Origin of the sequence: Burkholderia sp. Cy-637 (genome assembly GCF_011753175.1) — a bacterium.
GTDB lineage: Bacteria > Pseudomonadota > Gammaproteobacteria > Burkholderiales > Burkholderiaceae > Burkholderia > Burkholderia gladioli.
Genome location: NZ_VWWC01000043.1, coordinates 1 through 44,922, shown reverse-complemented (window position 1 = coordinate 44,922; position 44,922 = coordinate 1). Strand labels below are relative to the sequence as shown.

At 68.0% G+C, this 44,922-nt stretch carries 42 protein-coding genes; 21 read left to right on the top strand and 21 right to left on the bottom strand.

Annotated features, from left to right (window positions below):
- The 4 genes from F3J10_RS14495 to F3J10_RS14480 all read left to right on the top strand — a co-directional run.
- The coding region (locus tag F3J10_RS14495) for an AraC family transcriptional regulator (protein ID WP_167242359.1) at positions 1-512 on the top strand (512 nt) is incomplete at its 5' end.
- A gap of 264 nt (positions 513-776) precedes the next feature.
- The gene (locus tag F3J10_RS14490; protein WP_025101253.1) at positions 777-1,340 is read left to right on the top strand and encodes a ferritin-like domain-containing protein; all 564 of its coding nucleotides are present in this window, start codon (positions 777-779) and stop codon (positions 1,338-1,340) included.
- A 113-nt stretch (positions 1,341-1,453) separates the two neighbouring features.
- Entirely contained in the window at positions 1,454-1,648 is a 195-nt protein-coding gene (locus F3J10_RS14485; protein WP_025101254.1) for a CsbD family protein, read from the top strand.
- A 230-nt stretch (positions 1,649-1,878) separates the two neighbouring features.
- Positions 1,879-2,136 (top strand): hypothetical protein, encoded by a 258-nt coding sequence (locus tag F3J10_RS14480; protein ID WP_025101255.1) that lies wholly within the window; start codon positions 1,879-1,881, stop codon positions 2,134-2,136.
- Between the two features lie 30 nt (positions 2,137-2,166).
- Here the strand turns inward: F3J10_RS14480 and F3J10_RS14475 are convergent, their stop codons facing one another.
- The 6 genes from F3J10_RS14475 to F3J10_RS14450 are packed head-to-tail and all read right to left on the bottom strand — an operon-like array spanning position 2,167 to position 9,277.
- Positions 2,167-2,682, bottom strand: coding sequence for a dihydroneopterin aldolase (locus tag F3J10_RS14475; protein WP_167230386.1), 516 nt, complete (start codon positions 2,680-2,682; stop codon positions 2,167-2,169).
- A complete protein-coding gene (locus F3J10_RS14470; protein ID WP_025101257.1) occupies positions 2,679-3,314 on the bottom strand; it encodes a sarcosine oxidase subunit gamma in 636 nt (211 codons plus the stop codon). The genes F3J10_RS14475 and F3J10_RS14470 overlap by 4 nt, the downstream gene beginning before the upstream one ends.
- Positions 3,304-6,315 carry a sarcosine oxidase subunit alpha family protein gene (locus F3J10_RS14465; RefSeq protein WP_167242358.1) on the bottom strand — a complete coding sequence of 1,004 codons (3,012 nt, stop codon included), beginning with the start codon at positions 6,313-6,315 and terminating at the stop codon, positions 3,304-3,306. Before F3J10_RS14465 ends, F3J10_RS14470 begins: the two co-directional genes overlap by 11 nt.
- Positions 6,312-6,605, bottom strand: coding sequence for a sarcosine oxidase subunit delta (locus tag F3J10_RS14460; protein ID WP_013689472.1), 294 nt, complete (start codon positions 6,603-6,605; stop codon positions 6,312-6,314). The genes F3J10_RS14465 and F3J10_RS14460 overlap by 4 nt, the downstream gene beginning before the upstream one ends.
- Before the next feature lie 25 nt (positions 6,606-6,630).
- Entirely contained in the window at positions 6,631-7,875 is a 1,245-nt protein-coding gene (locus tag F3J10_RS14455) for a sarcosine oxidase subunit beta family protein (RefSeq protein ID WP_013689471.1), read from the bottom strand.
- 16 nt (positions 7,876-7,891) lie between these two features.
- Entirely contained in the window at positions 7,892-9,277 is a 1,386-nt protein-coding gene (locus F3J10_RS14450) for an L-serine ammonia-lyase (protein WP_167242357.1), read from the bottom strand.
- A 264-nt stretch (positions 9,278-9,541) separates the two neighbouring features.
- On the opposite strand from F3J10_RS14450, the gene F3J10_RS14445 reads away from it, so the two are divergent.
- Positions 9,542-10,666 carry a GlxA family transcriptional regulator gene (locus F3J10_RS14445; RefSeq protein WP_167242356.1) on the top strand — a complete coding sequence of 375 codons (1,125 nt, stop codon included), beginning with the start codon at positions 9,542-9,544 and terminating at the stop codon, positions 10,664-10,666.
- Positions 10,667-10,820: 154 nt separating this feature from the next.
- Here F3J10_RS14445 and F3J10_RS14440 read toward each other — a convergent pair whose 3' ends face one another.
- Together F3J10_RS14440 and F3J10_RS14435 are read right to left on the bottom strand one after the other, a co-directional pair.
- On the bottom strand, positions 10,821-11,936 hold the full coding sequence (locus F3J10_RS14440) for a branched-chain amino acid ABC transporter substrate-binding protein (RefSeq protein ID WP_167242355.1): 1,116 nt from the start codon (positions 11,934-11,936) through the stop codon (positions 10,821-10,823).
- Positions 11,937-12,122: 186 nt separating this feature from the next.
- Positions 12,123-13,157: a proline racemase family protein gene (locus F3J10_RS14435; RefSeq protein WP_244120164.1), complete on the bottom strand. Its 1,035-nt coding sequence runs from the start codon at positions 13,155-13,157 to the stop codon at positions 12,123-12,125.
- 196 nt (positions 13,158-13,353) lie between these two features.
- On the opposite strand from F3J10_RS14435, the gene F3J10_RS14430 reads away from it, so the two are divergent.
- Positions 13,354-14,070 (top strand): GntR family transcriptional regulator, encoded by a 717-nt coding sequence (locus tag F3J10_RS14430; RefSeq protein WP_036040390.1) that lies wholly within the window; start codon positions 13,354-13,356, stop codon positions 14,068-14,070.
- Between the two features lie 159 nt (positions 14,071-14,229).
- Complete coding sequence (locus F3J10_RS14425; RefSeq protein WP_167242354.1) at positions 14,230-14,814, top strand: hypothetical protein; 585 nt, start codon at positions 14,230-14,232, stop codon at positions 14,812-14,814.
- A gap of 12 nt (positions 14,815-14,826) precedes the next feature.
- Here F3J10_RS14425 and F3J10_RS14420 read toward each other — a convergent pair whose 3' ends face one another.
- Positions 14,827-15,021: a hypothetical protein gene (locus tag F3J10_RS14420; RefSeq protein WP_111946562.1), complete on the bottom strand. Its 195-nt coding sequence runs from the start codon at positions 15,019-15,021 to the stop codon at positions 14,827-14,829.
- Here F3J10_RS14420 and F3J10_RS14415 point away from each other — a divergent pair.
- The gene (locus tag F3J10_RS14415) at positions 15,014-15,415 is read left to right on the top strand and encodes a hypothetical protein (RefSeq protein WP_167242353.1); all 402 of its coding nucleotides are present in this window, start codon (positions 15,014-15,016) and stop codon (positions 15,413-15,415) included. The two genes, F3J10_RS14420 and F3J10_RS14415, sit on opposite strands and share 8 nt — an antisense overlap.
- Positions 15,416-15,513: 98 nt before the next feature.
- Here F3J10_RS14415 and F3J10_RS14410 read toward each other — a convergent pair whose 3' ends face one another.
- The 3 genes from F3J10_RS14410 to ggt form a co-directional block, all read right to left on the bottom strand.
- Entirely contained in the window at positions 15,514-16,323 is an 810-nt protein-coding gene (locus F3J10_RS14410; protein WP_167242352.1) for a hypothetical protein, read from the bottom strand.
- A 29-nt stretch (positions 16,324-16,352) separates the two neighbouring features.
- Positions 16,353-16,886, bottom strand: a complete 534-nt coding sequence (locus F3J10_RS14405; RefSeq protein WP_013689465.1) for a hypothetical protein — start codon at positions 16,884-16,886, stop codon at positions 16,353-16,355.
- A 304-nt stretch (positions 16,887-17,190) separates the two neighbouring features.
- A complete protein-coding gene (gene ggt / locus F3J10_RS14400) occupies positions 17,191-18,948 on the bottom strand; it encodes a gamma-glutamyltransferase (RefSeq protein ID WP_167242351.1) in 1,758 nt (585 codons plus the stop codon).
- Positions 18,949-19,208: 260 nt separating this feature from the next.
- On the opposite strand from ggt, the gene F3J10_RS14395 reads away from it, so the two are divergent.
- Positions 19,209-20,093, top strand: a complete 885-nt coding sequence (locus tag F3J10_RS14395) for a MurR/RpiR family transcriptional regulator (RefSeq protein WP_025102013.1) — start codon at positions 19,209-19,211, stop codon at positions 20,091-20,093.
- 24 nt (positions 20,094-20,117) lie between these two features.
- Here F3J10_RS14395 and F3J10_RS14390 read toward each other — a convergent pair whose 3' ends face one another.
- Positions 20,118-21,557 (bottom strand): hypothetical protein, encoded by a 1,440-nt coding sequence (locus F3J10_RS14390; RefSeq protein ID WP_167242350.1) that lies wholly within the window; start codon positions 21,555-21,557, stop codon positions 20,118-20,120.
- A 112-nt stretch (positions 21,558-21,669) separates the two neighbouring features.
- On the bottom strand, positions 21,670-23,421 hold the full coding sequence (locus F3J10_RS14385) for a hypothetical protein (RefSeq protein ID WP_167230365.1): 1,752 nt from the start codon (positions 23,419-23,421) through the stop codon (positions 21,670-21,672).
- Positions 23,422-23,654: 233 nt separating this feature from the next.
- Here F3J10_RS14385 and F3J10_RS14380 point away from each other — a divergent pair, with 233 nt between their 5' ends.
- Positions 23,655-25,820 carry an SMI1/KNR4 family protein gene (locus tag F3J10_RS14380; protein WP_240154595.1) on the top strand — a complete coding sequence of 722 codons (2,166 nt, stop codon included), beginning with the start codon at positions 23,655-23,657 and terminating at the stop codon, positions 25,818-25,820.
- A gap of 29 nt (positions 25,821-25,849) precedes the next feature.
- On the opposite strand, the gene F3J10_RS14375 is transcribed toward F3J10_RS14380, so the two are convergent.
- The 5 genes from F3J10_RS14375 to F3J10_RS14355 form a co-directional block, all read right to left on the bottom strand.
- The gene (locus F3J10_RS14375; protein ID WP_167242349.1) at positions 25,850-26,446 is read right to left on the bottom strand and encodes a TetR/AcrR family transcriptional regulator; all 597 of its coding nucleotides are present in this window, start codon (positions 26,444-26,446) and stop codon (positions 25,850-25,852) included.
- Between the two features lie 102 nt (positions 26,447-26,548).
- Positions 26,549-28,120, bottom strand: coding sequence for an efflux transporter outer membrane subunit (locus tag F3J10_RS14370; protein ID WP_240155593.1), 1,572 nt, complete (start codon positions 28,118-28,120; stop codon positions 26,549-26,551).
- 1 nt (position 28,121) lies between these two features.
- A complete protein-coding gene (locus tag F3J10_RS14365; RefSeq protein WP_025102007.1) occupies positions 28,122-29,693 on the bottom strand; it encodes a DHA2 family efflux MFS transporter permease subunit in 1,572 nt (523 codons plus the stop codon).
- Positions 29,690-30,778, bottom strand: a complete 1,089-nt coding sequence (locus tag F3J10_RS14360) for an HlyD family secretion protein (protein ID WP_166912847.1) — start codon at positions 30,776-30,778, stop codon at positions 29,690-29,692. The genes F3J10_RS14365 and F3J10_RS14360 overlap by 4 nt, the downstream gene beginning before the upstream one ends.
- 347 nt (positions 30,779-31,125) lie before the next feature.
- Positions 31,126-32,169, bottom strand: a complete 1,044-nt coding sequence (locus tag F3J10_RS14355; protein ID WP_166912846.1) for a LacI family DNA-binding transcriptional regulator — start codon at positions 32,167-32,169, stop codon at positions 31,126-31,128.
- Between the two features lie 174 nt (positions 32,170-32,343).
- Between F3J10_RS14355 and ugpC the strand changes: the two genes are divergently transcribed.
- The 5 genes from ugpC to F3J10_RS14330 all read left to right on the top strand — a co-directional run bounded on the left by ugpC (position 32,344) and on the right by F3J10_RS14330 (position 38,775).
- A complete protein-coding gene (ugpC, locus tag F3J10_RS14350; RefSeq protein ID WP_167242348.1) occupies positions 32,344-33,513 on the top strand; it encodes a sn-glycerol-3-phosphate ABC transporter ATP-binding protein UgpC in 1,170 nt (389 codons plus the stop codon).
- A gap of 27 nt (positions 33,514-33,540) precedes the next feature.
- On the top strand, positions 33,541-35,547 hold the full coding sequence (locus tag F3J10_RS14345; RefSeq protein ID WP_167242347.1) for a beta-galactosidase: 2,007 nt from the start codon (positions 33,541-33,543) through the stop codon (positions 35,545-35,547).
- Positions 35,548-35,595: 48 nt separating this feature from the next.
- A complete protein-coding gene (locus F3J10_RS14340) occupies positions 35,596-36,858 on the top strand; it encodes an extracellular solute-binding protein (RefSeq protein WP_167242346.1) in 1,263 nt (420 codons plus the stop codon).
- Between the two features lie 86 nt (positions 36,859-36,944).
- Positions 36,945-37,898 (top strand): sugar ABC transporter permease, encoded by a 954-nt coding sequence (locus F3J10_RS14335; RefSeq protein WP_042283930.1) that lies wholly within the window; start codon positions 36,945-36,947, stop codon positions 37,896-37,898.
- A 25-nt stretch (positions 37,899-37,923) separates the two neighbouring features.
- Positions 37,924-38,775, top strand: coding sequence for a carbohydrate ABC transporter permease (locus F3J10_RS14330; RefSeq protein WP_036040361.1), 852 nt, complete (start codon positions 37,924-37,926; stop codon positions 38,773-38,775).
- 18 nt (positions 38,776-38,793) lie between these two features.
- Here F3J10_RS14330 and F3J10_RS14325 read toward each other — a convergent pair whose 3' ends face one another.
- The gene (locus F3J10_RS14325; RefSeq protein ID WP_025100382.1) at positions 38,794-39,549 is read right to left on the bottom strand and encodes a hypothetical protein; all 756 of its coding nucleotides are present in this window, start codon (positions 39,547-39,549) and stop codon (positions 38,794-38,796) included.
- A gap of 131 nt (positions 39,550-39,680) precedes the next feature.
- Positions 39,681-40,250, bottom strand: coding sequence for a helix-turn-helix domain-containing protein (locus tag F3J10_RS14320; protein WP_047838029.1), 570 nt, complete (start codon positions 40,248-40,250; stop codon positions 39,681-39,683).
- Positions 40,251-40,286: 36 nt separating this feature from the next.
- On the opposite strand from F3J10_RS14320, the gene F3J10_RS14315 reads away from it, so the two are divergent.
- From F3J10_RS14315 to F3J10_RS14290, 6 genes are all read left to right on the top strand, one after another.
- On the top strand, positions 40,287-40,811 hold the full coding sequence (locus tag F3J10_RS14315) for a GNAT family N-acetyltransferase (protein ID WP_017917969.1): 525 nt from the start codon (positions 40,287-40,289) through the stop codon (positions 40,809-40,811).
- Positions 40,808-41,251, top strand: a complete 444-nt coding sequence (locus tag F3J10_RS14310; protein WP_025100380.1) for a DMT family transporter — start codon at positions 40,808-40,810, stop codon at positions 41,249-41,251. Before F3J10_RS14315 ends, F3J10_RS14310 begins: the two co-directional genes overlap by 4 nt.
- A gap of 214 nt (positions 41,252-41,465) precedes the next feature.
- A complete protein-coding gene (locus F3J10_RS14305) occupies positions 41,466-42,425 on the top strand; it encodes an alpha/beta fold hydrolase (RefSeq protein ID WP_167242345.1) in 960 nt (319 codons plus the stop codon).
- 98 nt (positions 42,426-42,523) lie between these two features.
- A complete protein-coding gene (locus F3J10_RS14300) occupies positions 42,524-43,228 on the top strand; it encodes a FadR/GntR family transcriptional regulator (RefSeq protein ID WP_025100378.1) in 705 nt (234 codons plus the stop codon).
- Between the two features lie 48 nt (positions 43,229-43,276).
- On the top strand, positions 43,277-44,167 hold the full coding sequence (ltnD, locus tag F3J10_RS14295) for an L-threonate dehydrogenase (protein ID WP_036040353.1): 891 nt from the start codon (positions 43,277-43,279) through the stop codon (positions 44,165-44,167).
- Between the two features lie 14 nt (positions 44,168-44,181).
- On the top strand, positions 44,182-44,922 hold a 741-nt coding region (locus F3J10_RS14290), incomplete at its 3' end, for a four-carbon acid sugar kinase family protein (RefSeq protein WP_240155592.1).

The following is a 44,922-nucleotide window of genomic DNA, read 5'->3' as shown; positions in this document are numbered from 1 at the left end:
CCTCGCTGGCCGCGCCCAACGCCTTCGGCGCGGCCGAGGGCGCGCGCGCCAGCCCCGAGGCGGGGCGGCTCGACCGCGTGCTGGCGCTGATCGACACGCAGTTCGCCCGGCCGCTGCAACTGGCCGCGCTGGCCAGGGCCGCGGGCCTGTCCGAGCGCTCGCTGACGCGCCAGTTCACGCGCCATCTCGGCGAGAGCGTCGGCCGCTACATCACGCGCGTGCGGATCGGCCATGCCTGCCGGCTGCTGACCGACACGCGCATGCCGGTCTCGGTGATCGCCGAGCGCTCGGGCTTTCCGAACGCGGCGCATTTCAACCGGCAGTTCAAGGCGGCCAGGGCGCTCACGCCGCTGGCCTACCGGCAGCAGTTCGCCGGCGCGCGGCGCGCGGAACGCGAGCGGGAAGCGGTGCCCGCGCTCGACGAGCGCTCGCCCTCGCTGGCGGCGAAGCCGGTGCAATCGACAAAAACGCGGCAAACACGGTCCACCGCCCGCTCGCGTCAGGGCAGATAGCGCCTCGGCACGCCGGAATGCGTCCCGCTGCTCGCGCCTGTACAAATTACAAAGCCCTTCCCGCCAGGCTTGCCTGCATCCGCGCCGCGCAAGCATACCCGTCAGCCCCGCCGCGCCCGCGCAGCCCCGTGGCGCCGCGCCGGCAGCGCCTGCATGCCTGGACGGGCACGGCTCCTGCTTGATCCTCGCCGGAGGCAGCCGGCTTCGCCCGAGGCGAAACGCCAGCCGCCGTCTTATTCGACAGACCGATAAAGAGGAACTGCGATGGCCCACAACACGCAATTGACGGATGTGAAAACCCTGCGCGAACGCGCCCGCCAGCATGTCGACGAAGGCGCCGTGACCGCCGGCTACCACGCGGACCGCGAGACGGTGCTGCGCCTGCTCAACGAGGCGCTGGCCACCGAGATCGTCTGCATGCTGCGCTACCGGCGCCATCACTTCATGGCCAAGGGCATCCACTCGTCGGGCATCGCCGAGGAATTCCTCGCGCACTCGAACGAGGAACAGAGCCATGCCGACATGATCGCGGCGCGTATCGTCCAGCTCGGCGGCAGCCCCGATCTCGCGCCCAACCAGCTCGCCAAGCGCAGCCATGCCGAATACGTGGAAGGCAGCACCCTGGTCGACATGATCAACGAGGACCTGGTGGCCGAGCGGATCGCGATCGACAGCTATCGCGAGATGGTCCAGTACCTCGGCGATCGCGATCCGACCACGCGCCGCCTGTTCGAGCAGATCCTCGCGGTCGAGGAGGAACATGCCGACGAGATGGCGGATCTGCTCGAAGGGCTGCCGCCCGAGCTGAAGAGGAAGAACGTGAACTGAGCGTCACGCCCGCGCGCCGCCGGCGGCGCGCGGCAAGGAAGTGGGTACCCGTGACGGCGGGCGTCGATCCGTCAACAAGCTGATCTGCAAGCACTCAAACCTGGAGGTGAATCATGAACAAGGAACACATCAAGGGCACGGCCGAGCAAGTGAAGGGCAAGGTCAACGAGGCGGTCGGCAAGGCCACCGGCAATACCAAGCAGGAGGTCAAGGGCGATCTCCAGCAGGCCGAGGGCGAGGCCCGCAAGGGTTATGGCGACGTCAAGGACGCCGCGAAGGATGCGATGCGCAACAAGGACCATCACTGAGCACGCCCGCGCAACGATGCAATGGCGATGACAGGATGAAGGTGACGCACTGGAGGAGACATTCGGGCCGTTCTTCGCTCGCGTGTCTCGCCAGCGTCATCCGCTTCGACCACAATGTCGCGAATGCCCGGCCACGGCCGGGCATCGTCTTGCCGGCCTGAGAGACCGGCCCCGCGACGCGGCGCAGATCACCGATCGAGGCGCCAACCCAGCAACAGACCGAGGACACCATGCCAGGCGATCGTAACGAGGACTCAGCAACGGACGACGCAGCACCGACGGCCATCGAGGCCGACCTGTCCACGCTCGAGCAATTGGTGGCGCGGCTCACGCCCGGCGAGCCGGCTCGGATCGCCCTCTGGCTCGCGCGACTCGAGGCCGTGCTGGCACGCGACGGCCTGCAGGATGCCGAACGCACCCAGCTCGACGACATCGTCGCGCGCCTGCGCGAACTCGAACGCCAGTCGAGCCGGCTCGCCGCGCACTGATGCCGGCAAGCCCGCCGGCGCGCGCGCCGCTCAATGCGCGGTGAAGTCCGCGCCGATGCTTCCCGTGCCGCCCACCCGCGCAGCGATGCCCGCCCCGCGCCGACGCGCCTCGACCGCCTCGCGCCAGGCCAGGTAATCGGCCCGCGTCCAGTCCAGCTCGACGCCGACGCGCCGCGTGCCGGGCCGGATCTTCGGCTTGTGCATCGACAGCGTGACCGCTTCCAGCGCCGGCCATTCCTCGAAGGACAGCGCCGCCAGCTCGACCACCAGCGTCTCGAGCAGGCGCGTATGCGGCTTGTGCGCGAGCCAGGCGGCGACGCGCGCGCAGTAGCCGTCATAGTCGACGAAGCCGATCGCGCCCTGCTCGACCGGCTCGCAGCGATAGCCGAGCCGCGCGTCGATCACGATCGGCTGCGGCGCTTCGTGTTCGTGCGCGTGGATGCCGATCCGCGCCGGCACCTTCAGCTCCTCGATGAACACGCTCCAGCCGCGCCCCTTGGCGCGGGCCGTGCCGAGCGTCGCGAACGGATCGTCGACCGGCTTCATGAGACCAGCGGCGCCGCGGCGTCGAGCATGATCCGGCAGAAGTAGTCGGCGAAGCTGCGGCGGATCACCAGGTCGTAGCTCTGCTCGCCGGTGGGCAGCAGGGTCAGCGAGGCCTTGAAGTAGTGACTCTGCGCGCACTGGCCGACGCCGAACAGGCGCGGATGCAGGTCCAGCGGGCAGCCGCGCGCGAGCACGTCGCGCACGCGTTCGCCGCTGATCTCCAGCACCGTGTAGCCGCTGCCTATATCGACCGCGGCCGCGTACAGCCCGGCCAGCGCCGGCGCCAGCCTGCCTTCCAGCAGGCCGGCGGCCACCGGCCCGTTCGAGCGCACCAGCCACTCGTCGGGACCGAGCCAGAGCACGTCGTAGTCGGCGCCGCGCGCCACCGTGTTCGGCCTGGCCGGCGGCTGGCAGCCGACCACGCGCTCGAAGGCCTCGACGAAGGCCGGATCCGACAACTCGCCGCGCACGTTGACGAGATCGAGGAAGGGCCGCTCGCGCAGCTGGAACTTCTGCGAGGCGCGGGCCTGGTGCGGCTTGAGCACGTCCTGGGCGCCGATCAGCGGCGATTCGAGCCGCGGGCCGGCCGCCTGCGAGGCCACCGAGGACTGGTTGCGCGTTTCATTCCACATTCTGACGTACCCCTTCGGTGTCATAGAAAACCGGGCTCGTGATCCTGGCGTTGACCTTGCGCCCGTTGGCCAGCGAGATCGCCACCGACTCGCCCATCTTGCCCAGGCCGCCCTTCACCACCGCCAGCGCGATCGAGCGCTTGAGGATCGGGCTGTAGTAGCTGGAGGTGACATGGCCGATCATCGGCGTCAGGCCTTCGGCGTTGGCCGCGGCATTGGGCTCGACGATCTGGCCGCCTTCCTCCAGCACGGTGGCCGGGTCGTCGGTCAGCAGGCCGACGAACTGCTTGCGGTTGGACTTGGTGGTATCCGAGCGCGACAGCGAGCGCCGGCCCAGGAAGTCCTTCGATTTCGCCACCAGGCCGCTCATGCCGAGGTCGTGCGGCGTGATCGAGCCGTCGGTGTCCTGGCCGACGATGATGTAGCCCTTCTCGGCGCGCAGCACATGCATGGTTTCGGTGCCGTAGGGCGTGATGTCGAACTCGGCGCCGGCGGCCATGATCGCCTCCCACACGGCGCGCCCCGCATTGGCCGGCACGTTGACTTCATAAGCCAGCTCGCCCGAGAAGCTGATCCGCATCACGCGCGCCCTGGCGCCGGCCACGGTGCCGTCGCGATAGCTCATGAACGGGAAGGCCGCGTTGGCGAAGTCGATGTCCTGGCAGACCTTCTGCACCACCTTGCGGCTGTTCGGGCCGACCACCGCGAAGGTGGCCCAGTGGTCCGTCACCGACGACAGGCGCACCTTCATGTCGGGCCATTCGGTCTGCAGCCAGCGCTCCATCCAGGTCAGCACGCGCGCGGCGCCGCCGGTGGTGGTGGTCATCATGTAGTGCTGCTCGCCCAGGCGCACCGTCACGCCGTCGTCGAACACCATGCCGTTCTCGTCGAGCATCAGCCCGTAGCGGGCGCGGCCCACCTCGAGCTTGCCCCAGGGGTTGGTGTACATCCAGTTCAGCAGCTTGACCGCGTCCGGGCCCTGGATGTCGATCTTGCCGAGCGTCGAGGCATCGAGGATGCCGACGCTGTTGCGCACCGCCAGGCACTCGCGCGCCACCGCCGCGTGCAGGTCCTCGCCGTTCCTCGGGAAGTACCAGGGGCGCTTCCAGTTGCCGACGTCCTCGAACAGCGCGCCGTGCTCGACGTGCCATTCGTGGATGCAGGTCTTGCGGATCGGATCGAGGAAATCGCCGAGCTCGCGGCCCGCGAAGGTGCCGAAGGTGACCGGCGTGTAGTTCGGCCGGAAGGTGGTGGTGCCGGTTTCGGGAATGGTCTTGCCGAGCGCCTGCGCCAGGATCGCCATGCCGTTGATGTTGCCGAGCTTGCCCTGGTCGGTGCCGAAGCCCATCGCCGTGTAGCGCTTGACGTGCTCGACCGATTCGAAGCCCTCGCGCGCCGCCAGCAGGATATCGGCCGCACCCACGTCGTTCTGGAAATCGACGAAGCGCTTCGGCCCGCGCGTCACCTGCTCGCCGCTGCCGACCAGCCAGAGCGGCTCGAGCGGCGCCTCGGCGGCGTCGGTCGCCTGCGGCGCGACGGGGCGCTGGGCGGCGTTGAAGCCGGCCGCCTTGGCCGCGTCCACACCGGCGTCGACCGCCAGGCGCAGGCCGCGCGCCAGCGAGAACTCGCCGGCCGCCGCGCCGATGCTGGTTTCGGGCTGCATCGCCTTGCCCGGCACGAAGCAGGCCTTCTCGTCGTGCCAGTGGGCCTTGCCGCCCGATTGCGCGAACAGGTGCAGCACCGGGCTGTAGCCGCCCGACATCGCCAGCAGGTCGCAGGACAGCGTGGCGCCGCGCGCGCCCACCTTGCCGTTCGCGTAGCCGGCCACGTCCACCGATTGCACGCGCAGCTTGCCGCTCGCGCTGGTGACCACCGAGCCGTTCAGCACCGCGATGCCGTGCCGCTTGGCGGCGGCCGGCAGCGCGCCGTTGCCGGCCGCGCGCGAATCCACCACGGTGACCTTGGCGCCGTGCGCCTTGAGGTCCAGCGCGGCCTGGTAGCCACGGTCGTTGTTGGTGAACACCACCGCCTCGCGGCCCGGCAGCACGCCGTAGCGGTTCACATAGGTCGACACCGCGCCGGCCAGCATCACGCCCGGCAGGTCGTTGTTACCGAACACGATCGGCCGCTCCTGCGCGCCGGTGGCGAGGATCACGCGCTTGGCGCGGACCTTCCACAGCAGCTCGCGGCTGCCCTTGCGCATCGATACCGGCAGGTGCTCGGTCAGGCGCTGGGTGATGGTGACGAGATTGTGGTCCTGGTAGCCGAAGGCGGTGCTGCGCGTGAGGATCTTCACGTCGGGCAGCTTGGCCAGCTCGCCCTCGATCTTCTCGACCCATTGCAGCGCGGGCCGGCCGTCGATCTCGGCGCGGCAGGACAGCAGGCTGCCGCCCAGCTCGCGCTGGTCGTCGACCAGGATCACGCGCGCGCCGCTGACCGCCGCCGCATGCGCGGCCGCCAGGCCCGTGGGCCCGCCGCCCACCACCAGCACGTCGCAATGCGCGAACTGCTTGTCGTAGCGATCGGCGTCGAGCGCCTCGGGCGCCTTGCCCAGGCCGGCCGCCTCGCGGATCTTCTCCTCGTACTTGGGCCAGAACTTGCGCGGCCACATGAAGGTCTTGTAGTAGAAGCCGGCCGGCATGAAGCGCGCGAACTTCTGGTTGATCGCCATGCGGTCGTGCTCGAGCGAGGGCACCGCGTTGACGCTCGAGGCCACCAGCCCCTGGTACAGCTCGATCTCGGTGGCGCGCGCGTTCGGCACCGTGTAGGCACCGGTCTCCAGTTGCACCACCGCGTTCGGCTCGGCCACGTCGGCCGTCACGATGCCGCGCGGGCGGTGGTACTTGAAGCTGCGCGCCACGAAGTGCACGCCGTTGGCGAGCAGCGCCGAGGCCAGCGTGTCGCCCTGGAAACCCTGGTAGGTGCGGCCGTTGAACGTGAAGGTCAGCGGAATCGCGCGGTTGATCCGGCCACCCGCGCCGAGGCGGTCTTTCTGGCTCATTTGGTGTTGCCCTCTTGTGCGTCGTGTGCGGGCACGCCGAACGTCTCGTAGCCCTGGATTTCGTAGCTCACCGTATCGCGCGTCGCCTTGAACCAGCGGCGGCAGCCTTGCGTGTGCAGCCATTGCTCGCGATGCACGCCGCGCGGGTTCTCGCGCATGAACAGGTAGTCGCCCCATTCGCGGTCCGACAGCGCGTCGGTGTCGAGCGGGCGGGCGATATCGGCCTCGCCGCCGCACGAGAATTCGGATTCGGCACGCGGTCCGCACCACGGGCAGTTGATCAGCAGCATGTTCGGTTCTCCTCGTGGTGGTGGCTCAGTGGGCGACGGCAGCGGCGCCGTGCTCGTCGATCAGGTGGCCGCTGTAGAAGCGGTCCAGCGCGAAGGGCGCGTTCAGCGGATGCGGTTCGTCGCGCGCGATGGTGTGCGCGTAGCACCAGCCCGAGCCGGGCGTGGCCTTGAAGCCGCCGGTGCCCCAGCCGCAGTTGAAATAGAGGCCCTTGACGTCGGTCTTGCTGATGATCGGGCAGGCGTCGGGCGAGACGTCGACGATGCCGCCCCACTGGCGGTTCATGCGCACGCGCGAGAACACCGGGAACATCTCGACGATCGCCTCCAGCGTGCCCTCGATGATCTGGAAGCTGCCGCGCTGGCCGAAGCCGGTGTATTGGTCGATGCCGGCGCCGATCACGAGATCCCCCTTGTCGGACTGGCTGATGTAGGCGTGCACCGCGTTCGACATCACCACCGTGTTGACCACCGGCTTGATCGGCTCGGACACCAGCGCCTGCAGCGGGTGGCTCTCGATCGGCAGGCGCACGCCGGCCATGTCGGCCAGCGTGGTGGTGTTGCCAGCCGCCACCACCGCCACCTTCTTGGCCTTGATGAAGCCCTTGACGGTATCGACGCCGGTCACGCGGTCGCCGTCGCGACGGATACCGACCACCTGGCAGTTCTGGATGATGTCCACGCCGGCGCGGTCGGCGCCGCGCGCGAAGCCCCAGGCCACCGCGTCGTGGCGGGCCACGCCGCCGCGCCGCTGGATCGAGGCGCCCAGCACCGGGTAGCGGCTGTTCAGGTTGATGGTCGGCTCGATTTCCTTGATCTGCGCGGGCGTGAGGAACTCGGCATCCACCCCGTTCAGCCGGTTGGCGTTGACGCGGCGCTGCGTGTCGCGCACGTCCTGCAGCGTGTGCGCGAGGTTCATCACGCCGCGCTGGCTGAACATGACGTTGTAGTTGAGGTCCTGCGAAAGCCCTTCCCAGAGCTTCATGGCCTTTTCATAGAGGCCGGCCGATTCGTCCCACAGATAGTTCGAGCGCACGATGGTGGTGTTGCGCGCGGTGTTGCCGCCGCCGATCCAGCCCTTCTCGAGGATCGCCACGTTGGTGATGCCGTGCTCCTTGGCGAGGTAGTAGGCGGTGGCCAGGCCGTGCCCGCCGCCGCCGACGATCACCACGTCGTATTCCTTCTTCGGTTCGGGGCTCTTCCACTGGCGTTCCCAGTTCTCGTGGTACGACAGGCCGTTGCGGAACAGGCTGAATACGGAGTAGCGGCTCATTTCCAGGTACCTTTCTTTAGCACTCGATGACGTTCACGGCGAGGCCGCCGCGGGACGTTTCCTTGTATTTCGTCTTCATGTCGGCGCCGGTCTCGCGCATGGTCTTGATCACCGAGTCGAGCGACACGTAATGCGTGCCGTCGCCCTTGAGCGCCATGCGCGAGGCGTTCAGCGCCTTGATCGCGCCCATCGCGTTGCGCTCGATGCAGGGGATCTGCACCAGCCCGCCCACCGGGTCGCAGGTCATGCCGAGGTTGTGCTCCATGCCGATCTCGGCGGCGTTCTCGACCTGGTCGGGGTTGCCGCCCATCACGGCCGCCAGCGCGGCGGCGGCCATCGAGCAGGCCACCCCCACCTCGCCCTGGCAGCCCACCTCGGCGCCCGAGATGGAGGCGGTTTCCTTGTAGATGATCCCGATCGCGGCGGCGGTCAGCAGGAAGTCGATGATTCCCTGCTCGTTGGAGCCCGGCACGAACTTCACGTAGTAATGCAGCACCGCCGGGATCACGCCGGCCGCGCCGTTGGTGGGGGCCGTCACCACGCGCCCGCCCGCGGCGTTCTCCTCGTTGACGGCCATCGCGTAGAGGTTGACCCAATCGAGCATCGACAGCGGATCGCGCAGCGATTCCTCGGAGCGGTTGCGCAGGCGGTGGTAGAGCTCGGCGGCGCGGCGCTTGACGCGCATCGGGCCCGGCAGCTCGCCCTCCACCTTGCAGCCGCGCTCGACGCAGGCCGCCATGGTGTTCCAGATCGCCAGCAGGCCGGCACGCACTTCCTCGGCAGGGCGCAGCGCGCATTCGTTGCGGAAGGTCAGCTCGGCGATCGACAGGCCGCTCTCGCGGCTCGCGCGCAGCAGGTCGTCGCCGGTGCGGAACGGATACGGCACCTCGGCCGCCGCGCGCACGCCGTTGACGCGATCGCCGTCGCGGTTCACCACGAAGCCGCCGCCGACCGAGTAATACTCCTTCTCCACCAGCAACTGGCCGTTCTCGTCGAAGGCCTGGAAGCGCATCCCGTTCGGGTGGACCATGCTGGTGCCGGCCATCATGCGGCGGTAGAAGCCGATGTCCTCCTTCTCCTCGAAGCGCACCGAGCGCCGGCCCAGCAGGCAGAGGGTTTTCTCGGCGCGAATCGCCTTCAGGCGCGGCTCGATCAGGTCGGGGTCGATCAGGTCGGGCAGGTGCCCTTCCAGGCCCAGCAGGACCGCCTTGTCGGTGCCGTGGCCCTTGCCGGTGGCGCCGAGCGAGCCGTACAGCTCGACTCGCACGCGCCGCACGAAGGCCAGCAGGTTGGCGTCCTCGACATGCGAGGCGAACCGGCATGCCGCGATCATCGGGCCGACCGTGTGCGAGCTCGACGGGCCGATGCCGATCTTGAACAGATCGAAAACGCTGACGTTCATCTGGGAGCTTCTCCGGTGGAAACGCGGGGATTGGACAATGGCGTCAGTACATCAAAGCGTAAAATCCGCCGATAGAACAAAACCGGCATCGAAGTGGGATGCCGCCGCCACCCCGGCACCGGCGGGGCCGGATTGTGCGTTTTGGCGATGATTCGCGACGGAAAAACGCAAGTCCGCCCGCCGGCGATCGGCGACGCTCGACGCACGGGGCGCCGCCACCGGCCGGGGCGCCCCCGGCTTCTCGCTTTCCCTGAACACGCTGCAATGACGCCCGACCTGCCCGCCTCGCTCCTCTCCGCCGACCCGGCCCCCACCCGGCTGCGCTTCGGCATCGTGCTGCTGCCGAATTTCACGCTGACCGCCTTTTCCGGCTTCGTCGACATGCTGCGGCTGTCGGCCGACGACGGCGACTACAGCAAGCCGGTGCGCTGCGCCTGGAGCGTGATCGGCGACACGCTGGCGCCGGTGCGCGCCAGTTGCGGGATCCAGATCACGCCCTGGGAGACCTTCGACGCCGGCGGCGAGCCTTACGACTACGTGGTGGTGGTGGGCGGGCTGCTGCATTCCGGGCCGCAAGCGAGCCCCGAGGCGCTGCAGTTCATCCGGCGCGCGGCCGAGGGCGGCGCCAACGTGGTAGGGATCTGCACCGGCGTGTTCGCGCTGATGCGTGCCGGCGTGCTGGACGCGCACCGGATCTGCGTGAGCTGGTTCCACTACTGGGATTTCATCGAGCGCTTTCCGAACGTCGACGCCGAGCGGCTGATCGCCGACCGGCTGTTCGTGATCGACCGGCGCCGCATCACCTGCTCGGGCGGGCGCGCCTCGATCGACGTGGCCGCCGCGATCCTGCTGCGCCACTTCGATCACGCCACCGTGCAGAAGGCGCTGCGCATCCTGCTGGTGGGCGAGATGCAGAAGGGCAACGCCCCGCAGCCGCATCCGCCGGGGCTGGAGCCGGCCACGCACCCGAAGGTCAAGCGCGCGATCCTGCTGATGGAGCAGCATGTCGGGCGCGCGCTGCCGCTCGACGAGCTGGCCTGCAAGCTGGACCTGTCGGCCCGGCAGCTCGAGCGGCTGTTCAAGGCCGAAACCGGCAAGAGCCCTCAGGCCTTCGCCAAGCAGGTCCGGCTGCGCACCGCCGCGTGGCTGCTGACCAGCTCGGATCGCACCGTGGCCGATATCGCCACCAGTTGCGGCTTCTCCGATGCCTCGCATCTCGGGCGCGAGTTCCGCAAGCAGTTCGGGGCGACGCCGGCGGCGTATCGGGAGAAAGGGGGCGCGGCGGCGGAGGTGCCGGGGGAGACAGCGGAAGCCGCGGAAATCGCGCCGGCCGAGGTGCTCGACGCGGCGACGCACGACGGCTCGCCAGGCCACCCGCCTTCGTTCTGAATACCGGAAAGGGAAAAGAAAACCAGCAGGGAAAACCGCTTGGTGACGGCGGACGGGGGGAGTGCCCGCCGTCACCTTGCAGCCCGCGGGGGGCACCGGCGCGCGAACGCCGCCCCGCTTGACCGGATGAATCGCCGTTCATCCGGATGCGCGCTCAGTATGGCGTGAGGGTGTTCTTGCGGAAGGTGTAGACGGTGGTCGGCGCGCCTTTCAGGTTGCCGTTGGCGTCGAACGAATAATGGCCGGCGATGCCGTCGTATTCGATGCCCGCCAGGTAGCCGCGGATCTTGGCGCGATCGGTGGTGGTGCCGGTGGCCTGCATCGCCTTGGCGATCATCATCACGCCGTCGTAGAAGTTCGCCGCATACACCAGCATGTCGACGTGATAGGTCGACTTGTAGCGCTGCACGAAGGCATGGCCGGCCGGCGTCTTGTCGAGCGCGGTGCCGCCCTGCGCGCAGAAGGCGTCGACCGAGGCGTCGCCGGCCAGTTGCGGCAGCTCGGCCGAGCACATGCCGTCGCCGCCGAGCAGCTTGGCCGGAATCGCCATCGAGCGCATCTGCTTGAGCATCGGGCCCGCCTGCGCCGAGTAACCGCCGTAGAAGATCGCGTCGGGCGCCTTCTCCTTCAGGTTGGTCAGGATCGCGCGGAAGTCCACCGCGTTCGAGTTGGTGAACTCGCGCCCGACCACGGTCAGGCCGATCTTCTGCGCCTCGCTGATGAACTCCTGCGCCAGGCCCTGGCCGTAGGCGGTGCGATCGTCGATCACCGCCACCTTCTTCGCCTTCAGCACCTTCTGCGCGAAATCGGCCATCGAGCTGCCGAGCTGCGCGTCGCTCGCGCCGATCCGGAAGATCGTGTTGTAGCCCTGCGCGGTCAGCGCCGGGGTGGTGGCCACCGGCAGCGTCGCCACGCCGGCGTTCTGGTAGATCTGCGAGGCGGGAATCGCCACGCCCGAGTTGTTCGGCCCGAGCACCGCCAGCGCATGGCTGTCGGCCAGCTTCTGGGCGATCTGCACGCCCACCTTCGGGTCGCCCTGGTCGTCCTCCGAGTCGAGCGCGAGCTTGACCGTCTGCCCGCCCACCGTGATGCCCTTCGCATCGAGATCGGCGATCGCCAGCTTCGCCCCGTTCTCGTTGTCCTTGCCGCTGCCGGCCTGGGGGCCCGTCAGCGGGCCGGAAAGCCCGATCGTCACGGTCGAGTCGGCCATCGCCCACGCCGACGCCACGCAAAGACTGCACGCTGCCACTGCCTTGGTCAGATTGTTCATGTCATGTCCTACGGGTTGGTTCAACAACTGGAGAGCCGGGGCGGCGGCCTGGCTCCAGGTGCCGTAACGATCCGGAATCCTCAATAACAAAATGAGCGGAACCCACGGTTCCGATCCTGCCGTGCCTTGCTGTGTCCTCCGTGACGATACGCGCTCGCGCCGCGTGGTCGATCGATGCCTTGCGGCTTACTGGCGCGACTTGATCAGCTTGTCGTCGACGGCCTCGAGCCAGGTATCCGACAGCGTGAAACCGGTCTGGAAGCGGTCGGTCGGATCGACGCCGACCTGCGAGATCGCGCTGATCCAGGCTTGCCCCGATACCACCGGCACCACCGCGGGGCGATCGCCGAGCTTGGTCAGCGAGGCGATGCGGCTTTCGAAGATGGAGCCGATGATCGACTCGTGCACGAAGGTCTCGCCGACGCTGATCAGCCCCTTCGCGTGCAGCACCGCGAGCCGCGCCGAGGTGCCGGTGCCGCAGGGCGAGCGATCGCAGCGGCCCGGCGAGACGATCACGGTGTTGCGCGACTTCAGCACGCCGTTCTCGCGGCGCACCGGCAGCACGAATTCGGTCTGCGTGATGCCCTTGATGTAGGGATTGAGCGGATGCGGCGAGGGCAGCTGCTCGGCGGCGGCGGCCTTGATGATCTGGCCGAGTTCGCACAGCTCGCGCGCCTCGTCGGGCGTGATGCCGAAGCCGAGCGCCTCGGCGTCGACGATCACGTAGGTCATGCCGCCGTAGCCGACGTCCACCTTCAGCGTGCCCACGCCCTCCACCTCGATCATCTGGTCGAGATGGTTGGCGAAGGCCGGCTGGTTGGTGAACTCGACCTTGGTGACCTTGCCGTTCGAGCATTCGCAGCGGATCGAGATCAGCCCGGCCGGCGATTCGAGCAGCAGGTTGGTGACCGGCTCGACCATCGGCAGGATGCCCGTCTCGAGCAGCACGGTGGCCACGCACATGGTGTTCGAGCCCGACATGGCCGGGTATTCGGTCGATTCGGCGATCACGTAGCCCATCTGCGCGCGCGGGTCGGTGGGCGGCAGGATGAAGTTCACGCTCTGGTTCGCCGAGCCGCGCGGCTCGAAGATGGCGATGCGGCGCAGTTCGTCGGCCTGCTCCTCCAGGTACATCATCTTCTCGAACATGCTGGTGCCGGGCACGTCGAACACGCCCCCCGTCACCACGTTGCCGACCTCGCCTTCGGCGTGGCAGTTCACCACCGTAAATGTCCTGCTCCAGCGCATGAGCCTTGACCTCTTGAAAGGAATGGGGGATCGGCCCGCGGGGCCGGATCGAACCTGTCAGCGTGTTGCGATATCCTGAACACTGTAGATTGTATCCAATATGCTGTACGCGTTTTTTGGTGTCAAGCACTGTCTGTGGCATGATCTGGCCTGTAATTCAGGAATCACGATGACGATGCAAGACCTGTCCGAGCCGCCCGGCTCCTCCCCTGCCCGCTCGCCGTCCTCCGGCAAGCTGGTCCGTTCGACCACCGTCGATCTCGCGCTGGAGGCGATCCGCGGCAAGATCCTGCGCGGCGAGCTGCCGCCCGGCGCGCCGCTGCGCCAGGAAGCGCTGGCCGAGGAACTCGGCGTGAGCCGCGTGCCGGTGCGCGAGGCGATCACGCGCCTGCAGGGCGAGGGCTTCGTGACGATCATTCCGCACAAGGGCGCCTATGTCTGCGCGATCTCGGCCGACGAGGTGCGCGAGACCTTCGAGATCCGCCTGCGCCTCGAACCCTGGATCTTCGGCCGCGCGATGCCGGCCTCCAGCGAGACGACCTTCGAGGCCGCCCGCGCGCTGGTCCTGCAGATGGACGAGGCGACCGAAACCACCTGGGGGCAGTTGAACTGGCGTTTCCATGAAACGCTCTACGCGCCTTCGGGGCTGGATCTGGCAATCGAGACGCTGCGCCGCCTCAACGATCGCAACGAGCGCTATTTCCGTTTTCAGGTGGTGAACGTGCCGATTCGCGAGCACACGCGTCGCGAGCACCTGGAGATGATCGAGCTGAGCCGCGCGCGCGACGTGCGCGGCGGCGCCGCGCTGTTGCGCGAGCATTTGCAGCACGCGATGCGCGACATCGTGGGCGTGGCGGAGCGGCTGCTCGCGCCGCGCGGGGCTTGAGCCGCCGGCGTGTGACTCGCGGTCGGGGCGGCCCCGCCCCGATGCGCGGATAGACTCGCGCGCAATATCGTATATTCGCCACTATCGATGCGTCGCCGGCCCCGCCGGCGATTGCGCCATCGAATCAAGACCAATGAGAGAGCACGGGGCCGATACGCAATGAAAAAGACCTGGTGGTGTGTCGCCACGCTTGCCGCGATCCTGCTGGCCTGGGGCTGGACGTATCGGCAACAGGCTGCCGAGGCTTCCGCGAAGTCGATCCACGTGAACATCCCGGCCAATGACGGCTCCCGCCAGACATTCACGATCGCCGGCGATCTCACGCCGATCGTCAACACCGGCTTCTTCGCCATCAACCGCCCGATCCCGGGACTCGAATTCAGCAGCGCCACCACCTGCCCGCCAGGCGATCACCTGGTGGTGATGGGTGTTCCCCGCGGGCCCGACCAGGCGCAGCAGGCAGCAGCGGGCGCTTACCGGCTTGCCGATCAGGACGGGTTCCGGCTGTATGCCGATTCGGCCGCGAGCGTGTCCACGCCGATTCGCTATCGTGTGTTCGACGACGCGTTCGGCGACACCGTCAGCGTCCGGGACGCCGGGGCATGGTCGGCCAACTACGAATTCGAGCACGTCGTCGCCGGCCGCTACCTGTTCCGGTTTCTCGTCAGGAAGACCTGCGGCGCGGATTTTCGGGAATTCGACCGCCGTGCCGCGCGCTTCGTCGATGCCATGATCGAGAAATAGCAGCGCCGCCGCTCAGGCGTGGATGTCCACCGAGGTCGCGCCGCCCGTCTGGCCGTTCATGGCCTTCGACAGCGCCGCGAGTGCCTGCTGCAACTGGCCGCTGATCAGTTCGATCTCCTGCAGCAGGGCCTGTCGCTCGGTCTCGTTGTGGGCCTGGGCGAGCTGCTTCTCCACCTGCTTGAGCATCTGCTCCAGCCGCTTGATCACCTGCTCGACCAAGGCGACGCCGCTGTTCGACTGGCCGCTGCCGCTCGCGCCCGCCGCGCCGCCGGATTTGCCCGGTTTCGCGGTGCTCGCGGCGGGTGACGTGCCTGAGGACGTGGAAGCATTCGAGGACTTCGAGTCGCTCGATGCGCTGGTCGAGGCTGTGGTGGCTGCGGTGGACGCCGGGTTCGGCGACGTCGCCGCCGCTGCCTTGCCGGCGGCATCGCTGCCGATGGCACCGGCGGAACTCACGGGCGGCGCCCCCTTGCCGGCAGACGCAGCATTCGCCGCGTTGGCCGTGCCGGCCGCGGCCGCTGCCGCTGCCTCGGCCCGGCGTTGCCTGTCGCGGTCGCCGTTGCCGGTGCCCGAGGAGGAGGTATCGAAGGCGCTCGTGTAACTGGTGGATCCCGGCGGGATGATCATGCTGGTTCTCCTGGCGAATGGAGAGACGGCGCGGCGGCCGCGCATTGCATGGCGCGGCCGTCGACGCGTGCCTCAGGCGCTGGTGTTGATCTTCGAGCCGACGCGGATGCGTTCGCTGCGCAGCTCGGTATCGATGAACTGGTTCGCGCTGGCGATCGACGCCTGCAGCGTGCGCTCGTCCTTGCGGGCGGCATTGCGTGCGCCGCGATCGTGGCGCGAGGTCCACCAGCGATGGTGCGCGTCGGCCAGTTGCTGGCGCCAGCCCGAGATGCTTTTCCTGAGCTTGGGCAGCCAGTTCGGATCGTCGGTGATCGAACTGCTGCTGTTACTGCCGTTCGCGCCTTTCGAGCCATTCGCGCCGCTCGCGGCTTTCGAGCCGTTCGCGGTATTCGAGGTATTCGCGGTGCTGGTCGAATTGCCGGCGGGCTTGCCGCCGTTTTGCGTGCCGGTCTTGCTGCCCTGCTGCGTGCCGGTGTTTTGCATCGACGCGTTCTGCGTCGACGCGGCATGGCTGACGGCCGCGCGTGCCGTCGCGTTCGATTGGCTCGTCGTCATCCGCATCGCACGTCCGTTGCCGGTACGCGATGTGGAGGTGACAGACGAGATCGATCCGGCCGCGGTATTGCCGGAACCCGACTGTATGTTCATGACTTCCTTCCCCAAGGCGTTGCGCGCCATGCGTGTGGGCGCAACCTGATTTGTCGGCAGGATTAACGGCATCGAGCCTCGGAAGTTGAGCGGAAGCCGGGAACAATTTTGTCGAGTTTCGTGTAGCAGGCCCGAGCCTTCGGGCGGCCGCACCGGTTTCGCTCGGCGACACGAAACAATGTCGCGAAAAACGACCTGGATTGTCATGCCGGCGCGAAAGATCCATGCAGACATGATCCGGACATCGTGATCGCGCGCCCGGCTCACTCGCCGGCGAACAAGCGCCGGTAGTAAGCCTCCCCCGCCTCGAGATGCGCGCCGAACCCGAAACCGCGCGCCAGCATCTGCTGCATTTCCTGGCGTTCGATGCGCATCACGTAGCTGGTCTCGGTGGTGACGAGCCGACAGGACGCACCGTTCGCCACGGTTGCACTGAACCATTTGCCGGGATCGGCGTGCCCGGCCGGAAACGCGCGATCGCGTGCCTCGACGCGCCAGCCGCCGTCGAGCAGGATCCAGTAGGGCGCATCGGTGTCGACGGCCTCGTCGCAGGTGGCGATCACGGCGCCGGCCTGGGCTTCCCATTCGCGCGAATGGTCGATGGTCCATTGCAGTTGTTCGGTCGACAGCGCGGTGAAGAACGGCGTATGCCGCAGCAGGTGCAGATAGGTGACGGAGGGCTTCATGGTCAGGTTCCGGGCGGCGTCGGGTTCGGGCTTGCCGCTGCAGGCGGTCATGCCGAGCATCGCCAGCAGCGCGACGAAACTCGGGAACAGGCGAAGCAGGCGGCGCGGCATCGAGCGGGACTCCAGCGGGTCGTGGCAGGCGGGACGCCCACGATGCGCGGGCCCGCCTTGCCGAACGGGGCTCCCGGTCGGTACCGGGGACTGGCATCGATGATGCGCGAGCGCGCCGCAAAGATCATCCGCCCGGAATGGGCATCACTGTTCCACCAGCGTCAACGATCGAGCGCCCGCGAAGGAATCGGGCCGCCGGAAAAGACACGGGCGCATCGTCATCGGATGCGCCCGCGGGAGAAGAGAGAGCCGAGAGAGCCGCCCCGCCGCGATATCGGCGGGGCGAGGCGGCGACAGCGATCGATCAGTAGCCGACCGCCGCGCCGGCGGGACGGCGCGGATCGTTCGCGCCGTAGATGAAGCCGGGCCGCACGATGCCGGACACCGAGGAATCGTTGCCCGAGCTGACGCGGCTGGCCACCTCGGTGCCGGGCAGGCCGACCAGCACCAGTTCGGCGGCGCCCCAGGGGGTCTGCTCGACCATCTTGTAGCCCATCTTGCGCAGGATCGCGAGCGTGTCGGGCGACAGGCCCATGGTTTCGTAATAGACCTCGTCGGGCAGCCACTGATGATGGATGCGCGGCGCGTCCACCGCGTCCTGCGGCGCCATCCCGTAGTCGATCACGTTCAGCGCGGTTTCCAGCGTGATCGTGATGATCCGCGAGCCGCCCGGCGAGCCGATCACCATGAAGGTCTTGCCGTCCTTGGTCACCACCGTGGGCGCCATCGACGAGAGCGGCCGCTTGCCCGGCGCGATCGCGTTGCGCGTGCCCTGCACCAGGCCGAACAGGTTCTGCACGCCCACCTTGACGGTGAAGTCGTCCATCTCGTCGTTGAGGAAGAAGCCCGTGCCCGGCGCGATCACCACGGCACCGAAGCGGCCGTTGACGGTGTAGGTGGTCGAGACCGCGTTGCCGTCGGCGTCGATGATCGAGTAGTGGGTGGTTTCCGGCTTCTCATGCACGCTGAAGCCCGGGATCACGTCCTTCGAGGAAGAGGCCTTGTCCTCGCTGATGGTCTTGCGCAGCTCGGCCGCGTAGTCCTTGCTCAGCAGCTTGTCGAGCGGGTTGTCGATGAAGTGCGGGTCGCCCAGCAGGGTGTTGCGGTCCAGGTAGGCATGGCGCATCGCCTCGGTCATGTAGTGCACCGCCGCGGCCGAGTGGTAGCCGAGCGCGCGCATGTCGTAGCCTTCGAGGATGTTCAGCGTCTCGCACAGCGTGACGCCGCCCGAGCTCGGCGGCGGCGCCGAGATGAAGGTGTAGCCGCGATAGTCGCACTTGAGCGGCTCGGTGTCCTCGGCGCGATAGGCGGCGAAGTCGGCCGCGCTGATCACGCCGCCGCCCTGCTTCGAGGCCGCCTCGACCACCTGCGGGATCCTGCCGTGATAGAAGGCCTCGTCGCCGTGCCGGGCGATGTTCTCGAGCGTCGCCGCGAGATCCTTCTGCACCAGCCGGTCGCCCGGCTGCAGCGACGAGCCGTCGGCGCGCAGGAAGATGCGCGCCGCGTCCGGATCGCTGCGGAAGCGCTTGGTGGTGGTATCGAGGATGTCGGTATCGCCGCGCGTGAGCACGAAGCCGTCGCGGGCGAGCTTGATCGCCGGCGCCATCACCTGGCGCAGCGTGAGCTTGCCGTATTTGCGCTCGGCCAGGTTCAGGCCCGCCACCGTGCCCGGCACGCCGACCGCGCGATAGCCGTACAGGCTCTCGCCGGGCTTCACGTTGCCGGCCTCGTCGAGGTACATGTTGGCCGAGGCGCCGGCCGGCGCCTTCTCGCGGAAATTGATGAAGCGGTCGCGGCCGTCGGCCAGGTGCAGGGTCATGAAGCCGCCCCCGCCGATGTTGCCGCAGCAGGGGTTGGTCACGGCCTGCGCGTAGCCGACCGCCACCGCCGCGTCGACGGCATTGCCGCCCTGCTTGAGGATCTGCACGCCGATCTCGGAGGCCAGATGCTGCGAGGACACCACCATGCCGTGCTGCGCCTCGACGGCGGGCTCGGATGCCGCCTGGGCAATCGATTGGACGGCCAGCGTCAGGACGGTGGCTACGAGAAGAAATCGCCGCATCGGATAAGCGCTCCATGGGGGACGGGTTCACGGCCGAGCCGCGATCCCCCCGGAAATGCGCCTGCCCGCCTTGCCGATGGATGTAACGTTCGGTACATATCGGAATGACGGCGATCGTAGCATGTGCAATATGTGGACAAAATCCCGGTGTATACCCGCGCTCGACGCCCTTGCCTCGCCTTTTCCTCGCGGGCAGGATGTAATGTCTGTTACAGGCCCTCTCCTCTCCATCCATATAGGCGGCAAGCGAAACCGGCACCATGAGCAAGACGATCCGCACCACCCTGCTGTCGGCCCCGCCCGATTTCACCGCCTCCGAGCACCGGATCGCCGCGGCGCTGCTCGAGCGCTACCCGAGCCTCGGGCTGCTGCCGATCGCCGAGGTGGCCGAGCGGGCCGGCGTGAGCGCGCCCACCGTGTTCCGCTTCGCGCTCAAGCTCGGCTTCGACAGTTATTCGGCCTTCCAGCAGGCGCTGCACGCGGAGATCGACGCGGCCATGAATTCGCCGCTGAGCCGGATGGACATGCCGCGCTCGGAGTTGAGCGGCGAGCCGACGCCGGCTTCGATGCTCGACCGGCTGACCGATTCGCTGCAGGACACCAAGGCGCATTTCGACGAGGCCGCCTTCGGGCGCGCGGTCGCGCTGCTGTCGGACGAGCGCCTGCGCGTGCATTGCGGCGGCGGGCGCTATTCGTCGTTCCTGGCGTCCTCGCTGGCCTATTCGCTCGCCTACACGCGGCCGAACGTGGCGCTGATCCAGCCCGACCTGGCCTCGTCGTGGGGCATCCTCGCCGACATCGGGCCCGGCGACCTATTGTTGCTGCTCGACTTCCGCCGCTACCAGGAATCGGTGATCGAGTTCGCCGCCACCGCGCATCGGCAGGGCGCGCGGATCCTGCTGCTGACCGACGAATGGATGTCGCCGATCGGCGCCTTCGCCGAGGTGGTGCTGCGCGTGCACGGGCGGCCTTACGAGGTGCTGGAGAGCTCGGTGCCGGCGCTCGCGCTCTGCGAGATGCTGGTGATCAGCATGGTGAGCCGGCAGCCCGAGCTGGCCCGGCAGAGGATGGAGCGGGTCGAGGCCTTGCTGCACATGCCGCCCGCGCGGGAGCGGGACGAGCATGGGAATCGGCGGGAGGGGTGAGGCGGACCGAGGTCCGCCCTTCGTTCAGGGCTGGCTCGATAGACGATAGAGCGCGCCCGGGAAATCGCCCAGCGACACCGTGATGGCATTGGTGCTGGTGCCCACCACCTTCCACGTGCCGGTATTGAAATCGAGCTGCTCGATCTTCGCCCACCATTGATTGAGCCCGAGCGTCGTGCCGACGGTGCCCGTGATCGGCCGGCTTGCGATGAAGAGCATCACGCGGCCGCCGGCCGGCGTGCCATATTCGCCCGCCATCAGATCCGTCGAGGGCAGCCAGCCGATCACGGTGCCGGTGTTGACACCCAACCAGGGCGCGACGAAATCCTGGAACGGATATCCCTGGAGGTTCGCCTGGACCTGGCTGTTCATCCCGAAGGTGGACTGCTGCTCGTTGAGCAGATCGCGCGGCGTGTTGTCGATCGAGAGCATGCCCTGCATCGGGATTCCCGCGACGCTCGCCGACGCGTCATGACTGAGGAAGTTCGCGAAACCCTGCCCGCCGAACGTGAAGAACCAGGCCGAGTACCAGCGCAGCGCGTGGAATCCCGCGCTGTCGAATCTCACCGGGGTGACGCCGGGCGGCGTGCGCATGTTCTGGAGGTAGGCGACCGAGGCAATGCCGGCGGCACGCGCGATGCCGGCGATATTGCTCATGTTCTCGCTGGTGATCAATTCGCGCGCCGCGGAGCAGGTATCGAAAGCAGGCGTAAACGGATAATTGTCGAACGCCAGGATGTCCGGCCCGATATTGTTCACGGCCGAACGGACATAGGCGCCGTAATTGGCAATCACCATGTTGGCGAGGCTGCGGTTGGCAACTGTATTGCTGCTGCAGTCCACCCCGTACTCGGCCGGAGACAGGATGTCGGCATTGGGCGAACGGTAGTCGGTCAGTGCCGCCGAATTCGCATTGGCCGGGCTGAGGTTGACGAAGATCTTCATCGACGCGAATTCGGGTTGCTGCTTCAGGCAGGCGCGCAGTTGTCCCAACTCTTCATGGACCGAGCTGCCGGGCTCGTCGGCAAGATTGAAGCCGTAGAACGCGTCGGGATAGGCAGCCTTCAAGGGCAACAGGAACGGGTCGATGCGATGGGTCTTATAGGACGTGCAATTGAACTTCCCAGACACTCGCGCCGCCTGGAAGGCCCATTCCTCGAAGCTGAGGAATTTCTTGTGGCGGGATGCAATGGCGGATTCGAGCTCCTTCGAATCGTTCGCGCCCAGGGACGGCAGCAGGAAGAATGCGCCACCGGCCTGGACCAGCGCATCGACCGCCGTCCCCGCCGCCGCGGGGTTGGTGGTGATGCAATTCTGCGGGCTCGCCGCGCAGGCGGTTTCCGGGCTGAGGAAGACAAAAGAACCAGCCGACACGTCGGTGGGCGTAGCCCATGCTGCCGGCAGCCACGCAAGCATCGCTGCCAGCAGCCAGCCGGCAGCCCCCATCCATTTTCGTTTTTGCATCTTGCGGCCCTCGCGGTGAGATTTTGTAATTGGACGACGAGCGATTATCGACGAGATTCGCGGCGCGGGCCATCCGCCGCTCGGGTCTCGTGGCGTGAGGCCTGCTCCCGTGTCAATACTGCCGATACGGGAGATTGCCGCATCCGGTGAATTGGCAAAACACCTGGGACGACAAGGTTTGCTGGAACGGGAATCCAAGCAGGATGGCGTATTCCGGATCCGGGCTGTTGGCGAACGCCCTGAACCAGATCAGGTACCTGACCCAGGGCAGGTTAGTCTGCGTGAGATTGATCGTGTCGAGCATGGCTTGCTGCGAAGCCGAGGTGTTGGGCGTGGTATAGCCGTCCTCCGACAGCAGGACCGGAATGCCGCCGTCCCCATTGCTTGCCAGGACATCGTGCACCGCCTGGTTGGTGGCAACCCAGGTGCTCATGGTGGCGTCCTGGGCGATGTAGGGATGCCAGTTCGCCCCGTCGAAATAGTCACGCTTGTTCGTCGACAGAGCGCCATTCGCGGCGATGGCCCGGTAGATGTCGCCCAGATACCTCGCGATTCCATTCAGGCTCGGATCGTTCGAGGCAATGTCATCCGCCGTGACAGGCGCAGCGGCCGGCATGTACACCGTTGCGCCCGGATTACCAGCTTTGACGCCGCGATCTCCCCAGTACATGAGATCGAGGGCAATCCTGAGGCGATCGGCATAATTGAACGTCGTCTTGCCGCACGAACCGGCGCCGGTCTGGATCGGCAACAGCGTCCTTGCGCCATTGAGCTCGTTTCCGATTTCCCATTGGGCGATGCCGGGAAATGCCAGCGCTTGTGCCTTCCAGGTAGCCTGCCAGTTGGCGAGAAATGTGGTGTAGGGCGCACCGCTGCCCGGGCACGGAATGCTCGCCGAATCGGCCGTCGTGCTGGAGCCGGTCATCCAGGATGGATAGGAGTTGTCCATTCCCACCACGGTCACACCGGCCCGCACCAGTTGATCGACGGACTGCTGGTAGAGCGCCAGGTTGGCGGGATTCGGCTGAACGACACCGGCCGATATGCCGCTGAATTCCTGCCAACTCAACATCCACATCCTCACGACACGCGGATGGAGCGAGAGGATGCCATTGATCTGATCCTGCAGTCCCCAGTTGTTGACAATGGTATTCGATACCAATGGCTCGCCAATGCCAAGCGAGCCATCGCCGGCCTTGACGGACGACGCATCGACCGCGATTCCGCAGTAGAAGATCGCATAATCGACGCCAGGCGTTCCGTAGGCGCTGTATCGCACATAACCCTGGGGACAGGTGTAGCTGGTGCCGGTGGCCGGATTCGGATAAGGCGGCAGCCCGTCTCCCGTCATGCCGCCGAATGTCATCGACGGGCCACTTGCCTGATGGGGCCGATAGCAAAAGTACAGCGTGTTGTCGACGTTCGGTGTGCCCAGAACCTGGCTGCTCGAATATCCCGGTGGACAGGTATCCGTATGAGTGAACGGATTGACGTAGGCGTTATAGCCTTTCCAAGGCACGGCACCCTGGGCCGTGCTCGATGAATAAGCGTAGGTTCCGCCAAAATCGAATAGCGAATCGACACCGCTGACATGCGGACGCCCGCACCAGAAGGCTGGCCAGTCCACGTTGGACGTGCCGAGCACCTGATAAGCGGTATAGCCCGCCGGGCAGGACGGCGCATGGGTGGCCGGGTTGTTGAAATAGGTACCCGACGGCGTTCCGCCCATGCCGTACATGCCGCCGAAATCCATCTGCTGAGCCCGGGCGCCGGTTGCAATGCCTGAAACAAACAGCAGCGCGACCGACACTCGCGCGATCGCGCCAATCAACGCGCGCCGAAACCTTGACGTCATCGAAATCATCCCTCTCGTTGCGCCTAGAATGTATTGTTCTCGTCAAACAAAAACAACCAGATGGAACGAATCCTTCCAATGCGCCCCAGCCGGTCCGGTGATGCATATTCCTATGCAAGAGGCGAACCGACAAGGAATATCGCGAGAACGTCACGAACGAGAAATCGACGGGACATCGAATCGACAAAGGCAATGAGCGTCGAGCAGACTCATTCCTCGACATCATCTACTTGCGGCAATGCATGCCCGATAATCAACCATTGCACATCGACGTCGATGCGCAAGCGCGACGAAGCGATGATCTCCGATTCTGTCGCATCCCCAAGGAAATGCGATTCGCGATTAGCCCCGCGAGCCGTGATATGGCATTCGAGGAACGTATGCGCGAACAAGCAGTCTTCCCTGCCTGGCTGAAACAGGCCTACGAGCTATGCGCACATGCCGTCCCAGGCGCGATGTTGATTGAAACAGTCACGGTCGAGGACGCCTTGGCGCGTGTCACGGCAATCGATATCGTTGCGCCCGGTGACGTACCGGCAGTCGCGTTGGCGAGTTGCGACGGCTATGCGTTGCGCGCAGCCGACACGGCAGCCGCGACAGCGCGCCAGCCTGCCGAGTTACGCGTCGACTCGGGATTGCGCCTGCTGCTGACCGGCGATGCCAGCCCCGCGTCCCGCGCACTTCAGATGGGACGAGCAGCCGAAGCCGCCGCCTGGTTTCCACTCCCCGAACATGCGGACACCGTTGCCTCGCATGTCGAGCATCGGCCTGCATACCGTAATGAGCAGCCCTATCTGGTTTTGCAGTATCCGTTGCCGGAATCGCGCAATGTCGTCACGACGGGTAGCGAATATCGGCAGGGCGAGGTGGTGGTTTCCAAGGGGACGCGTCTTGGCCCTCGCCATCAGTTGGCGCTGATCGCCGCTGGCTTGCGTGAAGTGAACGTGGTCAAACGCCCGCGCATCGGCGTCCTGATCGTCGGCCACGATCGGGCCATGTCGGAAGCCGTGCGCGAGCCCTGGCGACGGCCCGACGCGACTGGCGCCTACGTGCGCGCGGTGTTGCGCCAGTGGGGTTACGAGGTTCCCGCGGTCGAGTACCTCACGCCACCGAACCCGATTCAGGCGCCACATGCAGTGCAGCACGACGAACAGCTTTTCAAGCAGCGGCTTTCCGAGTTGTCGAAGCGCTACGACCTGATCATCGGTGCCGGGTTGCCCGGTAGTCCGCCATTTCAGACCCGTGGTCTGAACGGGCAGACGCAGTATACAAATGCGCGAATGACCATCGACATCAAGCAATCGCCTGCCGGACGATTCGATCTCGGACGGAGCGAGGATCGCTCGCCGTCAAAGCGATGGACCATTCCGCGGTTGCGGCCCGACGGCACACCAGGCGGCACGCAGACGCTGACCGCCTACGATCAAGCCACGCTGCTCAATTTCCCGGGCCACATCGGTGCCGTGGCCATCGGCCTACATACCGTGGCGGCGCATGTGCTCGGCCTGCTGGAACATGTCGCGATGCCCGGCCCGCAGTGGGAAACCGGCATCGTCGCGCACTCGGTCGAGCGAGATTCCGAGTTCAATGCGATGCGATGGGGTAACCGGGATCTCGGCGCGGACGGCAGGTCATCGATCAAATTGCTACCGTTCCAGGGGGAAGGTCAAATTAGCGGCGTCGCGAATGCGGATGTGCTCGTGGCAATCCCGGCCGGTGACAAGTCGATCGAATCAGGAAGCCCGGTCCTGTTTCTTCGATTGGATCGGACCTCTCCCGATATCCTCCTTCATCCCACGATGCCGGCCATCGCATCACGGAAAGAAGCACCCTCGTCGACGGTCGACAGCATATCGTCCGCCCCGTCGCTGCCGTCTGCCGATCTTCCCTTGGTCTGGCGACGCATCGAGGCAGCGATATTCGCTTGTCCAGGACTGCTGCCGGGAGGTTTCAACGAACCGGCGAACGACGACGATATCGCGCGGTTGCAAGCCGCTACCCAGGCGTCCCTGCCCCAGGCCTTGCTCGACAGCCTGCGCATGCATGATGGCCAGGTGCAACCGCATAACGCGCTGGTTGATAGCGACCGCTTGTTGAGCGCGCGAGACATCCTTGTTCAATGGTCAATCTGGAGAGGGCTGGCCGACAGCGGTGATTTCGACGGCATGAGTTCCGAGCCCGAACCGGGCATACGAGACGATTGGTACAACCCAGGGTGGATTCCTTTCACGCACGACGGTAGCGGCAATCACCTATGCCTCGATCTCGATCCAGCGCCTGGGGGCACGTTCGGACAGGTGATTCGCATCTGGCACGACGATCCGGAACGCGAACAGGTGGCGACGAGTTACGCCGACTGGCTGGCACATGTCGCGGATCGCGTCGAGGTGCATCGATATCGCGAATGACTCGCGGCGCGCACCGATGCACCCCCAACTCACTCCACCGCTTCGGTTTCCAGATGAAACCGCTTCAACAGCACGCGCCGCGAGGTCTCCAGAATCTCCTCGCGCGCCTCGCCGTCCACCAGCCGCGCGCTGAGCAGCGCGCCGAACATCTCCGAGCGCATCGAGCGCGCCATCGAATCGGCATCCTCGTAACCGAGCAACTGCAGTTGCCCCGCGATGCGCTCCTGCTGCCGCTCCATGCCGCGCGCGAAGGCGGCGCGCGTCTCGTCGTCGAGGCGCGGGATATCCGAACCGAGCGCGGCGATCGGGCAACCCGTATTGCGCGCGGCGCAATGCGTGGCCGACAGGTAGTGGTCGATATAGGCGAGCAGCGCCTCGCGCGGCGACTTGCCGTGCATGCGCTTGTCCAGGCGCGCGGCGGTCTCGTCGAACATGAAGTCGATGGCCGCCACGATCAGCGCGCCCTTCGATGCGAAATGCGCGTAGAACCCGCCATGCGTGAGACCCGCCTCGGCCATCACGGCGGCCACGCTGACGTTGTCCGGACCCTGTTCGCGGATCGCGCGCGCCGCCGCCGCCAGCACGCGATTGCGGCTTTCCCGTTTGTGCTCGGGGCTGTATCGCATCCGTCTCACCTCGCCAAATAACGCTACAACATACCACGCCGCCCTCTGCCGCGACCCCGCCCCGATTCGCCGAGCGAGGCCGGGCAAGCGGGCGCGCGGCCCTTACGGCATCGCGTTCGCGTGCGACGTACCCGCCGCGGGCGCGGTCGATGCCGATGCATTGCTGGCCAGCGCCGCCTCGTGCGAATCGTGCGGCGCTTCCGGCACCCAGCCGCCGCCCAGCGCGCGATAGGCCGCCACCGTGGCGCGCGCCCGATCGCCGCTGGCCAGCACCCAGGCGCGGCGCGCCTCCAGCAGGCTGCGCCGGCGCAGCAGCAGGTCGCCCTCGGCGGCCGCGCCCTGCTGGTAACTGCGCTGCGCCGATTGCTCGGCGCGGCTGTTCGCGCCCACCGCCGCGCGCCACTGATCGGTGTTCTCGCCGGCCTCGGCCAGCGCCACCAGCGCGTTCTCCACATCCTCGCTGGCGCGCAGCACCGATTGCCGGTAGCGCGCGAAGGCCTCGGCGCGCGCCCCCTTGGCCTGCGTGACCTCGGCATCGACGCGGCCGAAATCGAACAGGCGCCAGTGCAGCCCGGCCAGCGCGGTGGGCTCGAAGGCGCGCGCGGTAAACAGGCTGCCGTTGTTCATGCGGTCGAAGCCGAGCAGCCCGGACAAGGAAATGTCCGGGTAATACTGCGAGAGCGCCGCGCCGATGCCGGCCGTCGACGAGGCCAGCTTGCGCTCGGCCGCGATCACGTCGGGCCGCCGCCGCAACAGGTCGGCCGGGCGCAGGTCGGCCGGCAGCCCCGGCGAGACCCACATGTCGGGCGGCATATCGCCGATCGCGGCGGCGTTGGTGCCGGGCGCGTCGCCCATCAGCACGTCGAGCCGGTTGCGCTGGCGCTCGGCCAGCGTGCGCAGCCCCGGCAGCAGCGCGCGATCCTGCGCGAGCGTGGCCTCGGCGTCGTCGCGTTGGCGATCGAGCGCGACGCCCTGGTGGACCCGGTCGTCCATCACGCGCACATAGGCCTGGTCGGTATCGATCTGCTCGCGCAGCAGCACGATCGCGGCCTGCGCGCTGCGCAGCTGGAAGTAGGCGTCGGCGGCCTCGGCCACCACCGAGACGCGCGTGCCCATGCGCGAGGCCTCGGCCGCGTCGGCCTCGTCGCGCAGCGCCTCGGCCTGGCGATGCAGGCCGCCCGCCAGATCGAGCTCCCAGCTCGCGCCCACGTCGATCTGCTCGACCGTGATGTTGCGCTTGTAGCCGGGGAACTGGCTCGCCACGGTGCCGAACGGGCTCACCAGCGACTGGCGCTGCTCGGTGACGCTGCCGTCCAGGCTGCCTTGCGGCAACCAGCCGGTGGCGGCCTGCCCCGCCGCCGCGCGCGCCTGGATCACGCGCGCCTGGGCCGCCTCGAGGTCGAGGTTCTGCGCCAGCACGCGCTCGACGATGCGCGTCAGCACCGGATCGTCGAAGCCGCGCCACCAGCGGGCCAGGTCGGCGTTGCCGTCGCTCGCGAGCTGGCCGAGCGCGGCGCCGGAATGATAGTGGTCGGCCATCGCCAGCTCGGGCCGGTGATAGTCGGGGCCGACCATGCAGCCCGCCAGCAGCAGGCTCGCCAGCGCGGCCGGCGCGAGTGCGCGCCATGGCAGGCGCCGCTCGGTATTCATCGAAACCATCTTGTTCGCATCCATGTCAGTGTCCGGAGTCGCGGCTCGGGGGCGGCGGCGCACCTACCTTGCGCAGCATCGGGGCCAGCAGGACGGCCAGCGCGAAGGCCGCGCCGATCACCAGGAACGCATCCGCGTAGGCCATCGTCGAGGCTTCGCGGAACGCCAGCGAGCGCAGTTGCAGCAGCGTGGCCGAGGCCGCGTGCGCGGTGTCGCCGAAGGCCTGCCCGAAGCTCGCCTGCGAGCCGTCGAGCAGCGACTGCATGGCGGCATTGCTGCTCGTCAGCGCGCTGGCGATGCGCTCGAAGTGGAAGTTCGTGCGGTTGTTGAGGATCGCGCCGCAGATCGCGATGCCGACCGCGCCGCCCAGGTTGCGCATCATGTTGAACAGGCCGCTCGCATACTTCACGCGCGCCATCGGCAGGCTGCCGAGCCCGAGCGTGACGGCCGGCGCGACCGCGAACACCTGCGGCAGGCCGCGGATGATCTGCGGCCAGAACAACTGGTCGCCGCCCCACTCGTGCGTGATCTGCGCGAAGCTCAGCATCGACAGGCCGAACATGGCGAGGCCGAACATCATCAGGTAGCGCGTGTCGACCCGGTTGGCGAGCGACATGTAGGCCGGCACGCCGAGGAAGCCGCCGAGCCCGGTGGCGCAGACGATCGCGCCGGTCTGCAGCGCCGACAGGCCGCGCACGTAGCCGAGGAACAGCGGCAGCAGGTAGATGGTGCTGAAGATGCCGATGCCGGTGATGAAGGACAGGATGCAGCCGATCGTGAAGTTGCGGTTGGAGAATGCGCGCAGGTCCACCACCGGATGCGCGTACACCAGGCTGCGCCACACGAACAGCACGCCGGCGATGCCGGAGATCCAGGCCGAGTGGCGGATGTCGGCATCGTCGAACCAGTTCCAGCGCGAGCCTTCCTCCAGCACGTATTCGAGGAAGCCGAGGAACACCGCCATCAGCACGATGCCGGGATAGTCGGCGTCCTTGAGCAGCGAGATGTCCGGCTCGTCGATGCGGACCATGGTCGCCACCCCGAGCGCGACCAAGAGGCCCGGTATCACGTTGATGTAGAAGATCCAGCGCCACGACATGGTGTCGGTGATCCAGCCGCCGATCACCGGCCCGAGCGCCGGCGCCACCGCCGCGATGGTGCCGATCACCGCGGCCGACATCTGCCGGCGCTTGCCCTGGAAGTAGTGGAAGGACGAGGTGAACACGGTGGGGATCATCGACGCGCCGAGCATGCCCTGCAAGGCGCGGAACAGGATCATGCTGCCGATGCTCCAGGCCAGCCCGCAGAGCATGCTGGCGATCGTGAAGCCGATCGCCGAGGCCACGAACAGCCAGCGCGTGGAGAACACGCGCGTGAGCCAGCCCGACAGCGGAATCGTGATGATCTCGGCGATCAGGTAGGCGGTCTGCAGCCAGCCGATCTGGTCCTGGCCGGCCGACAGGCCGCCGCCGATGTCCTGCAGCGAGGCGGCCACCACCTGGATGTCGAGCAGCGCGACGAACATGCCCACGCACATCACCGCGAACGGCAGCACGGGGGGATGGGCGCTCGCGGCTCCCTGGGCGGGCGTGCTCATCGCGCGGCCGATCGGGTATCGACGGTGGCGACCACCGACAACCCGGCACGCAACGCGCCGAGCGAGGCGACGGCCGGATCGAGCGCGATGCGCACCGGCACGCGCTGCACGATCTTGGTGAAGTTGCCGGTGGCGTTCTGCGCGGGGATCACGCTGAACACCGAGCCGGTGGCGGGCGCCAGGCTCTCCACGTGCCCTTCGATCTTCAGGCCCGAGTCGACGTCGGCCTCGATCTCGACGGCCTGGCCCATGCGCATGTGACGAATCTGGTCTTCCTTGAAGTTCGCGTCGATCCACAGGCCCTTGGCGGGCACCAGCGACATCAGCTGCGTGCCGGCCGCCACGTAGGTGCCGGGATGCGCGGAGCGATTGCCGACGTAGCCGTCGACCGGCGCGTAGAGCGTGGTGTAGCCGTTATCGAGCCTGGCATTGCGCATCGAGGCTTGCGCCTGCTCCACGCGCGCCTGCGCCTCGACCTTCTGCGCCTCGATCACCGTCAATTGACGGCGCTGCGCGTTGACCGCCGCCGCCGAGGCGCGCACGCGGGCGCGAGCCTGGTCGAGCGAGGTCTGCGCGCGCTGCGAATCCTGCTGCGTGCCCGAATGCGATTCGGCGAGATTGCTGTAGCGCTCGGCGTCGCGATTGGCGAACTGCAGCGAGGCGGTGTCGACATCGGCTTGCGCCTGGGCTTGCGCGATGTCGGCCTCCACCAGCTGGTGCTGCGCGTCGAGGCGCGTGAGCGCCGCCTTGGCCGCGTCGACCTCGGCCTGCGCCGCGTCGAGGCGCGCCTTGAAATCGGCAGGATCGAGCTCGATCAGCGGCTGCCCGGCATGGACCAGCGCGTTGTCGGCCACCAGCACGCGCGCCACGTAGCCCGAGACGCGCGGCGAGATCACCGTGACGTTGCCGCCGACATAGGCATCGTCGGTCGACTCGTAGAAACGTCCGCTCAACCACCAGTAGATGCCGTAACCCACCGCGCCGATCACCACGACCGTCAGGATGACGAAAGGAATGATCCGTCGTTTGCGGGGTGCATCGCGCCCTGCCGCGGCATCGCCTGCGGCGGCGTTGTTGTCTTGCATGCTTGACTCCTGTAATCGGGGGTGCCTGGCAGGTCGGGCACACCGCTGCGGGGTGCCCGGCCCTGGCTGACGGGGAGCGGCCGGATGCGCGCGCGGCGCCCGTGATACGCCCCGGCGCCTTGCCGGGCGCGGCTCACGGGCGCCGCGCATCGCCATAATATGACGACCATCATGCAACATGATATGACGAACATCATTCAATGAGCAAGCGTCTCGATGCGACGCACAAAGGTCGGACGGAAGGAGGGAAATCGTCGGAGGATTACCACCGCCGGCAATGGGCGGCGCAAGCCATGACGGGAAACGGAATGGAGCGGTTCGTTGCGGACGCAACGAGCCCGCGCGCGCTAGTCGCGCATCGAACGCGCCGGCCCGGTCGAATCGCGCACCACCAGGCGCGGCTCGGAACTCACGGACATGCGCGGCGCGGCGCCTTGGCCGGAACCGCTGCCGTCGCGCGCGGCGATCAACTCGTCGAGCAAGGCCACCGCCTGCTCGGCCGCCTCGACGGTGGGCACCGTCACGGTGGTCAGCGCCGGCCGGAATTCGCTGGCGAGCTGGATGTCGGTGATGCCGACGATCGACAACTCGGCCGGCACGGCGATGCCGGCATCGGCCGCCGCGCGGATCGCGCCCAGCGCCGGCAGATCGTTGGTGGTGAACAGCGCGCTCAGGTCGGGATGCGCGTCGAGCAGTTCGCGCGCTGCGGCCTGGCCGCCCTGCATCGTATCGGGCGCGTAGACCATCGGCGCCGCCGCGCCGTCGAGACCCGCCGCATCGAGCGCGGCCACGAAGCCCTCGTAGCGCGCCGTGTGGATGCCCCAGGCCTTGCTGCCGACGATCGCGCCGATCCGGCGATGTCCGAGCGAGAGCAGGTGATTGGCCGCCAGCTCGCCGGCGCGCCGGAAATCGACCGCCACGCAGGGCAGCCCCGGCGGCGCATCGGGCCGCTCCCACATGCACAGCACCACCGCCGCGCCGCGCGCCTCGGTGGCGTGCAGGTCCTCGAAACGCAGGTTCGCGTTCATCACCAGCACGCCCTCGGACAAGGTGCCGGCGATCTGGTCGAGATAGGCGCGGCCGGTATCGGGATCGCCCTCGGTATTGCAGATGATCAGGAAACGGCCGCTGCGCCGCAGCGCGCTTTCGACCGCCAGCGCGAACTCGGGATAGAAGGGGTTGGCGATGCTCGACACCATCAGCGCGATGGTCGGCGCGCGCCCTTCCGCCAAGGCGCGCGCCGCCAGGTGCGGCCGGTAGCCCAGCGCCTCGATCGCGGCCAGCACGCGCTCGCGCGTCTTCGCGCCCACCCGGCCGCGATTGCGCAGCACGTTGGAAACGGTGGCGGGTGTCACGCCCGCGGCGCGGGCCACTTCGGTCAGGGTCGGCATGACGTCAATATCTGGGACAGCGGAAAAATAGTTGCCAGTTGGCACATCGCGCTCGATGATCGACAGACAACCCGAGCCTGGAAACGACGATCGCCTCGACGATCGTTTTTTCGAAGCTGGAAGGTTAAGCGCTTAATCACACATCGAGCGCAATTAAATCATGGAGACGCGGGAATGGCCAGCATCGTTTTGCAGGATGTATGGAAGGCCTATGGCGACGCGGCGCCGGTGATCCGCGACGTCGACCTGGAAATCGGCGCGCACGAGTTCTGCGTGTTCCTCGGGCCCTCGGGCTGCGGCAAGTCCACCTTGCTGCGCATGATCGCCGGGCTGGAGGACGTCAGCGGCGGCGAGCTGTCGATCGGCGGGCGCCGCGTCAACGACGTGCCCGCCGCGCAGCGCGGCGTGGCGATGGTGTTCCAGGGCTACGCGCTGTTCCCGCACATGACGGTCTACGAGAACATCGCGTTCGGCCTGCGCCTGGCGAAGACGCCCAAGGCCGAGATCGACCGCAAGGTCCGCGAGGCCTCCCGCATCCTGCAGCTCGACGCCCTGCTCGAGCGCCATCCCAAGGCACTTTCCGGCGGCCAGCGCCAGCGCGTCGCGATCGGCCGCGCGATCGTGCGCGAGCCGGGCGTGTTCCTGTTCGACGAGCCGCTGTCGAACCTCGACGCGACGCTGCGCGGCCAGACCCGCATCGAGATCGGCCGCCTGCATCGCCAGTTCGGCGAGGCCAGCGTGGTCTACGTCACGCACGACCAGGTGGAGGCGATGACGCTGGCCGATCGCATCGTGCTGCTGCACAGCGGCGCCGATACCGAGCGCCACGGCAGCATCGCCCAGGTCGGCGCGCCGCTCGAGCTCTACCATCGCCCGGCCAGCCGCTTCGTGGCCGGCTTCATCGGCTCGCCGCGCATGAACTTCATCGAGGCGAAGGTGCTGGAAGCCGACGAGCACGGCGTCACGATCCGGCTCGAGGGCGGCCAGGAAAGCGCGCGGCTGCCGGTCGACCCGAGCCGCCTGCGGCCCGGCGACGACGTGTGCTTCGGCATTCGCCCCGAGCACCTGGTGCTCGCCTCGGGCAACGACGGCGCGCAAGCCACCGCCGCCGTGACGCTGACGCGCCGCGTGACGCTGGTCGAGGCGCTCGGCGAACACAGCTACGTACATCTCGACCAGCCCGGCGCGACGCTGATCGCGAAGGCGCCCGGCGGCCTGCGCGTGGCGCGCGGCGACACCCTCGGCCTGCACGCACCCGCCATGTCCTGCCACCTGTTCGGCGCCGACGGTTTCGCGATCGCGCCACGCGCGACGCAGGCCGCCGCCCTGCCCTCCCTGACCTGACGAACGTACCCGCACGAGGAACCCCCGATGCATCTTGGCGTCTGCTACTACCCCGAGCACTGGCCCGAAGCCCTCTGGCGCGACGACGCCGCGCGCATGAAGGCGCTCGGCATCGAGCGCGTGCGCATCGCCGAATTCGCCTGGAGCCGGATCGAGCCCACGCCCGGCGAATACGACTGGGGCTGGCTCGATCGCGCGATCGACACGCTCGGCGCGGCGGGCCTGCAGGTGGTGATGTGCACGCCCACCGCGACGCCGCCGAAATGGCTGATCGACCTTCATCCCGAGATCCTCGCGATCGGCGCCGACGGCCGGCCGCGCCAGTTCGGCTCGCGGCGCCACTACGATTTCTCCTCGCCCGTTTATCTCGAAGCCTCGCGACGCATCTGCGAGGCGGTCGCGCGGCGCTACGGCGAACATCCGGCCGTCGCCTACTGGCAGACCGACAACGAATACGGCTGCCACCACACGGTGCTCAGCTACTCGCCGGCCGCGCTGGCGCGTTTCCGCGACTGGCTGCGCACGCGCTACGGCAGTATCGGCGCGCTCAACGCGGCCTGGGGCACGGTGTTCTGGAGCATGGAGTATCGCGGCTTCGAGGAGATCGACGCGCCGGTCGGCACCGTCACCGAGGCGCATCCCTCGCATCGGCTCGACTACCGCCGCTTCGCCTCGGACGAGGTGCGCCGCTACAACCGCATGCAGGTCGAGCTGATCCGCGCGCATTCGCCGGGACGGCCGATCGCGCACAACTTCATGCAACTGTTCACCGAGTTCGACCACTACCCGGTGGCGGCCGACCTCGACATCGCCGCCTGGGACAGCTACCCGCTCGGCGCGCTCGAGGAGCAGTGGTACGCGCCGGCGGTGAAGGCGCGCTACCTGCGCACCGGGCATCCCGATTTCGCCAGCTTCAACCACGATCTCTACCGCGGCATGTCGAAACTGCCGTTCTGGGTGATGGAGCAGCAGCCGGGGCCGGTCAACTGGGCGCAATGGAACCCCTCGCCGCTGCCGGGCATGGTGCGCCTGTGGAGCTGGGAAGCCTTCGCGCACGGCGCCGGCTGCGTGTCCTACTTTCGCTGGCGCCAGGCGCCGTTCGCGCAGGAGCAGATGCATGCCGGGCTGAACACGCCGGACAACCGGCTCGATCTCGGCGGCAAGGAAGCCGCCGTCGTCGCCGAGGAACTGCGCGCGCTGCGGGCCGATCGCGACGCCGACGCGAGCGGCCCGGTACGTGCCCGCGTCGCGCTGGTGTTCGACTACACCGCGAAATGGCTGTTCGAGATCCACCCGCAAGGCGCCGACTTCCACTATCCGCGCTTCGCCGTCGAGTACTACTCGGCGCTGCGCTCGCTCGGCCTCGACGTCGACATCGTGCCGGCCGACGCGCCGCTCGACGGCTATCGCCTGGTGGTGGTGCCGCCGCTGCCGATCCTGCCCGACGACTTCGCCGCGCGGTTGGCCGCCAGCGGCGCGCAGGTGGTGCTCGGCCCGCGCAGCGGCTCGAAGACGGCCGAGCTGCGGATTCCCGCCGAATTGCCGCCCGGCCCGCTGGCCTCGATCCTGCCGATCCGCGTGTGGCGCGTGGAATCGCTGCGGCCGAACCTGGCCGAGCCGGTGCAACTCGCCGCCACCGAACACGAGGCCGCGCACCGGGGCGAGGCGCATCACTGGCGCGACCTGGTCGAGGCCGGGCACGCCGCCACCGAGATTCGCGCGCGCTTCGAGGACGGCCACCCGGCCTGGCTGCGCCACGGCTCGCTGCACTATCTCGCGAGCCTGTTCGACGAGGCCACCACGGCCGCGCTGTTCGCCCGCATCGCCCGCGAAGCCGGCCTCGAACCGGTCGCGCTCGGCGACTCGATACGCGTCAGCCGGCGCGGCAGGCTCACCTGGGTCTTCAACTACGGCCCGGGTGCCCACATGCTCGACGCCGCCATTCCCGATGCGGCGATCGTGATCGGCACGCGGCGCATCGAGGCGGCCGGCGTCGCCGCCTATCGCTCGCCCGAGCACGAAGCCACGCAATAAGCCAGGACCGAGACACCATAAAACGCAGTCCAGACACGGAGACAGCAGATGCAGATCCATCAGTCACGCCCGCGCCGCGGCCTCGCCAGGTACGCCGCGCTCGCCGCCTTGCTGACCGGCCTCGGCGCGCCGCTCGCGCAGGCCGATACGCTGAACGTCAATATCGCCTTCAAGGGCGCGAGCCAGCGCGCGGTCTGGAGCGAGGTGATCGACGCGTTCCGCAAGGCGCATCCCGGCACCGAGGTCAAGCTGTCCTTCGTCGACGAGGAGGCCTACAAGGTGCAGTTGCCGAACTGGCTGATGACGGCGCCGCCCGACATCGTCAACTGGCACGACGGCGAGCGCATGGCCTACTACGCCAAGCGCGGCCTGTTCGAGGATCTCTCGCAGGACTGGCAGAAGAACCATTGGGACGCCATGTACGCCTCCACCAGGGAAGCCTCGTCCTTCCAGGGCAAGCCCTACGCGGCGCCGACCGTCTATTACGGCTGGGGCATGTTCTACAGTCGGAGCGCCTTCAAGAAGGCCGGCATCGCCGGCGAGCCGGGCAACTGGGCCGACTTCCTCGATGCCTGCAAGAAGCTGAAGGCGGCCGGCGTCGCGCCGATCGCAGTGGGCGGGCGCGATGCCTGGACGCTCGCGGGCTGGTTCGACTACCTGGACCTGCGCCTGAACGGCAATGCCTTCCACCAGCAGTTGATGGCGGGCGAGGTCGCCTATACCGACGCGCGCGTGAAGAAGGTCTATGCCGCCTGGAAGCAGTTGATCGACGCCGGCTACTTCATCGACAACGCGCTGTCCTACGATCTCGACGCGGCCCAGCCCTTCCTGTTCCAGGGCAAGGCCGCGATGATGCTGATGGGCACCTTCATCACCGGCGGCTTCACGCCGGCCGCGCGGCAGGACATCGGCTTCTTCCGCTTCCCCGTCATGGACCCGAACGTGCCGACCGCCGAGGACGCGCCGGTCGAATCGCTGCACATCCCCGCCAAGGCGAAGCACAAGGCCGAGGCGCGCGCCTTCCTCGCCTTCGTCGAGACGCCGGCCGTGGGCGCGCAGCTCGCCAAGGGGCTCGGCTCGCTGTCGGCGAACAGCCAGTCGCCGGCGCCGGACGAGCCGATCTCGCAGATCGCGTTCCGCATGCTGGCCGGCACCAAGGGCGGCCTCGCGCAGTTCTACGATCGCGACATGACCAAGGAGATGGCCGACGAGGGCATGAAGGGCATGCAGCAGTTCCTGGCCGACCCGAGCCGGCTCGACGCGGTGCTCGCGCAACTCGAAGCCGCCCGCCAGCGCATCTACAGGAAGTAAGCCGGAAGCGGCGGCGCAGCCTCGCGCGCCGCCGCTTCCGGAGGTTCAGGAGATCGGCCGTGCCCCGTTCCGTCTTGCCTTCGTCCGTGTCCTCGTCGCTCTCGCCCACCGCCGCGCCGCCCGGCGACGAGGGCGCGCGCCCCGCGTCCGCGCGGCGCGAACGCTCGCTGGCGCCGCCCGCGCGTCGCCGGCGGCCGCATCGCCACCGGCTCGCCGCCTTCCTGTTCCTCGCGCCGGCCTGCCTGATGTTCGCGCTCTACGTGGTGTGGCCGGTGATCTCGACGATCCGCCTGTCCTTCTACCACTGGGACGGCATGAGCGAGCCCGGCTTCATCGGGCTCGACAACTACGCCGAGCTGCTGCACGCCGACACCTTCTACACGGCGCTGAAGAACAACCTGATCTGGCTGCTGCTGTTCCTGCTGGCGCCGCCCTTCGGCCTGGCGATCGCGCTGTACCTGAACCAGGCGCTGGCCGGCATGCGGCTGCTGAAGTCGCTGTTCTTCGCGCCCTTCGTGTTGTCGGGGGTGGTGGTCGGGCTGATCTACTCGTGGTTCTACGATCCCACCTTCGGCCTGCTCAAGCTGCTGCTCGGGCACGGCATCCCGGTGCTCGGCGATCCGCGCTACGCCACGCCCGGCATCATCTTCGCGGCGCTGTGGCCGCAAACCGCCTACTGCATGATCCTCTACCTGACCGGGCTGACCACGCTCAACGCCGAACAGATCGAGGCGGCCCGCATGGAAGGCGCGAAAGGCTGGACCCTGCTGTGGCACGTGGTGCTGCCGCAACTGCGGCCGGCCACCTTCATGGCGATCGTGGTGACCGTGATCGGCGCGCTGCGCAGCTTCGACCTGATCTCGGTGATGACGGGCGGCGGCCCGTTCGACAGCTCCACCGTGCTCGCGTACTACATGTACGACCAGGCGATCAAGTACTACCGGCTCGGTTATTCGTCCGCCATCGCGGTCGTGCTGTTCGCGATCATGATGCTCTACATCGTGTTCCACCTGCGCCACCTGCTGCGCAGCGAACGCTGATCCCCAGGCCACCCGGGAGACCCCGATGTTTCCGACTCCGATCGAACGCTGGAAACCCGCCTCGCGCGCGCTCTACAAGCTGTCGCTGCCGCTCGCGCTGCTGGTGTGGCTGCTGCCGCTGCTCGCCGTGCTGCTCACCTCGGTGCGCTCCTCCGAGGAACTGAGCGCGGGCCACTACTGGGACTGGCCACGACACATCGCGATCGTGGCCAATTACCGCGAGGCGCTGACCGCCTCGCCGATGCTGCATTACCTCTGGAACAGCGTGCTGATCACGGTGCCCGCCGTGGCCGGCGCGATCCTGCTGGCGGCAATGGCCGGCTTCGCGCTGGCGATCTACCGCTTTCCCGGCAATACCTCGCTGTTCACCGTGTTCGTGGCCGGCAATTTCGTGCCGATCCAGGTGCTGATGATCCCGGTGCGCGACCTCACGCTCAAGCTCGGCCTCTACAACTCGGTGGGCGGCCTGATCCTGTTCCATCTCTCGTTCCAGACCGGCTTCTGCGCGCTGTTCCTGCGCAACTTCATCAAGCAGTTGCCGTTCGAGCTGGTGGAAGCCGCGCGCATCGAGGGCGCCGGCGAATGGACCGTGTTCGTGCGCATCATCCTGCCGCTGATCCGGCCCGCGCTGGCCGCGCTCTCGATCCTGGTATTCACCTTCGTCTGGAACGACTACTTCTGGGCGCTGTGCCTGACGCAGGGCGACGACGCCGCGCCGATCACGGTCGGCGTGGCCGCCCTCAAGGGGCAATGGACCACCTCCTGGAACCTGGTCTCGGCCGGCTCGGTGCTGGCCGCGATGCCCTCGGTGGCGATGTTCTTCCTGATGCAGAAGCACTTCGTGGCGGGGCTGACCTTCGGCGCGACCAAGGGTTGAAGGCCGCGCCGGCGCCGCTCAATAGATCCACAGGTTCGTCATCAGTTGCGGCGCGTTCGGCTTGCGCACCGCCGGATTCGGGCTGGGCGGACGCGGCACCACCAGTTGTCCGTCGCACAGCCGGTCGGCGGTAAACACCGGTACCTCGCCCTTCAGGACGTTCGCCACCGGCATGCGGCCCGCGCTGCGGATCGTGTCGGCGGCGGTGGAGCCCTGCACGCGCTGCACCTGGTCGCCTGCCACCAGGCCGTAACCGGCACCGGTCTGGCCCTGGTAGTAGATCCACCAGCGCCCCTCCTCGAACTTCATGAACAACAAGGCGCGCGGCGACTCGCGCGTGCCGTAGCCCTCGTGCGTGAGGGCCGCCGCCAGCATCGCCCCCGAGGCGCGGCGGTTCTTGTATTCGGTCTGCAGATAGCTGCTGCCGCCCGTGACGTGATAGACGCGGTAGGTCCGGTCGCTGATCTGGTCGACCAGCAGCGAGCAACCGGAAAAATCCGGCGTGAACACGAACTTGCGATCGGTGGCGAGCACCGGCACGTCGAACGATCCGCCCTGCGGCACCCAATAGGCGGGAATCGGCGCATCGTCGGACTCCGCGCTCTGCATGGTCGGCGCGATGCGCACCACCTGCAGTTGCCCGTCGCCCACCTTGCGCAGGTCGACCGCGTTGACTTGGTCGCTGACCTGGAAAACGCCTGCCGTGGTCAGGTAGTTGGTGGTCGAGAACGCTCGTGTGTCCTGAAGAAAAAACCGGTTCAAGCCGCTGGCCATGAGGCCTCCTGTGGATGTCGGACGAAGAAGGCACGACGCGGTACGAACACGCATCGGCTCGACACCAGAACGGCCCGGCCCGGCGATTTATTCCCTTGGCGCGCCCGATCCCTCCAGGGCGCCTTCGCGCCCTAGCCCTTCTTCAGCACGATCACCGCGTACTTGCAGTTCGCCGCGCTGTCGTTGCGGAATTCGCAGTCGGCGGGCGGCCCGATCTCCAGGCAGTCGCCCGCCTGCAGTTCATGGCGCTCGCCGCCCTCGACGAACACCAGCGTGCCGTCCAGCACCCAGATCAACTGCCGCATGTTCAGGTAGGCCGAGGCCGGCATCGGAATCCCCGCGCCCGGCGGCAGGTCGATCTCGACCAGGGTCAGCGGCGACACCGATTTCGGCGAGACGTGGCGGCGCACGTAGCCGCTTTGCGGATCGACCCAGACCGGCTGGTCGTCCACCCGCAGCAGGCGCCCGTCCTCCAGCTCGGCCAGCGCCAGCAGGGCCGACATGCTCAGGTTGAAGGCCCCCGCCAGCTTGGCCAGCGAGGTGGCGGTCGGGCTGCTCTCGCCGCGCTCGATCTTGTGGATCATGGCGCGCGACACGCCCGAATTCTCGGCGAGATTGGTCAGCGACCAGCCGCGGCTCTCGCGCTCGGCGCGAATCCGGGCGCCGATTCGTTGATCGATATCGTCTACTATGGTGTACACTCGTTTCAATTTAGTGGACAGCCCAAGGAGGCTGGCATGGAAATTCGCGACGCGGGCCCGCAGGACATCGAAGGTATCACGGCCATCTACAACCACGCGGTCCTGCAGACCACGGCGATCTGGAACGAGACCGCCGTCGACACGGCCAATCGCCTGGCCTGGCTCGCCGATCGGCGCAAGGCCGGTTATCCGGTGCTGGTGGGCATCGACGAAGCCGGCGAGGTGGTCGCCTATGCCTCGTTCGGCGACTGGCGCGCCTTCGACGGCTTTCGCGGCACGGTCGAGCACTCGATCTACGTGCGCGACGACCAGCGCGGCCGCGGTCTCGGCCCGCAACTGATGGCGGTGCTGATCGAGCGGGCCCGCGCGATCGGCAAGCACGTGATGGTGGCCGGCATCGAGGCCAACAATGCCGGCTCGGTGCGCCTGCACGAGCGGCTCGGCTTCGTCCATACCGGCACCCTGAAGCAGGTCGGCATGAAGTTCGGCAAGTGGCTGGACCTGACGTTCATGCAGTTGACGCTGGATGCGCGGCCGAACCCGGACGCGCCGCGCCCATGATGCCGTGGCTGCCGTTCTGCCTGCTGGTCGGCGCGGGCGCGGCCGTGGTGGTGCAGAACACCCTGATGGCGCGCATCACCGAATCGGCCTCGACGGTGCTGATCGCGCTGATCGTCAATTCCTCGGTCGGGCTCGCCGCGCTCTTGACCCTGCTGGCGATGCGCTCGGGCAAGGCCGGCTTCGGCGAACTGGCCGGCGCGCTGCGCGGCTGGGGCCTGGTGCCCGGGCTGCTCGGCGCCTTCTTCGTGTTCGCCAGCATCCATGGCTACCAGCGTTTCGGCGCGGGCACCACGATCGCCGTGCTGGTGGCCAGCCAACTGGTGTTCGGGCTGCTGCTCGACAGTGCCGGGGCGCATGGCGGCGCGCTGTCGGCGCGGACCCTGCTGGGCGCGGGCGTGCTGGTGCTCGGCGCCTTCCTGGTGGCCTCGCGCAACGGCTGAGGGCGCGCGATCGATGAGCGACGCGCCGCCGCCTGACGCGGCGCACGATTGACGCGCCTCGCGCGCACGGCTATACATCGTCGTCGTTCACGGCGCCGCAGCGCCCTCAACGCATTGCGCATCGCGACAGCGCGGCCCGTTTCGGAATGCGAACCTTGCAGGGCGCTTGCGGCTCCCCGCCGCGACGCGCTCGCCCGCCTCGGAGCGAGACACGATGAGACGCTGGCTGCTGGCGCTGCTGCTGTTCGGTCTGTCCACCACGCTCTCGCAGGCGGCCGGCCTGCGTTTCGCCCAGGTTCCCGCCGACGGCGACAGCCCCGCGCTGAAGCTCGCGATCTGGACGCCCTGCGCCGCCGCCGCGCAAGCGCTGACGATCGGCCCTTATGCGCTGAACGCCACGCGCGACTGCCCGACGCTCGGCAGGCAGTTGCCGCTGGTGGTGATCTCGCATGGCCACGGCGGCTCGCTGCTCAATCATCACGACCTGGCCGAGACGCTGGCCGACGCGGGTTACGTGGTCGCCGCGATCGATCATCCCGGCGATACCCATGCCGACATGAGCCGCAACGCCGACATCTCGTCCTTCGTCGAACGGCCGGCCGACATCCGGCGCCTGATCGACTACCTGCTGACGACCTCGCCGGTAGCGGAATCGATCGATGCCGACCGGATCGGCTTCTTCGGCTTCTCGCGCGGCGGCTACACGGGCCTGGTGCTGGCCGGCGGCCGGCCCGACTTCGTGCATGCCAACGTGCCCTGCCCGGACCCGAAGCTGCCGATCTGCGAGCAGATCCGCAACCGCCGCCTGCCCAGCCAGCCGCTCGCGCGCGACCCGCGGATCCGCGCCTACGTGCTGGCCGATCCGCTCAACGAGTTTCCCGATCCCGAGGACCTGAAGGACGTGAAGGCGCCGATCCAGCTCTGGGCGTCCGAGCTCGGCGGCGACGGCGTGCTGGCCGGCACGATCGCGGCGCTGGCCTGCTCGCTGCCGACCAAGCCCGAATCGCACGTGGTGCCCGGTGCCGCGCATTTCGCGTTTCTGCCGCCCTGCCCGGCGAGCCTCGCGCATGATTCGCCGGCGCTCTGCACCGATGGCGCGGGCTTCGATCGCGCCGCCTTCCACCGGGACTTCAACGCCAAGGCGCTGGCGTTCTTCAACGCCCGGCTGCACTAGACGGCGGACTTTCCAAGCCTTCCCCGGGTAATCCCTCATGCCGCCTCTCGAACAAAAATTTGTATGATGACCACATAACCTGATAACCCGGTCCATCCATGTTCGAGAAAATCCCGGCCCGCGCGATGAGCGACACGGTCGCCCAGCAACTGCTCAAGCAGATCGAGATCGGCGCCTTCGCCGGCACCGGCAAGCTGCCGACCGAAACGGTGCTGGCGCAGGAATTCGGCGTGAGCCGCACGGTAATCCGCGAGGCGATCTCGCGCCTGAAGAACGAGGGCGTGGTCGAGCCGCGCCAGGGCAGCGGCGTGTTCATCGCGACGCACGGCGCGATCCGGCCGCTGCGGATCGACTACGCGGAGGCGGTCGAATCGGGCTCGCTGGTGCACCTGCTGTCGGTGCGCCGCGCGATCGAGGCCGAGGTGGCCGCCGAGGCCGCCAAGTGCCGCACCGACGCCGACATGATGCGCATCGACGAGGCGCTGGCGAAGATCGACGCGGCCGTGGCCGCCGGCCTCGACGGCGTGGCCGAGGACGTCGCCTTCCACCGCACGATCGCCGCCGTCACGGGCAACCCCTACTTCCTCAAGACGCTGAGCTTCCTGAACCAGTACCTGGAAGCCGGCGTGGCCGTCACGCGCCGCAACGAGGCGACGCGCGAGGATTTCTCGCGCCAGGTGCGCGAGGAGCACGCCGCGATCGTCGACGCGATCCGCGCCGGCGACGCGCTGGCCGCCAGCAACGCGGCCCGCACCCACATGGTCAATGCCGCGCGGCGCCTGGCGCAGGCCGGCATCCGCTGATCCCGTGCCCGGCCAGGCCGGGCCACCCGCTCATACGAAGGTTCATCCATGTCACGACAAGTAGGAGTCATCGGTCTCGGCGCCATGGGGTTGGGCGTCGCCCGCTCGCTGCTGCGCGCCGGTTTCCGCGTCCACGCCTGCGACCTGCGCGAGGACGTGCTGGCCGCGTTCGCGGCCGAGGGCGGCGTGCCCTGCGCCACGCCGGCCGAGCTCGGCGCGCGCTGCGAGGTGCTGATCACGCTGGTGGTCAACGCCGCCCAGACCGAAGCCGTGCTGTTCGGCGAACAGGGCGCGGTGCCGGCCATGCGCGCCGGCTCGGTGGTGATCTCCAGCGCCACGGTCGCGCCCGACTTCGCGCTCCAGCTCGGCGCGCGCGTCGAGGCGGCCGGGCTGCTGATGCTCGACGCGCCCGTCTCGGGCGGCGCCGCGCGCGCCGCCTCGGGCGAGATGACCGTCATGAGCTCCGGCCCGGCCGAAGCCTACGCGGCCTGCGAGGACGTGCTGGCCGCGATCGCCGGCAAGGTCTACCGGCTCGGCGCCGAACACGGCGCGGGCTCGAAGGTGAAGATCATCAACCAGTTGCTGGCCGGCGTGCATATCGCGGCGGCCGCCGAGGCGATGGCGCTGGGCCTGCGCGAGGGCGTCGACGCCGACGCGCTCTACGAGGTGATCACCCACAGCGCCGGCAACTCCTGGATGTTCGAGAACCGCGTGCCGCACATCCTGGACGGCGACTACACGCCCTTGTCGGCGGTCGACATCTTCGTCAAGGATCTCGGCCTGGTGCTCGATACGGCGCGCCGCAGCAAGTTCCCGCTGCCGCTGTCGGCCACCGCGCACCAGATGTTCATGAGCGCCTCGAGCGCCGGCCACGGCGGCGAGGACGACTCGGCCGTGATCAAGACCTTCCCCGGCATCACGCTGCCGCCCGCCCGCTGATCCCGACCGCCGCCATGACCGCTTCCTCCCGAGCTTCCTCCGCCGCTCCCGCCCGGCCGCTGCTGGGCTGCATCGCCGACGACTTCACCGGCGCCACCGACCTGGCCAACATGCTGGTCAGGAGCGGCATGCGCACGATCCAGACGATCGGCGTGCCCGAGGCCGGTGCCTCGCTCGACGCCGACGCGATCATCGTCGCGCTGAAGTCGCGCACGATCGCCCCCGCCGACGCGGTCGCGCAGTCGCTCGCCGCGCTCGACTGGTTGCGCGCGCAAGGATGCCGCCAGATCTACTTCAAGTACTGCTCGACCTTCGATTCGACCGCCGCCGGCAATATCGGCCCCGTCGCCGACGCGCTGGCCAAGGCGCTCGGCGCCGACCAGCAACTCGCGATCGCCTGCCCGGCCTTCCCCGAGAACGGCCGCACCATCTATCGCGGCCACCTGTTCGTGGGCGACGCGCTGCTCAGCGAATCGGGCATGGAGCACCACCCGCTCACGCCGATGACGGACGCGAACCTGGTGCGCGTGCTGCAAGCGCAGACACCGTCCAAGGTCGGGCTGGTGCGCCACGACATCATCGCGCGCGGCGCGCAGGCGGTGCGCGACGCGTTCGCGGCGCTGCGTGCCGACGCCGTGCATGGCACCTTGACGCTGACCTCGGCCGGTGCCAGCGCCACGCTGGCGCAATGGCAGGCGGCGCTGCGCTCGGTCACCTATACCGACACGGCCATCACGCCCAACACGGCCACCCGC

Coding starts and splice junctions, on each gene's coding strand:
- F3J10_RS14305 (WP_167242345.1), top strand. CDS start 41,466: ATGAGACGCTGGCTGCTGGCGCTGCTGCTGTTCGGTCTGTCCACCACG.
- F3J10_RS14380 (WP_240154595.1), top strand. CDS start 23,655: ATGCCCGATAATCAACCATTGCACATCGACGTCGATGCGCAAGCGCGA.
- F3J10_RS14345 (WP_167242347.1), top strand. CDS start 33,541: ATGCATCTTGGCGTCTGCTACTACCCCGAGCACTGGCCCGAAGCCCTC.
- F3J10_RS14340 (WP_167242346.1), top strand. CDS start 35,596: ATGCAGATCCATCAGTCACGCCCGCGCCGCGGCCTCGCCAGGTACGCC.
- F3J10_RS14450 (WP_167242357.1), bottom strand. CDS start 9,277: ATGAACGTCAGCGTTTTCGATCTGTTCAAGATCGGCATCGGCCCGTCG.
- F3J10_RS14410 (WP_167242352.1), bottom strand. CDS start 16,323: ATGTCTGCATGGATCTTTCGCGCCGGCATGACAATCCAGGTCGTTTTT.
- F3J10_RS14310 (WP_025100380.1), top strand. CDS start 40,808: ATGATGCCGTGGCTGCCGTTCTGCCTGCTGGTCGGCGCGGGCGCGGCC.
- F3J10_RS14455 (WP_013689471.1), bottom strand. CDS start 7,875: ATGAGCCGCTACTCCGTATTCAGCCTGTTCCGCAACGGCCTGTCGTAC.
- F3J10_RS14370 (WP_240155593.1), bottom strand. CDS start 28,120: ATGGATGCGAACAAGATGGTTTCGATGAATACCGAGCGGCGCCTGCCA.
- F3J10_RS14365 (WP_025102007.1), bottom strand. CDS start 29,693: ATGAGCACGCCCGCCCAGGGAGCCGCGAGCGCCCATCCCCCCGTGCTG.
- F3J10_RS14480 (WP_025101255.1), top strand. CDS start 1,879: ATGCCAGGCGATCGTAACGAGGACTCAGCAACGGACGACGCAGCACCG.
- F3J10_RS14430 (WP_036040390.1), top strand. CDS start 13,354: ATGACGATGCAAGACCTGTCCGAGCCGCCCGGCTCCTCCCCTGCCCGC.
- ltnD (WP_036040353.1), top strand. CDS start 43,277: ATGTCACGACAAGTAGGAGTCATCGGTCTCGGCGCCATGGGGTTGGGC.
- F3J10_RS14325 (WP_025100382.1), bottom strand. CDS start 39,549: ATGGCCAGCGGCTTGAACCGGTTTTTTCTTCAGGACACACGAGCGTTC.
- F3J10_RS14445 (WP_167242356.1), top strand. CDS start 9,542: ATGACGCCCGACCTGCCCGCCTCGCTCCTCTCCGCCGACCCGGCCCCC.
- F3J10_RS14355 (WP_166912846.1), bottom strand. CDS start 32,169: ATGCCGACCCTGACCGAAGTGGCCCGCGCCGCGGGCGTGACACCCGCC.
- F3J10_RS14375 (WP_167242349.1), bottom strand. CDS start 26,446: ATGCGATACAGCCCCGAGCACAAACGGGAAAGCCGCAATCGCGTGCTG.
- F3J10_RS14475 (WP_167230386.1), bottom strand. CDS start 2,682: ATGAAGCCGGTCGACGATCCGTTCGCGACGCTCGGCACGGCCCGCGCC.
- F3J10_RS14470 (WP_025101257.1), bottom strand. CDS start 3,314: ATGTGGAATGAAACGCGCAACCAGTCCTCGGTGGCCTCGCAGGCGGCC.
- F3J10_RS14390 (WP_167242350.1), bottom strand. CDS start 21,557: ATGCAAAAACGAAAATGGATGGGGGCTGCCGGCTGGCTGCTGGCAGCG.
- F3J10_RS14440 (WP_167242355.1), bottom strand. CDS start 11,936: ATGAACAATCTGACCAAGGCAGTGGCAGCGTGCAGTCTTTGCGTGGCG.
- F3J10_RS14485 (WP_025101254.1), top strand. CDS start 1,454: ATGAACAAGGAACACATCAAGGGCACGGCCGAGCAAGTGAAGGGCAAG.
- F3J10_RS14405 (WP_013689465.1), bottom strand. CDS start 16,886: ATGCCGCGCCGCCTGCTTCGCCTGTTCCCGAGTTTCGTCGCGCTGCTG.
- F3J10_RS14330 (WP_036040361.1), top strand. CDS start 37,924: ATGTTTCCGACTCCGATCGAACGCTGGAAACCCGCCTCGCGCGCGCTC.
- F3J10_RS14425 (WP_167242354.1), top strand. CDS start 14,230: ATGAAAAAGACCTGGTGGTGTGTCGCCACGCTTGCCGCGATCCTGCTG.
- F3J10_RS14315 (WP_017917969.1), top strand. CDS start 40,287: ATGGAAATTCGCGACGCGGGCCCGCAGGACATCGAAGGTATCACGGCC.
- ugpC (WP_167242348.1), top strand. CDS start 32,344: ATGGCCAGCATCGTTTTGCAGGATGTATGGAAGGCCTATGGCGACGCG.
- F3J10_RS14300 (WP_025100378.1), top strand. CDS start 42,524: ATGTTCGAGAAAATCCCGGCCCGCGCGATGAGCGACACGGTCGCCCAG.
- F3J10_RS14395 (WP_025102013.1), top strand. CDS start 19,209: ATGAGCAAGACGATCCGCACCACCCTGCTGTCGGCCCCGCCCGATTTC.
- F3J10_RS14385 (WP_167230365.1), bottom strand. CDS start 23,421: ATGATTTCGATGACGTCAAGGTTTCGGCGCGCGTTGATTGGCGCGATC.
- F3J10_RS14490 (WP_025101253.1), top strand. CDS start 777: ATGGCCCACAACACGCAATTGACGGATGTGAAAACCCTGCGCGAACGC.
- F3J10_RS14465 (WP_167242358.1), bottom strand. CDS start 6,315: ATGAGCCAGAAAGACCGCCTCGGCGCGGGTGGCCGGATCAACCGCGCG.
- ggt (WP_167242351.1), bottom strand. CDS start 18,948: ATGCGGCGATTTCTTCTCGTAGCCACCGTCCTGACGCTGGCCGTCCAA.
- F3J10_RS14460 (WP_013689472.1), bottom strand. CDS start 6,605: ATGCTGCTGATCAACTGCCCGTGGTGCGGACCGCGTGCCGAATCCGAA.
- F3J10_RS14360 (WP_166912847.1), bottom strand. CDS start 30,778: ATGCAAGACAACAACGCCGCCGCAGGCGATGCCGCGGCAGGGCGCGAT.